This window comes from Dictyoglomus sp. DH, assembly GCF_055181375.1.
In genome coordinates this window covers 1613921-1671591 of sequence record NZ_CM143706.1, presented here as the reverse complement: position 1 = coordinate 1671591, position 57671 = coordinate 1613921, and the positions used below count along the sequence as shown (strand labels likewise).

Below are 57671 nucleotides of genomic sequence, written 5' to 3'. Positions count from 1 at the left end.
AAAACTTTTAAAATCCCAGAATATAAGAGAAGTGGATATTGGAGTATTAGATGGAAGATATTTTGTGGGTATAGCAGGAACAGGTTTTATAGGAGATGTAAATTATAATTCGAACAAGCTGAATTTAACAGGATTTAAAGGGTATGTTATTTCTGTTTTTACCACATTAAAGGGGTTCAAATATCCAGATTGCGAGATTTTTTTTGACTCTATAACTTGGAAAGGTAAAATTACGTTGGTAGCTTTGGGAAATACGATGTATTATGGTGGTGGTATGAAATTACTTCCTAATTCTAAGGTGGATGATGGTTTTCTTGATATAGCTATTGCTCAAAAGATTCATCCTGCAGAGTTGATTGCTACTTTTCCTCTTGTATATATAGGAAAACATACCATTAATCCTCATGTAAAATTTTATAGAAGTAAAAAGGTAACAATAAAATCAGATAGTGAGCTTATAATCAGTTATGATGGTGAGCTTATAACAAGAAACGAGATTACCTTTAAAACAATGCATAAATTTCAAAAGATTATAGGGGGTATGTGACTATGGACTTAATGGGTAAAATACTTATTTTTTTGGGAATTTTACTTATAATTTTAGGATTAGTTTTTCTCTTTGTGGATAAAATTCCTTTATTAGGCAAACTTCCTGGAGATATTAGAATAGAGAGGAAGAATTTTGTTTTTTATTTTCCATTGACTACCTCTATTCTTTTGAGTCTTTTCCTTACCATAATCATAAATATCATATTGAGACTCAAAAAGTAAAGTTATGTTAAAATGAGGATACTTTTACTATTGTTTATTCTTTTTTCTTTATCCCTTTTTAGTTTATCCTATTCTCAAGAAATCCCAACTTTAAGAATTGGTATTGAAAAGATTGATGGAGAGATTTTCTTCTCAAATATAGGTGAGATTATTACAGATTATCTTAACATTAAGGTTGAAGGTAAGGGGATTATAAAGATTATAGTTAAGGATGGTAGTGCTATTATAGAAGCAGAAAATGGTATACTTACAACTACTTTGCCAATTAAAATCTACCCGGATGAGTATTATTTAAATTATAATAACGATTTTTATCGTGGATATATGGAGATATCAAAAAGTGGATGGTTAATAAATGTGATAAATACGGAAGATTATTTGTTGTCAGTAGTACCATCAGAGATGCCTGCTTACTATCCCTTGGAAGCTTTAAAAGCACAAGCAGTTGCTTCACGAACTTATGCTTTAGCTAATATAGGTAGACATGGAGAATTTGATCTTTGCAATACTACTCATTGTCAAGTCTATAAAGGGATGAAAAAAGAGAATGAAAGATCTACAAAAGCAGTAATGGACACCAAGGGAGAGGTAATTGTGTATAACGGTATTCCTATAAAAGCTTTTTTCCATTCATCGTCAGGTGGTTGTACCGAAGCTTGTAAATATGTTTGGGGACAAGATTTACCATATTTGCAAAGTGTTAAAGACGTGGATGAGCTTTTATTAGACGTATGGACAAGAGGGATAACTTTAGGAGATCTTTTGGTCAAAATAAGATCTTTAGGAATTTCTTTGAGTAATGAATTTTCTATAGAAGTAGAGAAAACGCCATCAAATAGAGTATATAATATAATTTTTAAGGATGACTACGGAGTATATTATGTTAAAGGTACGACTTTTAGATATTTATTTAATCTACCAAGTACTTTATTTAATTTTTCCTTGAATAGTAGTGGGCAAATATTAATTGTGGGTAGAGGGAATGGACATGGAGTAGGACTTTCTCAGAAAGGTGCAAAATTTTTGGCAGAAAAAGGTTATAATTATAGAGAGATTTTAAAATACTATTATCAAGGAGTGGATGTTGTTAAATGGTATTGAAATTGTCAGATTATGATTATTATCTTCCAGAAGAACTTATTGCTCAAGAGCCAGCAGAGCCAAGAGATTCTTCTAAACTTATGGTGGTAAGTAGAATTACAGGAGATATCTCCATCCATATTTTCAGAGATATAAAGAACTTTTTAAAAAAAGGAGATGTATTAGTACTTAATAATACAAGAGTAATTCCTGCAAGGATATATGGAAAAAAGGAAACTGGTGCAAAGATTGAAATACTCCTTTTAAAGAAAACAGCTGATAAGGATTATGAGGCATTGATAAAGCCTGGAAAAAGAGCCAAAATTGGTTCAAAGATATTTTTTAAAAAGGATATTTATGCTGAGGTAATTGAAAGAAATATGGAAGGAATCTTTGTTTTACGGTTTTCACAGGATAATATAGAAAGCATTCTTCCAGAGATCGGAGAAGTACCTTTACCTCCATACATTAAAAAGCCAATAAAAGATCCAAATCGTTATCAGACTGTTTATGCTGAAAAAGAGGGTGCTGTTGCTGCTCCAACAGCTGGATTACATTTTACACCTGAACTTTTGGGAAATTTGAAAAACATGGGAGTAGAGATATTATATGTCACTCTTCATGTAGGGCTTGGTACCTTTAAACCCGTAGTGGTTGAAGATATTACCCAACATAAATTAGAACCTGAATATTTTGAGTTATCAGAGGATGTAGCCTATAGGATAAACAAAGCAAAGGAAGAAGGAAGAAGAATTATCGCTGTTGGTACTACAGTAACAAGAGTTCTTGAAGCTCAAGGAAGGTCTGGGAGAGTGGAACCTGGAAAGGGTTTGGTTTCCTTGTTTATATATCCTGGTTTTGAATTTAGAATTCTTGAGGGCCTTATAACCAATTTTCATCTTCCAAAATCTACTCTTCTTATGCTTGTTGCAGCATTTATGGGGTATGATCTTATGAAAAGGGCATATCAGAAAGCTATAGATGAAAGATTAAGATTTTATAGTTTTGGGGATGCCATGTTTATATATTAGGAGCTATAAATATGATTTTTGAGAAAATATTAGATGATAACATAACAAAAGCAAGATTAGGAAAATTAAGAACCTACCATGGAGAGATTAATACTCCTATTTTTATGCCTGTTGGTACGCAAGGTGCTATAAAAACTGTTACTCCAGAAGAAGTAAAAGAGTTAGGAGCTGAAATAATTCTTTCTAATACTTATCATTTGTTTTTGAGACCTGGTCACGAATTGATAGAAAAAGCTGGGGGGCTTCATGTTTTTATGGGATGGGATAGGCCAATATTAACTGATAGTGGGGGTTATCAAGTTTTTAGCCTTGCCAGATTAAGGAAAATAGACGAAGAAGGTGTTTACTTTAATTCTCATATTGATGGTACTCAATATTTTTTTACTCCAGAACTTGTTATGGATATACAGAAAGCTTTAGGTTCAGATATTATAATGCCTCTTGATATATGTTTAGGATATGGTGCTTCATACTGGGAAACTAAAGATGCATTAAAAACTACTATTTCCTGGCTAAAAAGAACTATAGACTATAAAGAAAGGACAGGGAATTCTAATCAGATTCTTTTTGGTATTGTACAAGGTGGTTTTTACAAAGAACTTAGAAAAGAAGCTGTTGAAAAACTTTTAGAATTTGATTTAAAAGGTATAGCTATCGGGGGTATAAGTGTAGGTGAGCCTAAGGAAGCCATGTATGAGATAATGGGGTATACCTTAGATTTACTTCCCAAAGATAAACCAAGATACCTTATGGGAGTTGGGGCTCCAGAGGATTTGATAATTGGAGTTTCCATGGGAGTAGATATGTTTGATTGTGTTTTACCTACGAGGCTTGCAAGACATGGTGTTTTTTATACAAAAGAGGGAAGAAAAAATATTAAAAATGCAAAATATAAAGAGGATTTTACACCTTTGGAGGAAGATTGTGATTGTTATTCATGTAAAAAATTTACCAAGGCTTATATAAGACATTTATTTTTACAGCACGAGACCCTTTCTTATAGACTTCTCACAATTCATAATTTAAGATTTCTATTTAGACTTATGGAAGAAATAAGAAAAAGTATACAGGAAGGGAGGTTTGGTGAGTTCAAAAGAGAATTTCTTTCTAAGTATTTGATCTCTGATAAAGAAAATAGATTGGATAAGGAGGATATATGGAACAAGCTGTTAATTTATTAGGTTTAATAGTTGTTTGGGGAGTTTTCTTAGCTATTTTTTACTTTATCCTTGTAATTCCCCAAAAAAAAGAAGCTAAAAAGAGAGAAGAAATGTTAAATTCTCTAAAAGTAGGGGATAAAATAGTAACAAAAGGGGGATTGATAGGGCAGATAGTAGCTATAAACAAACAGAAAAGGACAATACAAGTTTCTTTTGCAAAAGGTATAGTTTTTGAGATGCTGCTTGATGGAGTTGCTTATCCTTTAAAAGATTAGCAGAGAAAGGGGAGATATGAAATAATGAATATAAGGACAGAATATAAAACAGCTTTTATTGTACTTCTTTTGGGTGTAGCCATCTGGATTCTCCTTACTTTTCCATTTAGATTTGGATTAGATATTAGGGGCGGTATTAGGGTTACATTACAATGTCAAAAGGCAGAAGGAGTTGAGATTACAGATGATGCTGTGAGAAGAACTATCGAGGTCATTAGAAATCGTATAGATCAATTAGGAGTTACAGAACCTTCTATCTATAAAGAGAGTACGGATAAGATTGTAGTAGAGCTTCCTGGTATAAAAGATCCAGAAAGAGCATTGGAAATTATTGGTCAGACTGCTTTACTTGAATTTAAAGATGAAAAAGGAAATACTATACTGACTGGTTCTGCGTTAAAGAGTGCAAAAGTGGAATTTGATCAAGTTGGACAACCTATGGTCAGGGTAGAGATGAACCCTGAGGGTGCTAAGATATTCGCAGATTTTACTGCTAAAAATGTAGGAAAGCAGGTTTTTATTGTACTTGATGGTAAGGTAATATCCAATCCTGTAATAAAAGAGCCTATAACTGAAGGAGTGGGAGTGATAACAGGAAGATTTACTTTTGATGAGGCACAAAAACTTGCAATACTTCTTAGGGCTGGAGCTTTACCTGTACCTGTAAAGGTTATTGAAAATAGAACTATCGATCCAACCTTAGGAAAGGATACTATGGAATCTGCTTATAGGAATGGAATTATAGGTGGAATCTTTGTTATCTTGTTTATGATTCTTGTTTTTAGAATGATGGGACTTGTAGCAGATATTGCTCTTTTAGTCTATATAGTATTAGATCTTGCTGCTCTTAAGCTTTTAAATGCCACTTTAACTTTACCAGGTATTGCAGGTATTATTCTCTCTATAGGTATGGCTGTAGATGCTAATTGTTTAATTTTTGCAAGAATGAGAGAAGAATATGCAAAGGGTAAAACTCCTATAGCAGCTTTAGATTCTGGCTTTAGGAATGCCTTAAGGGCTATTATTGATAGTAATGTTACCACTATCCTTGCAGCATTGATACTTTTCTATTTTGGGACAGGACCTATAAGAGGATTTGCAGTAACATTATCATTAGGTGTGGCTCTTAGTATGTTTACATCTATTGTAGTGACAAGAACTCTTCTTGAGAATTTGTTGTCGCTTCCTGTATTTAAAAAAGCATCAAAGTTACTTGGATTTTAGGGAAGGGAGGAAAAATCGTGAAAAGGGAAATAAATTTTTTGGAGAAAAAAGTGAGAAGATTTTTTCTTATCATGTCTCTCATTTTTATAATAGTTGGAATGGTGTTCTTTTTTACAAAGGGGTTGAATTATAGTATTGATTTTCAAAGCGGAAGTGTTATTTATTATAAATTGTCTTCTCCTCTATCTTCTGATCAGATTTCAAAGATAAGAAATATAGCGAAAAGCCTTTATGATAAAGCCACAGTACAGACAGGATCGGAGGGTAAAGAGATTTGGATAAGGACTAAATTTTTAAATGAAGAAGATATTAAAAAACTTTCTTCAGAGATTGAGAAAGTTTTGGGGAAATATGAGGGTAGAGAACTAACTACTATTGAGCCAACTATAAGCAAAGAACTCAGAGAAAAAGCTATTCTTGCATCTGTTTTAGCAATAATTATAATGCTCGTGTATATAACTATAAGATTTAGATTTGATTTTGCAATTTCTGCTATTATAAGTGAAGCCTTTGTCCTTTTGGCTACAATCTCTCTATTTTCTATTTTCCAATGGGAAGTTAGTCCATCCTTTATAGCGGCAATATTGACTCTTCTAGGTTATGCTATTAATGATAATATAATAATATTCGATAGAATAAGGGAGAATATGAAACAGAATCCAAAAGAAAATTTTACAACTCTTGCTAACAAAAGTATTAATCAAACCCTGGCAAGAACTATATATACAGTTTTAACTACATTATTGGCAATAACTCCTCTTCTTATATGGGGAGGATCTGTGCTGAGGCCTTTTATGCTTGCATTGTTTATAGGGATAATAATAGGTACCTATGCAACCATATATATAGCTTCAGCAATACTTTGTGAATGGAGAGAAATTCAACATTCATAAATGGTGAGAAAATGGATTCTTCTTTTTGAAGAAAATAAAGGGCAGGAAGAGGAACTTGCAAGAGATCTTGGAATTTCATCTCTTCTTGCCCGTCTCCTTATAAATAGGGGAATTATTGATGTAAATAAGGCAAAAAGGTTTCTTTATCCTAAAATAGAACATTTATATGATCCTTCCTTATTTTTTCCAAATTTTGAAAAAGCTATTAAATATTTGCTAAAGCTTCGAAAAGTAAATGGTAAAATTCTTATTTTTGGAGATTATGATGTAGATGGTATTACAGCTACAACTATTCTTTATAGTGTATTATCCAATTGGGGTTTCAATGTTTCCTATTATATTCCTCATAGATTAGAAGAGGGATATGGACTTAAAGAAAAAAGTATTAAGAGAGCTTTAACACAAAATGAATTTGTAAAGCTTATATTGACTGCAGATTGTGGTATTAAGAATAAAAAAGAGATAGATTATTTAAGAAAGAATGGTATTGAAGTAATTGTGACTGATCATCATATTCCAGATGAAACATCTGTTCCAGATGCTTTATTGGTTTTTAATCCTTATTTAAATAATTATCCATATCCATATATGGCGGGTGTAGGAGTAGCATTTAAGTTTTTAAAGGTTTTAGGAGACGCTATAGGTAAAAATATTTATAATGAAAAAGGTGTATTAGAACTTGTAACCTTAGGTACCCTGGGAGATATGATGGAATTGAAGGATGAAAACAGAGTACTTGTAAAATATGGCTTAGAAAGGATCTTAAATTCGGATATTTTAGGTTTGAGAGCTCTACTTAGGAAGGCTGGCTTGGATCGCAATACCCTGATAAGTACTAAAGATATAATCTTTAGCATTACTCCCAGAATAAATGCAGTAGGAAGATTTAAAGAAGTAGAGGAGGCAGTAAGACTTTTTTTAACCGAAGATGTGGAAGAAGCAGAATCTTTAGCAGATAAGCTTGATGAATTTAATAGGAGAAGAAAAGAGGAAGTAGAAAGAGTCTATGAGATGGCAAAAGAATTAGTAAAGTATGAAGATTTAGAGAAAAATCGTGTAGTTTTTTTGTATAGTGAAAAGTGGGGAAAAGAGGTAGGGGGAGTTATAGGAGTTGTAGCCTCAATGTTAACTGAGGAATATAAACTCCCTTTCTTTCTTGGAAGAAAAGAGGGTGAAATGATTGTCTTCTCAGGTAGAGGAGTGGAAGAGGTAGATTTGTTTGATTATATATCTAAGCTATCTTCATACTTAATAAATTATGGTGGGCATAAAGGTGCAGTTGGTTTTTCTATTCTAAATAAAGATTATGTAGATTTTAAATCAGAGGCAATAAACACTGCAAACAATCTTTGGAAAGACTTGGATTTTACACCTAAAGTAAAAATAGATGCTGAAATATCTTTAGATAAGGTCAGTAAAGAATTTTTATCCAAATTTCTTTCTGAGCTTGATTTATTACCCCCTTTTGGCCCTGGTAATGAGGAGCCAAGATTTAAGATAAATTCTACAACTTTTACACATTTTGAGAAGATTGGTAATGGGGGAAGATATAAGATAAAGATAGGAGATGTGACAGGGAGAGTTTTTTCGACTCCAATCTTATCCCTCGGTATAGGTGAAGAGACTTTTAAGGACATTCCTAAAACAATAGATATTGTTTTAAAAATAGAGAAAGAAGGGTATCAAGGGAGAGAATATTTTAATTTCTATCTTGAAGAGTGGAGAGAATCTGAAGAATTCTTAAAGAGTACTAAAAGAGATAAAATTAAGTATATATTATATTTTGTAGATAATATATTTGAGGTGTTAAATCTTATAGAGGAGATAAAGAAAAGAAAAAGGAATTATATCATAGTATCTCCTAATTGGAATAAAAATTTTTGGGAATTAAACTTATATTCTCCATGGAGTTTAGAATCAATTAAAATTAACAAAGATACTATTTTATTATGGGATGATTCAGAGTTATTTTTGAAGGAACAAATTTTTCAGAAATTTTTAGAAACTGTTAGGAATTTAAAAAATCCTATTATTTTTATTTCTTACCTTAAAAATGAGGAAAAAAGATTAATGCTTTCAGATCTTTTAGGAATAAAAAATCTTCGATTACCTAATAAGGTATATACACCTTCTTTTACAGATGCAAGGTTTTCCAAAACAAGAGATAAAGATATTAGATCTTTTGAAGGAAGAGATGTATATTTTTATCCTAACAAGACACCAAACAAAATATATAAATATTTGGTATTTTTAAAACCTCCTCTCACAGACTTAGAGTTTATCAAGTGGTCAAGGTTTGGTCAACATATTATTTTGCTTTTTGGAAAAGATGAATTTATAGAAGGTTATAAGAGGATGCAAGAAAAATTACCCTATTTGCAAAAAGAAGAAAGGGAGATATTTACTAATTTGGTTCAAAATTTTCTTCAGTTTCTACAGAGGGCAAAGCCTTCTGAAATATATTCTCTTCTTTTATAAGTACTTTCCTTGCTATAGTTAGAAAAGCAGTATGGGCAACCATTCTATGATAAGGTCTTACAGATAGACTCTCTATCTGCCATGGTCTAAGAAAGGTTTCTATTGTTTCAATAAGGGTGAAAGATTTAAAGCTTTCTAAGCATTCTACTGTTTTTTGAACTTGTAATATGGTAGGTGTATAAATTACAAGTATTCCACCTGGTCTTAAAACTTTATCAATATGTTTAATAGCTCTCCACGGTTCTGGAAGATCAAGAATAACTCTATCTATATCTTTATCTTCTTCGTCTATTTCTTGATATATATCCTTTAATCTTAATATATGATTATCTCTTCTTCCCAAGAAATTTTCTATATTTATAAGTGCTCTTTTTGCAAAATCTTCTCTTATCTCGTAGGATATAACTACCCCCGTTTCTCCTACTGCTTGTAAAAGTGCTATGGTAAGAGATCCAGATCCTATTCCTGCTTCTAACACTCTTGCCCCAGGATAGATGTCTCCCCATATCAATATAGTGCCTATATCCTTGGGATATATAATTTGGGCACCTCTTGGCATTTCAAGAATATAGTCTGCGTAGGTTGGTCTTAAAACTAAGAGATTTCCACCATGGGATGATTTTATTATACTTCCTTCTTCAAGTCCTATTATATCATTATGTTGTACATAACCCTTATGGTAATAGAAGGTCTTACCTTTTTCTAATTGAATAAGATATCGTCTTTTACTTTCCCAAAGAATAACCCATTCGCCTTCGGAGAGTTTTCCTTTTCTTCTTATTTTCATCTTTTCTCTTTGTATCTTTTAAGTTTAGGTTTTGCTTCTTCCCAAGGATATGTATTTATAATATCTTCTTTTTTAAGCCAAGCCCTTCTTGCTACATAGATTCCATACTTTATAAGTGAATAACTACGAATATCATGACTATCTGTTCCTATAGATAAATAAATGCCATATTTCTCACGAGCTATCCTAGCATCTATATCGCATAAATCAAGTCTATCGGGTTGAGCATTTATTTCCAGTACAGTTCCCGTTTCTTTAGCCCAATAAAGAATAGCAGGAAAATCTACTTCATAGGCTGGTCTTTTATTTATTAATCTTCCCGTGGGATGGCTTATTATATCTACCCATGGATTTTTGATAGCAGAAATCAATCTCTCAGTTATTTTCTCTTTTGGCTGTTTAAAGCCAGAATGTAATCCTGCAATAACAAGATCAAAGTTCTTTAAAACTTCCTCTGGTAAATCTATACTACCATCGCTTAATATGTTAGCTTCGATACTATGTAAAATTTTGAAATCCCTATATTTTCTATTTAATTCATTTATTCTTTGTCTCTGTTTTTCAATTTGTTCTGGGGTTAAGCCACCTGCAACTCCAAGTGCCTGACTATGATCTGATATTACTACATATTTGTATCCTAATCTATATGCCGTCTCCACCATTTCTTCCAAGGTGTTTGCACCATCACTCCAGTCTGTATGTACATGCATATCTCCTAAAATATCTTTTTCTTCAATTAACACTGGTAGTTTACCTTCCATTGATGATTCTATCTCGCCTTGATCTTCTCTGAGTTCAGGGGGTATAAACTGTAGACCTAATAATTCGTAAATTTCCTCTTCCTTTTCTCCGCATAGCTTTTTGTTATCACTAATTCTAAAAACTCCATATTCATTGATTTTTAATCCCTTCTTTATAGCTACTTCTCTTAGTTTTATATTATGAGCTTTAGATCCTGTGAAATATTGAAGGGCGGATCCAAAGGAGCTTTTGTCTACAACTCTAAAATCTACTTGAATTCCGGGTTCTACAATAATACTTGTTTTAGTTGTTCCGGCTGCAAGTATGTTTCTTAATATAGGTAAACTTTTTAAAACTTGGTTTACTTTTTCCATATCATTAGTGGTTATAAGAATATCAATGTCTCCTATGGTTTCTTTTCTTCTTCTTATACTTCCTGCTGGTACTATGTCTGTTACAAAGGGATATTGAGATAGATAATTTACTATTTCTTCCACTAAGGGTAAGGCTACTCCTAAAGGTATTCTTTCTGATACTTGCTGTTTCTCTTTATATTCTTTTATGGCTTCTAATATATTTTGCTCAACTTTTGGTCCAAGTCTTGGTAACAGCCTTATTTTACCTTCTTTTGCTACCTTCTCTAAGGATTCTAAATCTTTTATTCCAAGTTCTGTGTAAAGTCTATAAGCGAGTTTGGGACCGATTCCTGGTATTTTTAGAAGTTCAAGGATTTCTGGAGGTATTTCTTTTCGTAATTCTTCTAAATAAGTTACTTTTCCTGTAGTTAAGTATTCTTTTATCTTTTGCCCAATACTTTCACCTATCCCCTTTATTTGATACAATTTCCCTTCTTTGAATAATTTTTCTATGTCTTCTGGTAAATTCTCTATTCTTCTTGCAGCCTCTTGATAAGCTGCAACTTTATATTTATTTTCTCCCTTTATCTCTAAAAAGGTGGCTATCTCATCTAATATTTGAGCAACTTCTCTGTTCTTCATATTCTTATTATATCATTAATAGTTTTTGTATAGGATACTCAAATTTGTTAAATAAGATTTAAGTATTTTATTTTTGATACTTTATATCTTGTAAGTAGTTTGTATATATTATAAAATATCTAAAACAGTGATGGGTAGAGGGAGGGAAATCTTATGAAGACTTTTAAAATTAGGGCTGATAAATTTTTGATTTATGCTCAAGAGATTGCATTAGCTTATAGTTCTCCTTGTGTTGATGTAGAGCATTTACTTTTAGGATTAATAAAAGAGGAAAATAGTATTGTTAGTGGGATTCTTAAAAAAATGGGAGTAGATTTAAAGAAAATAAAATTAGAACTTGAGAGAGAAATTAAGAATCTTAAAACTGATAGGTATGAAATGTATCCATTAAGCCCAAAATTGTCAAAAATTTTAGATTATGCTGAGGAATTTGCTAAAAAATTCGGTGATAATGCGATAAATTCTGAACATCTACTTTTGGGGATCTTAAAAGATGATACGTCTATTGCAAGTAAAATTCTTAATTCTCAAGGTGTAAATTTAGATAAAATAATTAAAGAGCTTCAAAAATAGTAAACGCAAATTTAGGGGTTTTCATTAATATTGCTTTTTGTTAACACCTTATGGTATAATCTTCAGTGCTTGGAGAGGTGGCCGAGTCGGTTTAAGGCAGCCGCCTGCTAAGCGGTTGTACGGGCTAAAACCCGTACCGAGGGTTCGAATCCCTCCCTCTCCGCCATTTAAAAATCTTTAGAACTTAAATCTCAAAGATTTCGTGCGGAAATAAATAGTTTAACCTTATAAGAATGAATTTGCCTTTATTTATTTTAAAATGAGTGACTGAGCAAGAGCTAACAGTAACTCTCCCAAAACCTAAGTAAGGAATTTCTAAAAAGACATATAAGGCTGCTCTTATTATTGCTCCATGAGTAAATATTGCTATTTTATGTTCTTGATGTTTTTCTAAGATAAATGCTTTCTCTAATTTCAATCTTTCATAGGCATTTTTAAAACTTTCACCTTTTGGAATTCTTCCTCTCTCAGTATGATATAACCATAAGTCCCTCTCTATTGGATATTTATTATGTACTTCTGTTACAGTAAGCCCTTCCCATTCTCCAAAATCAAACTCTATCCAATTGTTCCTTATAATAATCTCCTTATTTGACTTTTGTGATAGAGGAAGGGCTGTTTCATAAGCTCTTATTAAGGGACTTGAATAAATAAAATCAATATTTTCTTTAATTAGATATTCAGACAAGATTTTGGCTTGTTTTTTACCTCTTTCATTTAAGGGAATATCTGTTCTCCCCTGAAATCTTCCTTCTCTATTCCAATCTGTTTCTCCGTGTCTTATTAAATATATTTCTCCCATACTATAATGAAATTTTAACCAAATTTGTACATTTAGTCTATAATAGATATAAAAAAATATAATATTGTTAAGGTGAATATGAGGCTGAGGAAAGCAGATTTAATAGAAGATATTGATCATGGAACTCCAGATTTTCATCTTTTTGTTCATGAGGACATATTTGTCTATAAAAATGGTAGGATAGATCCTCATTGGCATAATGAATTTGAAATACTTTATATAAAAAAAGGTATAGGTAGATTTTATGTTGATAGCTATGAGTATAAAATAAAGGAAGGAGAGTATCTCTTTGTTAATGGTGGTGCAATTCATTCTGGAGAGGAACTTGTAAGAAGAACGATAGGATATGCTATTGTATTTGATCTTGGAATTCTTTATTCTGAAGAGCCCGATTACTGTAAATACGAATATTTTATGCCTCTTATTAATGAAAAAATATATATACCAAATTTGATAAACGATGACAAAATAAGAAGAGATGTGGAAGATATTATTGAAGTTTTTATAGAAAAACCCTATGGCTATGAACTTTTTATTAAAAGCTTGCTTTTTGATATTTTTGGAAGACTATTTAGATATTATGTACAACCTATTAAAACTGATGGTAGATTAGGTTATAAATTAGAAAGGATAAAAGATGTATTAAATTATATAAACAAAAATTATAACAAAGATCTTACATTAGAAAAGTTAAGTAAAGAAGTAGATATGAGTAAATTTTATCTTTGTAGATTATTTAAAGATAGTCTTAAGATGAGTCCGGTGGAATATATAAATAAAGTAAGAGTAGAGAAAGCTATAGAATTACTTAGAAACACTGATTTGAGCGTATCTGAAATAGCTTTAGAATGTGGTTTTAATAACATAAGTTATTTTATTAAAGTATTCAAGAGATATATGCAGATAACGCCCCTCAAATTTAGAAAGCAAAATTATTAAATTTATAAAGGTATTTATAAATCCTCAAAATCGTTAGGAACATATAAGTTTCAATCTATAATTAATCCATCCATGTTTTTAATGGGATTTTAATATAAAGCAAAATATTTTTATTTTTTACCAAAATTGTAGTAGAAGATAGAATTTTGTTAAAGATAAAATTAATTTGAAAGGTATGAATTTTTTTAAGGTGGGAGGTTTTAAGTCATGAAAAAAATTTTTCTCTTTTGTTTAATTTTTATGTTTTTATCTGTAACTGCTATAGTTCCGTCTTTGGGCCAAAAGGTATATACAGTAAAGGTTGGGAATTATACATTAAATATTGATGCGCAGAAGTACAGGGGTAAGACTATTTATGTTTGGCAATTTTGGCCAGAAGAAGAAAAAAGTAGTATTCCAGGTATTCGATCAGCAAAGCAAGTAAGAGAAGAATTTGAAAAAATAACTGGTGCTAAAGTACAGATCGTATATACAACATGGGAAAACTACAGACCTAAATTAAGTGCAGCCATATTGTCGGGAGCAGGAGCAGATGTAGTGTATATTGGTGCAGGTGAAAAACCTACTTGGATGATGAAGAAGATGCTCCTTCCTCTTAATAGATATATTGACTTTAAAGACAAAAATCTTTGGAATGCTGTAGGTTTTAGGAAAAGTACTGTAGACTTCTTCACATGGAGAGGACAAGTTTATGCAGTAACAAATATATATAATGATAACGTATTCCCATATATTCTTTATTATAATAAAGAGAAATTTGAGATGGCAGGATTACCAGATCCATTAGAGTTATATAAGCAAGGTAAATGGACATGGGATGCTTTCTTTAATGCAGGGAAGCAACTTACACAAGACACCAATGGTGATGGAAAAATAGATCAGTATGCTTATGCTACATGGGCAGTTACACAACCATTCCTTTATACTAATGATGTGGAAGTTGTGAAATATATTGGAGGTAGACCTGTTTTTGCAATGGATGATCCAAAGGCTTATAGAGCATTTCAGGCTATATATGATATGGATACAAAATATAAGATGAGACCTGCTGACTGGTGGACAGATCCACAAGGTAGATTTCAAAAAGGTATAACCTGTATGGATTATTGGGGTCCATGGGAACTTAGTGGAATGAGAAATGCTCTTGGTAAGAAGCTTGGAATAGTTCCGTTCCCGAAAGGACCTGATAGTAAGAAAAAGAGTGCCGATATGGCAGATGATGGTGCATGGGCTATTGCTTCTTCTTCTAAGGATCCAGAACTTGCAGCACTATACTTAATATGGATGCTAATGCCAACAGACAAAGAGAAGGAATTAATAGTGAAAGATCAGATAGAGAGGGTTGGCGGAAAAGAGATTTATGATTTGCTTTTAGATGCTTCTACGAGAGCAGTTATTGATCCTATATCTGGAATTCCTGGTTTTTGGGATCTAATTAATCAAATTGACGTAGCTAATCCTGCTAAATCTATAAAGGCCTTGAAACCTAAATTCCAAGCTGCTATTGATGCTATTTTAGAAGGGTTGAAGTAGTTTAATCTTAGGGGGAGAAGACAAAAAATAATTGTCTTCTCTCCCAAAAAGATATAAAATTGTTTACAAAAAAGTGGAGGAATGTAAATTGGAAAAGGTGATGAAAACTTTTCTGAAAGTGGTTACCTTCATATTTATTGTTAATTTCTTGCTTTCATTTTCTTTTGCTCAAAATCAGAATTATAAATTAAACGTTATTTTTGAACTTATAAGTAGAGAAAACTCTTATGAAACTTACATATCGAAATATGTAGATAAACCAAGACCTAAATCAGTTATTATTGTTCCTGGTGTGAAATATTCTAGTTTTTCTAAAGATTTAAATTTAAAAGTCTTAACTGATCTAACCTCTAACAAACATCCAGTTATATTTACTGGAGAGAATGGATATATAGAGTGGACTTTTAATATAAAAGAGGAAGGTTTATATAACATAGCAGTTAAATATTTTCCTATAAAAGGTAAAAATTCAAGTATCGAAAGAGAACTTCTTATTGATGGAAAAAGACCTTTTAATGAAGCCAGGATTTTGAGATTTGAAAGAATATGGAAAGATGGAGGACCTGCTTTAAAAGACAACAGGGGTAATGAACTTAGACCTATACAGGTGGAAAATCCTATTTGGGTAGAAAAGATTTTAGAGGATCCTGATGGTTTATATGCTGATCCTTTCCTTTTTTATTTTTCCCCAGGAAAACACACTATAAGGTTTGTATCAGTAAAAGAACCTATGGTTATTGATTATATAAAGATTTTTAACGAAGAAAAAAAACTAAAATATGAAGAAGTTTCACAAAAAAATAGGGAAGATAAGAAACTAAGCGGTATTTTCATAAAGGTACAAGGTGAAAATGCTACCTTAAAATCGGAGCCTACTCTTTATCCAATCTCTGATAGGTCTAATCCCCTTAACGAACCTTATGATTCTAGAAGAAAAGTATTAAATATCATAGGGGGATATAATTGGAGATCTGCAGGTCAGTGGATTGAGTGGAAATTTAGTGTACCTGAGGATGGTTTATATAAAATAGGAATTAAATATAGACAGAATGCTAATCCGGGAATACCATCAGAAAGAACTCTTTATATAGATGGAAAAGTTCCTTTTGAAGAGGTTAAAAATATTAAGTTTAAATATAATACTCAATGGCAATTTTCGTATTTGGGAAATGATAAAGATCCGTATTTATTTTATTTAAAAAAGGGTGAACATACCCTACGTCTTAAAGTTACTTATGAAAGTATTGCAGATATAATAAGAAATGTACTTCAATGTTCTATTGATTTATCTCAATTATATACAAAAATTGTTATGATTACTTCTCCTAATCCAGACCCTTACAGGGATTATCTGTTAGAGCAAAATATTCCTGATCTTATAGATACGCTTCTTAAAAATGCAAAATTATTGAGAGAAAATGCAGAAAAGATAAGGAAAATTGGTGGTGAAAAGGCAAGTGAAGCAGCTATCTTGGAAACTGTGGCAATTCAATTGGAAGGAATGGCAAGAGAGCCAGAAACAATTGCTCAAAGATTGCAAAGATATAGAGATAACTTATCTTCATTATCTGCATGGGTTCTTACAATTAGAGAACAGCCATTAGATATTGATTATATTGTAATAGCATCACAAGATGCACGTGTACCAAGGATAAATCCCAATATATTTGAAAGGGTTATTGATGCAACTAAAAAGTTTTTCATATCTTTTATTGAAGATTATAACTTAATTGGTACTGTATATGAGAAAGATAAGGCTATTAATGTGTGGGTACAAATGGGTAGAGATCAGGCTGAAACCTTGAAGATGTTAATAGATACTGAGTTTACTCCAAAGACAGGAATAGGTGTAAACATTAATATTATAAATACTGAGGCTGCACTACTTTTCTCGGTTGCATCAAAAGAGAATCCTCCAGATGTGGCTCTTAATGTACCTCGAGGTCTTGCTGTAGATTATGGAATACGTGGGGCATTAGTAGATGTTTCAAATTTACCCGGTTTTGAAGAAGTAAAAAGTAGATTTGCTAAATATGCTCTTGTTCCATATAGTTTCGGAGGAAAAGTATACGGTTTGCCAATGACTCAAGATTTTCCAATAATGTTTTATAGAGCAGATATCCTTGGTCGTCTAAACGTTGAGGTTCCAGATACATGGGATGAACTTTACAAAACTATCGCAAAGCTTCAGAGTTATAATTTACAATTTGCTGCAGGAACAGGTGGTACAAGTTTTGATATTTTCAACATGTTGCTTCTACAAAGGGGAGGAAAATATTATACAGAAGATGGTAAAAGGTGTGTACTAAATAATGAGGAAGGTGTAGATGCATTTAGAGAGTGGACAAATTTATATGTTCTCTATGGAATACCGCTTTATTATGATTTCTTTAACAGATTTAGAACAGGGGAGATGCCCTTAGGTATTGGTCCTTATACTATGTATAATCAATTTAAAGTGGCAGCTCCGGAAATAAGTGGATTATGGGGAATAGCACCTGTTCCAGGAAGAAGAAAATTAGATGGTAGTATAGATAGAAGTGTTGCTGGGGGTGGTAACGCAGTATTAATATTTGCTCAATCTAAAAAAATCCCTGAGGCATGGGAATTTGTTAGGTGGTGGTTATCATCTGATGTACAAGCAAGGTTTGGTAGGGAATTAGAGGCTGTTTTGGGGGCAGGTGCAAGATATAACACTGCTAATGTGGAAGCTGTGAGTTATTTACCATGGCCTTCTTCAGACTATAAGGTCCTTTCTGAGCAATGGAAATATCTTAAGGAGATTCCTAATGTTCCTGGTAGCTACTATACATATAGACATTTAGATAATGCTTTTAGGGAAGTAGTTATGCTTGGGGAAATACCAAGAGAAGCTATAGAGAAATATACTAAAGAGATTAATAAGGAAATTGATAGAAAGCGAGAAGAGTTTGGATTTGAATTAGCAAAAGAATAATTAGAGGGAGAATTTAAGATGAGGGGAAAATTTGAAGATTTATGGAAGGAAATTAAAAAGAATAAAGAATCTTATTTTTTAGTTCTTCCTTATTTTATATTTTTTTTTACTTTCACTGTAATTCCTGTTATTGTAGGAGCTATTCTTAGTTTTACCAATTATAATGTAATACAGATGCCTAGATTCGTTGGATGGAATAACTACAAAAGACTCTTTTTAGAGGATGATGTTTTTTTAATTGCTTTACAAAATACCTTTAAGTTTGCTTTAATTACTGGACCATTGAGTTATTTTGCTTGTTTATTTTTTGCTTGGCTTATAAATGAACTACCCCCAAGAATTAGAGCTTTTTTAACTTTACTTTTTTATGCTCCTGCTCTATCTTCTGCAATTTTCTTTATATGGACTTACATCTTTTCTGGTGATGTATATGGATTGCTAAATGGTATTCTAATGAATTTAGGTATAATAAAGGAACCAATATATTGGTTACAGGATTCTCGTATTAATCTATACGTGCTTATGGTAATTCAACTTTGGATGAGTTTAGGAACAAGCTTTTTAGCCTTTATTGCAGGATTTCAAACTATAGACAGAAGTCTGTATGAGGCAGGAGCAGTAGATGGGATCAGAAATAGATGGCAAGAATTGTGGTATATAACTTTACCTTCTATGAAACCCCAACTTATTTTCGGTGCTATAATGCAAGTTACTGCGTCCTTTGCTGTGGCTGACATATCTGCTCAATTGATTGGTTTTCCAAGTCCCTTATATTCGGCTCATACTATAGTTCTTCATATGTGGGATTATGGAAGTATTAGATATGAAATGGGATATGCGTCAGCAATAGCAGTAATTTTATTCTTAATAACAGTGAGTATTAACCAAGGAGTTAGAAAATTAATTAGGCCTGATTAATATTCATAAGGAGGTTTTACTTTTAAAATGAAATCAAGAATTAATAGATCTTGGTGGGGAAATTTGATACTAATAATTGTACTTGGAATTGTAGCAGTATTTATGGCTCTACCCCTTGTGTATTCTATAATGAATGCTTTTAAACCATTGGATGAATTATTTCTTTTTCCACCCAGATTATTTGTTAGAAGACCAACCTTAAAGAATTTTTTTGATCTCTTTTATCTCATGAGTAATTCTTTTGTGCCTTTTTCAAGATATCTTTTTAATAGTATTTTTATCAGTTTTATGAGCACATTAGGACATGTGCTTACTGCTTCTATGGCTGCCTATCCTTTGGCTAAACATAAATTTCCGGGAAGTAAGTTTTTGTTCAATCTTGTGATATTTTCTTTGATGTTTTCAGGTTATGTTACCAATATTCCAAGGTTTATTATAATGGCTAAATTGCGGCTTTTAGATACATATTTTTCTCTTATTCTCCCCTATATAGGGGCTACCTTAGGTTTGTTCTTGATGAAACAGTTTATGGAACAGATTCCAGATTCCTATATTGAATCTGCTAGGATTGATGGGGCAAATGAGTTTAAGATATGGTGGTATGTGGTTATGCCTAATGTAAAGCCTGCGTGGCTTACTCTTATATTATTTGCTTTTAGAGATACATGGAATGATACATATACTCCTTCATTATATATTCATAATGAGGCTATGAAGCCTTTTTCCTTAGCACTTACCTATATTCAACAAGGAGGCTTTGTAAGAGCCGGAGCGGCAGCAGCTGCTGCTATTCTTATGATGTTACCTTCTTTAATTATTTTTATAGTGACCCAAAGCAATGTAGTAGAAACTATGAAATCTGCGGGTATTAAGGAGTAATTGTTTATGATAAAAGGAAGAAGATTTTACATTAAATTAATAGTTTTTCTTTTTCTGATTTTTTCTGTAACTTATGCAGGTATACCTTATTACACTTATATTTATAATGAGCGACGTAGACCAGTTCCTTCTTTACCTGCTTATGAGCCTGAAAAGATCTATACGGGTGAAACTATAGGATTAGACAAAGATTTTTCTTCACCAGAAGATCTTTTTGTAGATAAAAGGAATGGAGATATATATGTAGCAGATACAGGAAATAATAGAATTATTGTTATAGACAAAGATTTTAGAATTAAGAAAATTATTGATGGTTTTATCAATAATGGTAAAAGAGATGGATTTAAAGCGCCGACAGGTTTATTTTTAACCGATGAAGGCAAACTATATATAGCAGACTCTCAGAATGCGAGAATTGTGATTTTAAATCCAGATGGTTCTCTTTTTAAAATTGTGGGAAAACCTGTGGGGGATGTTATACATAAGGATTTTGTATATATTCCTAAAAAAGTGGCTGTGGATAAATTGGGAAGAATATATGTTGTAGCAGAGAATGTGGTTGAAGGTTTAATACAGTTTAGTCCGAATGGAAATTTTGAAAGATTTTTTGGAAGTAATAGGGTTGAGGTAAATCCAGTAGAACTTTTCTGGAGAAGAGTACTTACAAGAGAACAGAGATCTAGACTTGTACTTTTTATTCCGATTGAGTATAGAAATGTAACAGCTGATGAAGACGGATTTATATATGGATGTGTAAGAGCTTGGTATGACCAAATTAAAAGATTAAATGCCTTAGGAGACAATATTATTAAGCAGGAAGGTCGCACGGGCGGTATGTATGGTGATCTATATTTTGGTTTTACTGTTAGAGGAGAAATTGTGGATATTGCTGTAGATGATTCTAAGAATATTTATGTTTTGGATGGTAGAGTAGGTAGGGTTTTTGTTTATAACAATCTTGGTGATTATCTTTTTGTTTTTGGTGATATTGGAAATCAAAAGGGGACTTTCCAATATCCAACCGCTATAGATATAGATAAAGGGAAAGTTTTTGTTTTAGATGAGAATAAGGGTACGATAACTACTTTTAAACCTACTACTTTTGGAGATTTAGTATTAAAAGCGAATTCTTATTATGTGCAAGGTTATTATGGAAAAGCTGCTAATATATGGGAAAAAGTTGTAAAGATGGATGCTAATTATGATCTTGCTTATATTGGTATAGGCAAAAACTATCTTCATGAAGAAAAATATAAAGAAGCAATGGAAAGTTTTAGACTTGGTTTTTATCCTACAGGATATTCAAAAGCCTTAAGAGGATACAGAATAGAGTATATGAGAAGTAATTTTACATTAATAATGAACACTATACTTTTGTTGATCTTAGCTTTATATTTGATAAACAGATTTTGGGGAAATACTATTAGAAGTCATTACCATAATTTTCTCAGAAAGCATGAACTTTTTTATACTGTAATGTTTGTTTTTTATGTGATTAGGCATCCTTTTGATGGATTCTACGAGTTAAAAAGGAAACCTAAAGCTTTTAGAGGAGCTCTTATCTTATTAATTTTTATAATTCTCTCTTTTATAATACAAAGGTTAATGACTGCTTTTCATTTTAATCCATATCGACCTGAAGAATTGAATATTCTCTTGGAGATAGGCAGAGTGTTAATTCCTATTTTAGTATGGGTGATTATAAATTGGGCGGTTACCACCATAATGGAAGGAAAGGCAAAAATGAGAGAAATTTTTATTATGACAGTATATGGTATTTTCCCACTAGCTCTTTTGATTTTGCCTCAAACTTTATTGAGTCATGTTTTTACCTTAGATGAGGCAGCATTTTACTATTTCATAGGTACTACAGGAACTCTTTGGTCAATATGGATCATTCTTTCTGGCATGATGGAACTCCAAGAATATTCCCTAAGCAAAGCTATAGGAACGTCTTTAGTAACCTTAGGTGGAATAATATTTGCTATGTTTATAGGTATGGTTTTCTTTGCTACTTTTCAACAATTTATTAGATTTGTCTATACAGTTTATTTGGAGATTAAATATATGATTGGTTAAGGGGTGAAGAGATGGGAAGATACTTCTTGAAATACAGTAATTTTTTTGTAGTCATATTAATTCTTTTATTAATTATCCCTCTATATAGCCAAGATAATGGTTTGAAAGTTGTAGCTCAAAATGAGAGATTCTCTATGTTGCTTAATAGTCAAACAGCTGAAGTTATGATAAAGGAGAATAAAACAGGAAAAATTTTTAGACAATTTCCAGAAAATTGGGAAAACGATCCTTCTATGGGTGTTACTAAGTTTAGTATTCCATCTCATTTAGTGTTAGAGATGGCAGATCAAGAAGGGAAAATTACTGTTTATAATACCTATGCTTTAGGAGTTATGAGAGGAAACTATAAAGTGAAGAATATTAAGAATGGAATAAGATTTGATTATGAGTTTTCTACTCAGGGCTTATCTATTTCTATAGAGTTTTATTTGACCTCATATGGGTTAAAAGTTAGGGTACCTATGGATTCTATAAAGGAAGAAGGAGATTTAAAGTTAAATAGAATATGGGTTTTACCTTATTTTATATATGGTGAAAAAAGGGATAATGGTTATCTTGTTTTGCCTGATGGTTCTGGAAGTTTGGTAAGATTTGATCATAAGGCTGGAAATGAAAGAGGATTTGAAATTCCAATATATGGTTTAGATTATGGACTTCCTTTATATGATATGCCTCCAAAAACAGAGAATATAAATTTACCTATATATGGAGTAAAGAGAAACGATTTAGGAATCTTAGGAATTATTGAGAGTGGGGATGCTGATGCAAGTTTGGCTTGTTATATGGCAGGTAATGCTACTTCATATTATAGGGTTTATCCAATCTTCAATTATCGTAAGATTCATAAGTTCTTACTTTATGAAAGGGAGGCATCTACAGGACAAGCAGGAGAAGTGGTAGATGTATTGGTAAGTAAGTTTTCTCCTTATACTCTTAAGAGTGATATTGTTATAAATTATTATCTTTTTTCTGGTAAAGATGTTGATTATTCTTTAATGGCAAGAACATATAGGAATTATCTTCTCGATAATAGATATCTTTATAAAAAATCTGGAAAAGTAGATAAAGTACCTTTTAATTTGACAATTATAAATAGCGTAAAAATAAAAACTACTAAAGCTGGAATTCCTGTTGTTGATCTTTTTCCACTTACTACTTTTGATGAGACTATTAAGATATTACAGGAATTAAAATCTAAAGGTATTGATAATATAAACCTTATTTTGAAAGGGTATCAATCAGGGGGATATATGAGTAAGATCACAAATGGAGTAAAAGTAGAAGCAAGAATTGGAGGAGACAATGGATTAAGAAGGCTTTTAGATTATTGTAAGAAGAACAATATACCTTTATATTTAACTGCAGAAATTATAGAAATACACGAATCTGGTAATGGTTTTTCACCTTCAAGAGATGGAAACAGATATTTAAATAATGGTCTTGCTTTTCTATATAAATGGGATCCTGTTATTAAGAAGAAGAATAGAGATTATGATCCATGGTTTATTGTGCTTCCAAGTAAGGTTCCAAGTTATTTAAACAATTTTTTGAAGGGTATATCTAAATATGGAATAAATAATGCTTTAATCGAGAAGATGGGAGAGTATGTTTATTCTCAAAATAAATTTCCAAGATTGCTCTCCAGAGAAGAGGTAATTTCATTATGGAGAGAGTCTTTATCCAGTAATAAAGATAAATATAACTTTATATTTACCTCTGGTAATCTTTATATTCTTCCTTATACTTCTATGCTTCTTGATGTTTCTCTTGATTGTAGTAATTTTTCAATAGAATCAGAAGCTATTCCTTTTTATCCAATGATTATTCATGGGTATATTCCTTTTAGTGGAAAACCAGGGAATTTAAGAGAGAATCAAAAGAAAGAATTTTTAAGAATGGTAGAGTATGGTGCTATACCTTATTATATGTTCATTTATAAAGATTCATCATATTTTAAAAAGAGTTTTTATAACGAAATGTTAAGTTCTAATTATAAGGATTGGATTGATCAAGCAGTGGAAGAATACAACAAAGTTAAGGATTTATATCTGAATATATATGATGTTCCTATGAAGTCCCATAATAAGCTTACAGATGGTGTTTATCGAGTTGAGTATGAGAATGGGGCTGAAATAATAGTTAATTACAATAAAACATCTTATCTATACAAAGGTAAAATGGTTAGAGGAGAAGACTTTTTATACTCCTTAGGAAAGAAATAAGGAGGAAACAATTTATGAAAAAACAAAAAAAATTTAGAACTTTAGCTCAAAGACAGGCAAGAATAGGTAGATTGTTTGTTTATCCATGGCTTATTGGGTTTATGGTATTTTTTGCATGGCCTTTTATTCAATCTATAATTTTTGCATTTAGTCAATTAGATGTTTCTCCAGAAGGGTATAAATTGACTTTTGTGGGGTTGAGTAATTTTATAAAGGCTTTAAGGGAAGATCCTAATTTTATAAGATATCTGACCACTGAAATTGGAAATATTGTGGTAAATATTCCTTTAATAATAATGTTTTCTTTATTTATTGCTCTACTTTTAAACCAAAGATTTAAAGGAAGAACCATAGTGAGAGCTATTTTTTTCTTACCTGTTGTTGTTATGTCAGGAGCATTACTTTATGTTTTAGAATCTAATTCTTTGGAGCAATTTAATATTGGTGCCCAAGCAGGAATGGCTATGTCTAACTCACCTTTTTTGAGAGGTATAGATTTTAGAATGTTTTTAGTAAGGATAACAGGTAATATTCCATTTTTAATGCCTATTATTAATGCCATTGATAGGATATATGAAATTATTTGGAAATCAGGTGTGCAGATACTTATATTTTTAGCTGGATTACAATCTATTCCTTCATCATTGTATGAGGTAGCCCAGGTAGAAGGAGCAACTTCTTGGGAAGTATTTTGGAAGATTACATTGCCTATGATTTCTCCTATTATTCTTGTAAATGTCATATATACAGTTATAGATTCTTTCACTGATTATAGTAATGATGTACTTAGATATATCCTTGAAGTAGCCTTTAGACAATTAAATCATGGTTATAGTGCAGCTATTGCATGGCTCTATTTCTTGATTGTAGGTATTATTTTACTTATTTTAATTTGGATTATATCTAAACGGGTATTTTACATGAATGAGTAGGGAGGAAAATATATGTTTAAACAATATAAAAAAGAAGAATTAATTCTTATATGGAAGCATAAAATAAGTATCTGGACATATAATATTTTAAAAATTTTACTTTTTATAGGTCTTTCTTACGTATTATTAAGACCGGTTCTTTTTATGTTAAGTACAGCACTTAAAAGTAGAGAAGATCTTATTGATCCTACCGTAGTATGGATTCCAAAGCATCCAACTCTTGAAAATTTTATATTGGCGTTTAAATCTTTAAATTATTTTAATGCTTTTAAAAATAGTCTTATTATTTCTATTATTCCTGCTATTTTTAATGTTATTGCTTGTTCCATGATAGGATACGGACTTGCCAGATTTAAATTTAAAGAGAGGGAAATTATATTTGCACTTATTATATTTACCCTTATAGTTCCACCCCAGGTTTTGCTTATTCCTTTGTATGTGTTTTATCAAAGGTTTGATATCTTAGGTATTATCAGATTAATAAGGGGAGAACCTCTAAATCTGTTAAATTCCTATTATCCTATTATCCTTCCTACCATCTTAGGTGGTGGTTTAAGAAGTGGTCTATTTATATATATTTTTAGACAGTTTTTCAGAGGTATGTCTAAGGAGTTAGAAGAGGCAGCTTATGTGGATGGTGCTTCTCCTTTTCAAACCTATCTTAGAATTTTTATTCCTAATTCTATACCAGCAATAGTGACTGTTTTCCTATTTTCGGTGGTTTGGCATTGGAATGATGTTTTTGAGCCATCTGTTTTTATAGGTGATTTTGATAAGTATACTCTTTCTTTAAATTTAGCAAATATAAGATCCATTATTACTGGTGGTACCCAAATATTTGATCCTTTACTAATATTGCCGCCCCAGTATGCTGGAGCCATATTAGTTATTTTACCTATGCTAATATTCTATATATTTACCCAAAGATTTTTTGTTGAGAGTGTGGAAAGAACAGGAATAATTGGTTAAAAATATTTAAAAGGGGGTATTTATATGAAGAGATTCTTAAAGATTTCTATTCTTTTTTCAATGCTTGTAACATTAATTTTTTCTCAAATAAGTAATGTGTTATTAGTCTATGATGGTGAGAGTGACAATTCTAATTTGTCTTCGTTGGGTTTTTGGGTTGCTCCCGAAGGTTGTAAGGCTGAAGAAGTAGAGGGTATAGCATATTCTGGTAAGAGAAGTATTAAAATCAGCTTTGTTTGGGAAAGCTGGTGGGCTGGGATGGGAATTAATTTTGCAAAGTGGAATTTTGATAATAAAGACAAAATATTTGATATATCTCAATATAAAACTTTAGAGTTTTATATTAAATCTGAGAAAAATGATAATTATAATCTTTTAATAACCCTTGCTGAAGCACCAAGTGAAAAAGGAGGAAAAGAGGTTTATTCTGAAAAATATACCATTACAGATGGAGTACCTACTTCTTGGACAAAAATTTCAATTCCTTTAAAGTCTTTTGTTACTGTAGATCTAAAAAGAATATGGGGGATGAGCATAGAGGTTTCTGGGGTTCCATCTGGAAAGACTATTTTGTATGTGGATGACATCAAATTTGTAAAATAAGGTGATGTATTATGAAAATTATTGGGATAATGGTTTTGCTAAATTTACTATTCTTCTTAATAATCTTTTGTAACCAAGGATATGCAAGTTCATATAAGGGAAGTTTTAATTATATTGATCCTCATAAAGCAGTAGAAGAAATGGATCCTGGATGGAATCTTGGAAATTCTCTTGATGCCATACCTGATGAAACTTCTTGGGGAAATCCTAAGACCGAAGGATATATCTTTGACGATATTAAGAAAACAGGATTTAAAAGTGTAAGAATTCCTGTTACATGGATCGATCATATGGGGCCTGCTCCTGACTATAAAGTGGATGAGGCTTGGATGAATAGGGTAGAAGAGGTTGTGAATATGGCTCTTGAAAGAGATCTTTTTGTAATAATAAATGTCCATCATGATTCTTGGAGATGGCTGAGTAAGGAGATGAAGCAAGATAAAGAAAGAACAATGAGAAAATTAGAGAAATTGTGGGAGCAGATAGCAAAAAGATTTAAGGATTATTCAGAGAAACTGATTTTTGAGATAATAAATGAACCTACTTATGAGGGGTTCTCCGAAGAAGAGGCTGGAAAAATTCAAAATGAAGTAAATGAAAGGATTCTAAAACTTATAAGAAATTCAGGAGGATTTAATGATAAAAGATTATTAGTAGTACCTCCACTCTTGACAGATACATATAAGGCTGAGAAATACTTAATACCTCCAAAGGATGAAAATATAATTATTGGTATCCATTATTATTCGCCGTGGGATTTTGTGGCTAATTGGTGGGGAAGGAAAACATGGGGAAGCAATAAAGATAAAACACAGATGGATAATGATATTCGTATTGTTAGAGAAAAATTTCCAAATTATGCTTTTATAATTGGTGAGTTTGGAGTATCTAATGGGAATAAACCAGCAGAGTGGTATTTTATTAATAACCTTATAAGAACAGTTAAAAAATACAAGATGGCAACCTTTTATTGGGATAATGGTTTTGATAATTATAATAGGATAAATAGGATGTGGAGGGATGAAGTACTTGTGAAAATCATTATTAATGCTACGATGGGGAATCCTAACGCCTTTTTAAATCCTGGGGTACTTTATTTAAAAGAGAAACAAGAGATTAAAGATATAGTGATCTCCTTAGAATTGAATGGGAATAAATTGGAAGGTATATATTTAGGGGAAAGGAAATTAGATTTAAATAAAGATTACATTTTGCTTAAGGATGATCAAGTTTTATTGAGATCCAGTTTAATAAAAACGATAATTAAACCTGGTGTATATGGAAGAAATGGAATTCTCATGTTTAAATTCACAAAAGGAGTAGATTATCCTTTAGAGATTATTCAATACAAAGACCCAGTTTTATTAGATAAACCATTTAATATTATTAGTGGAGTGCCAATGGATGCAAAATTTCTTATTAATTTTAACGGTACAAAATTATGTGCGATAAAGATTTTTGATGCCAAAACTGGTAGACCTATTAGAGATTCATGGACTCCTTATCTCAGAGGTTGGGATGACTTTAATGTTGTTGAATCACAAGTGGTTATAAAAAAGCAAGTTTTTGAAAATCTCCAGAGTGGAACAAATCTAAAAATAATTTTTGAATTTTTCCCAGAGGATGTGATATTGGAAACTACTGTACCGGTATTATAAGAGCAAATTTTTGCTATTTTAGGTCAATATAATGTTAGTTATTATTTTCAAAGTGATGTACTATGTAGATAAATACTATGGAAACTATTTACAAAGAAAGGGGGTATATGGAAAGAATTAAAACTTTTAGACCTAAATATCTTTTAATTTAAATTTATTAAAGGGGAGGTTAAGGAATGAGTAAAAGGTCTTTGTTTATTTTGTTCTTTATAATTTTCTTTTCTTTTGTAACTTTTGTTCCTGGTTTTGGTCAGAGAGTATATACGGTAAAAGTTGGGAATTATACATTAAATATTGATACACAAAAGTATAGGGGTAAAACTATATATGTATGGCAACATTGGCCTGAGCAAGAAAAAAGCGATATTCCTGGTGTAAGATCACCTAAACAAGCAAGGGAAGAATTTGAAAAGATAACTGGTGCTAAAGTAAAGATTGTATATGTAACATGGGAAACCAAGGTAGAGAAACAAACTGCTGCTATTTTGTCTGGATCTGGAGCCGATATTGTATACATAGATAGTAGACAGAAACCTACTTGGATGATGAAGAAGATGCTTCTTCCTCTTAATAGATATATTGACTTTAAGGATAAAAATCTTTGGAATGCTGTAGGTTTTAGGAAAAATATTTTAGATTATTTCACATGGAGAGGACAAATTTATGCAGTAACAAATATATATAATGATAATGTATTTCCATATATTCTTTACTATAATAAAGAGAAATTTGAGATGGCAGGGTTACCAGATCCATTAGAGTTGTATAAGCAGGGTAAATGGACATGGGATACCTTCTTTGAATTAGGGAAGCAACTTACACAAGATACCAATGGTGATGGAAAAATAGATCAGTATGCCTATGCAAGTTGGAGAACTTATCATCCTTTCTTATGGACTAATGATGTTTTACCTATAAAGTATATAGGTGGTAGGCCTGTATTTAATTTAGATGATCCTAAGGCATATAGAGCATTCCAAGCCTTGTATGATATGGATGCAAAATATAAGATGAGACCTGCTGACTGGTGGACAGATCCACAAGGAAGATTTCAAAAAGGGATAACCTGTATGGATTATTGGGGTCCATGGGATTTAACTAATATGAGGAATGCCCTTGGTAAGAAGCTTGGAATAGTTCCATTCCCAAAGGGGCCTGATAGTAAGAAGAAAAGTGCTGATGAAGGTGATGATGCAGCATGGGCTATTGCATCTTCAACTAGTGATCCAGAGCTTGCAGCATTATACTTAATATGGATGCTAATGCCAACAGACAAAGAGAAGGAATTAATAGTGAAAGATCAGATAGAGAGAGTTGGCGGAAAAGAGATTTATGACTTACTTATAGACGCATCTACAAGAACAGTTATTAATCCTGCTGCCGGTATTCCTGGATTCAATGAGCTTATGGATCAGATTGACCCAGCAAATCCTGCCAAGTCTATAAAATCATTAAAACCTAAGTTTGAAGCAGCAATTAATGCAATTCTTGAAGGTTTGAAATAATCTAAAGAGAGGGGCTTCTGGCTATACTCCCAGGAGCCCCCTGATTTTTTTGTATCTTATATAATTATCCTCAAAAATCTTTGAAGATGTTGGTGATATAATATCAAAAGGAGATTCCTTAAAATTTTTTGTATTTTTCACATTTGAATTTTCAGCAATAAGAAGTGCTAAGCCTTTTGAGGTAGATTCCTTTTCTTTTGAAATATATATAGGTTTGTTTAATATATTTGCTTTTAATTTAATGATTTTTTTAAATCTACTCATACCCCCACTTAAATAGATTCTCTCTATTGGTATTTCCAAATTTTCAATGTTTTCTAATATATATCTACTTTCATAAAAAACTCCTTCCCATACTGCCTTGATAAGGTCTTTTATCTGAGTATTTAAATCTATCCCATAAAAAATTGCCTTAATGTTTTCCTTATATTTTCTTGAATCTTTACCTAACAAGAATGGAAAAAATAGGACATTAGTTGGAGTGTATTCTTCAATGATTAATTTCCATTTCATATTATCTTTTAACCATTTTAATATTCCTCCCGAAAAGTGTATTCCTGCTATTAAATAATAGAAGTTTTTTATGCATCCCACCGAGAACCCTAATTCTCTTACTGTTTCTTTTAACAAGGGTTTTTTGGTGTGGAGTATAAAGGCCTCAGCTGTTCCCCAGGAATCAAATATTGAGTTTTGAAGATTATAAATAAGGCTTCCTATGGGATGATCATGCCCACCTAATATAATAGGAAATGTATTTAATGAGAATTTGTTTTTAATAGAGATATCAATTTCACCAATTATAGATCCTGTAGGTTTAATATCAGGTAATTTTTCAGGTGATATGTTACATAATCCTAAAATTTCTTCAGACCAAGTTTTTTTATTTATGTCAAAGAGAAGCATTCTGCTAGCAAGAGAATAATCTGTAACTAATTTTTTACTTAAATAAAAGTTAATAAAGTCCACGGCATTTATCCATTTGTATGCTTTCATCCAAATATCTTTTTCCTTTTTTTGAAGCCATAAAATCTTTGCCAATGAATATTTATGATGAACTTTAAGTCCAGTGATATAAAATACATCTTTTTTGCCAATACTTTCGAGGATTTTTATTTCTTCTTTTCCCTTATCATTTAACCATGAAAAGATTGGAGTTAATGGATTTCCATATTTATCTATAAGTAAACCTGCTTCACCCATTCCTCCCACAGCTATACCCTGTATATCTTTTTTGTATTTTCTTTCTAAATTAGAGAAGAAATCATTGAGGTGATGGATGATCTTTAAGGGATCAATTGTATAGTCAGATGAGATTGGAGTAGGAAAAATTGTCTTTTTTTCTATTTTTCCTTTATGGTTCCACAAAATTATTTTTAAATTTGTAGTTCCCAGATCTATTGTAATATACATAGATCATAATTTTTAACTTATATATGTTATAATACAAAAATTTATGAGATTCAATGGTGAATCAAGGATGAAAATTTTTGTGACAGGAAAGCCTGGAGTTGGAAAGACTACTTTACTTAAGAGGGTTGATGCCTTTTGTAGGGAAAGGAATATAAGTACTTGTGGTTTTATTACAGAAGAGGTTAGAGATGGAAAATTTAGAATTGGATTTGATATGATTTTACTGAAAACAAATGAGAGAGTCAATTTTGCATCTGTATATAATGTTACTCTTTATAGGTTTGGGAAATATTATGTAGATATAGATTGTTTTGAGAAAATAATAGAGGATGTATTTTGTCAAAAAGGAGATATATTTATTATAGATGAAATAGGAAAAATGGAGTTTTTATCTCGTAAATTTAGAGATAAGATTTTTGAAATCTTAAATAGTGATCAAAATATAATTGCATCTTTACATAGGGACTTTATAACTACATTTAAGAAATATGGTAAAACATATTATCTTACTCCTGAAACTAGAGATCTGGTTTTTAAGGAAATAAAAGAAGAAATTATATCTACCTTTTTATAATGTCTCTTTAAACCATCTTAAGGTACTGTCTATGACTTTTCTTTCCCATTCAATGGAGTTAAAAGTATGATCTGCCCCTTCTATTATTTCTAGTTTGGCTTTATGAGTTTTCTTAATTCCTTCGTAATAATCATAGGCATGTTGTACTGGTACTACAGGATCACTACTTCCATGAATAATTAATACAGGCAATATTCTTTTTTTTAATTCTTCTAATGGTTTTATTCCTACTATTTCAGCTAAAAATTTTTTACCCACAGAATTTCCCCCAAGATCAATAAAATCTCCATAATCTTTAATCTTTTGCATTTCTTCTGGGGATCTGTTAAAGAATATATCAAAATGACATACAGCGGACCATAAAACACAGGATTTTACAATAGAACTTCTTCCAGAAGCAATACTGGCCACTGCTCCACCCATAGATAGACCTAATATACCTATTCTTTCTTTGTCAACTAAATTATTTTGTCTAAGAAAATCAAGAGCTATGAGAGCATCTGAGACTTCACCTTCTACAGTCATATCTTTGAAAGAACCCTCACTGTCTCCAGAACCACGAAAATCAATTCTTAATGCGCCAATCCCTTCTTTTGCAAGAGCTTCCGCTGTATTTACAAAAATTCTATGAGGTTCTACTTTTGTACCTGTAAAACCATGACAAAAGAGTACAAAAGGTGCAGGTGTTTTTTCAGGTATATGAAGGACTCCAAAGATTTTTTGCCCAAAATTTTCTAACACTATTGGTTCTCTTTTTTCTCTCATTTTGACCTCCTTTTCTCAAATTATGAATTAGTATATCATAACATCTAATATGGAGAGTTTATTATTAAAAGAAAAAGATTTAGGATTTTTTCCAGATTGGGAAAGTATATTTGGAAGGAGAGCTCCTATTTACTTAGAAATTGGAATGGGGAATGGGGAGTTTTCTATATGGCTTGCTCAAAATAATCCACATATTAACGTTATTGGAATAGATGTATCAAAAGAAATACTTAAAAAGGCTGAAAGGAAAGTAAATAAAGCCAATTTAGAAAATCTGAGAATTGCAAGAATAGAAGGAGCTAAAGCTCTCTGCAAACTATTTAACTCCCAATCTTTAAAGGCTGTCTATATGAATTTTCCTGATCCTTGGCCAAAAAAATCCCATAAAGAAAGAAGAATTATAAACGATGCTTTTTGTTATCTTTTAGGAGATAGATTAGAAATAGAAGGGCATTTTATTATGGCAACTGATAGTTTAGATTATGCTAATTATACTGTAGATATTTTTGAAAAAATAGGAATTTTTAAACCTTTATGGGAAAAAAGCATAATAAATGATTTTCCTGAATATTATAAAACGAAATATGCAAGAAAATGGATATCTATTGGGCTTCCCATCTATTATATAGGCTATAAAAAAGTGGAAACAATAGAGGTGCCGTTATGGATTAAGGATTTTTATCCTCTTTTGAAGTTAAAGAAGGAGGAGATTATTATGCCTTATATAATTATGGAATTAAGAGAAGATCTTAAAATAGAAGAAGTTCTAAAAATTCTTCCTAAGGGTATATATGAAAAGGATAATAAGATAATTAATTATATAAGTTTCTATTCGAAGGAAAATGAGATATTAGTTGATACCATTGTAATAGAAGGTTCACTAAAACAAAGATTTTTTATCGCTCTTTATCTTAACGATCATAAACTAAAAATATCAATACATGAAGCAACAGATCCAGATCCTACTTATGGTGTACATGAGTCAATGGCTATTATTTTTTCTTGTTTGCATAAGAGATTTAATGAACTAAAAATTCTACAAAATACATGTAAAAAAGAGATTGTAGAGAAGTTTTTGAAGTATTAGTTTTAATTGACACTTAATCTTTTCTTTTTTATAATACATTGGTCCTTTAATTTAGCCCAGTGAGGCTAAAAAGGGAGGAAAATTGAAAAAAAATATAAATAGAAATGATTATAAAGCGGACATATCCATAATAAAAATGGGTATGTCCGCTTTTTTTATCTTTATAAAAGAAAGGGGGTTAAAGAATCTATGTATTTTCAGGAAAAGGCACGAATAATGGATAAGGAGGCTATACAGCGAGCTCTTAAAAGAATTGCCCATGAAATCATAGAAAGGAATAAAGGCGTAGATAACGTAGTACTTATCGGAATAAGAAGAAGAGGTGTACCATTGGCTAAAAGGTTACAAAGATTTCTTGCTGAGATAGAGAGAAAAGAAGTTCCTGTTGGTAGTTTAGATATTACCTTATATAGAGATGATCTGAATTTAAGATTGGATCAACCAAAGGTGGGTAAAACGGAAATTAATTTTTCCATTGAAGGTAAAGATGTGATTTTAGTGGATGATGTACTTTACACAGGAAGGACGGTAAGATCTGCTTTGGATGCTCTTATGGATATAGGTAGACCAAGAACAGTACAACTTTCTGTTTTAGTTGATAGAGGTCATAGAGAACTTCCTATTAGAGCTGATTATGTTGGAAAAAACGTACCTACCTCTCGAAAAGAACAAATTGAGGTTAGATTGGAAGAGATAGATGGGGTAGATGAAGTTGTAATTGGAGAATGGAAGGAGGAATAATAATGTGGGATAGAAAAGATTTAATAGGTATTGAAGAACTTAAAAAGGAGGAGATTGAACTAATTATTGAAACAGCAAAGTCTATGAAAGATATATTGAATAGAAGGATTAAAAAAGTACCAACTTTGAGAGGAAGAATTATATGTACTCTTTTTTATGAACCAAGCACAAGAACTCGTTCCTCTTTTGAACTTGCTGCAAAATATTTAAGTGCTGATACTATAAGTATTGCAACATCTACAAGTAGTATACAGAAAGGTGAAACTCTTCTTGATACTGTTAAGACTATAGAGGCTATGGGGGTAGAATTATTTGTTATTAGACATAGTTCTTCTGGGGTACCCCTTTTTATTGCTAAAAACATAAAGTCAAAAGTTATAAATGCAGGTGATGGAATGCATGAACATCCTACCCAGGCTCTCTTGGATGTTTTTACCGTTTATGAAAAAAAGAATAGAGTTGATGGATTAAAGATAGCTATAGTTGGGGATATATTCCATAGTAGAGTTGCAAGATCTAATATATATGCTTGGAGTAAGCTGGGAAGCTCTGTTATAGTATGTGGCCCTCCTACTTTAATTCCTAAAGATATCCAATATCTAAATGCTAAAATCACATATAATTTAGATGAGGCTATTGAAGATGCCGATATTGTATATATTTTAAGACTTCAGTTAGAAAGGCAAAAGAAAGGGCTTTTCCCAAGCTTAAGGGAATATCATGCTTTATTTGGAGTTACAGAAGAGCGTTTAAAAAAGGCTAAAAAAGATGTTTTAATTATGCATCCTGGTCCTATGAATAGGGGTGTAGAGATATCTTCAGAAGTTGCCGATAGTACGTTATCTTTGATTAATGAACAGGTAACGAATGGTGTAGCAGTAAGAATGGCGCTTCTTTATCTTATGTTGGGAGGTAGGTCAGATGAAAATATTAATTAAGAATGCTATTTTGTTACATACAGATAAAGATAAAGAGGAGATTGGAGATATATACATAGAAGATGGTTATATTAGAGGCATTGGAAAAGAGTTAAATTTGGGCCAAAATGTGGAGATTGTGGATGGTAAGAATAAAGTTGTTGTGCCTACTTTAATAGATATGCATGTACATTTTAGAGAACCAGGTTATGAATGGAAAGAAACACTGGAGACAGGTTCAATGGCAGCTGTAGCTGGTGGATTTACTGCTGTGGCTTGTATGCCTAATACAAATCCCCCTATAGATAACAAAATGATTGTGAGGTATATATATGAAAAATCTAATATTATAGGTTTAGCAAGAATATATCCAATTGGAACCATAACTAAAGGGAGAGAAGGTATAGAGATTTCAGAGATAGGAGATATGTTTTTAGCAGGTGCTAAAGCTTTTTCAGATGATGGAAAATGTGTATTGAATAGTGAAGTATTAAGATGTGCTTTAGAATATGCAAAGGCCTTTGATGTTCCTATCATAGAACATGCGGAAGATACTAATTTAACCTCCGAAGGTAGTATGAATTGGGGAAAAACTGCTATGGTCCTTGGATTAAAAGGGATGCCATGGGTAGCAGAGGCTAGTATAGTAGCAAGAGATATTTTTCTTGCATCATTGACAGAGGGAAAATTACATTTGGCCCACATATCTTGTTGGCAAAGTGTTGAAATGATCAGATGGGGAAAGGAAAAAGGTATAAATGTAACATGTGAGGTTACTCCTCATCATTTAGTTCTTACCGAGGATTATGTTAAAGAAAGTGGATATGATACAAATACTAAAATGAATCCTCCTTTAAGAACAGAGAAAGATCAGGAAGTACTTTGGGAAGCATTAGAGTCAGATATTATAGATGTTATTGCTACAGATCATGCCCCACATCATATAGATGAAAAAATGATAGAGTACAATTTGGCAGAGTTTGGAATCAGTGGTATTGAAACAGCTATTCCTCTTATGGTTACCTATGGATTTCATCAAAGAAAAATTCCATTATTAAAAATCTTTAAGAAGATGTCATATAATCCAGCAAAAATTCTTAATCTACCATTTATTCCTTTAGAAGAAGGAGTGCCAGCTAATCTTACAATAATTGATATAGAAGCAGAGAAAGAAGTTGATAAAGATATGTTTTTTTCTAAAGGCAAGAATACTCCTTTTCATGGATGGAGATTGAAAGGATGGCCTATTATGACCTTTGTAGAGGGAAGGTTAGTATATAGGGAAGGGAAGATATTTAGATGAAAGAGATAGTAGGAGAAATAGTAGAAAATGAGAAAGTAGCGGAAAGGATTTATCTTTTGAAAGTAAGACTTTCAAAAGATACCTTTGAAATTTTACCTGGCCAATTTGCAATGTTGCAAATTGAGGAAAGTTATGATCCTTTTTTAAGAAGACCTATGAGTTTTTATAATGTGGAAGATAATTTTATATATTTTCTTTATCAGAAAATAGGAAGAGGAACAGAGATTTTATCAAAAAAGAAGATTGGTGAAAAAATTTCTATGCTTTTACCTCTTGGAAATTCTTTTCCTTCTTTAAATCAAGGAGAGAAGGTTCTTATTGTTGGAGGAGGGGTAGGCATAGCACCATTGAATTTTCTTGTTAATTTTTTTAAGGAAAATGTGATTTTCTATTCCTACATTGGTTTTTCTTCGTATGTGGAAGAGAAAATTTATAGAGATATCCAAAAATATAGCTATAATTTTGTGATTTCTACCGAGGATGGAAGTGTAGGTAATAAAGGAAAGATATTAGAATTTTTACCCTCCTTATTAGAATTTAACAAGATAATTGCTTGTGGTCCCTATCCAATGCTCGAAAGTTTATATCATTTAGTAGATCAAAAGGATAAGCTTTATATTTCTTTTGAAGAAAGAATGGGATGTGGAGTAGGAATATGTTTATCTTGTTTTTTGAAAGGAAGAAGTCGCGATTTTCATGTGTGTAAGGATGGACCTATCATTGTAGGATCGGAGGTTGAATTTGGTGGATAATTTGAAAATTAAAGTTGGAAGCATAATTTTTAAGAATCCAATTCTACTTGCATCAGGCACATGTGGTTTTGGAAGAGAGATGGCAAAGTTTTATGATGTAAATATTTTAGGTGGTATTGTAACAAAAAGTATTACATTAAAACCAAGAGAAGGAAATCCTACACCGAGGATATGGGAATGTTATGCTGGAATATTAAATTCTATAGGACTTGAAAATCCTGGATTAGAGAAATTTATCGAAGAAGAAATGCCCTACTTAGAGAGATTGGATACTCATGTAATCATAAGCATAGCAGGGGAAAGGGAACAAGAATATTATCAGATTGCTAAAGAACTTAGAGATTATAATTTCTCAGTTTTGGAATTAAATCTTTCTTGCCCTAATGTAGATGGTGGTGGTATGCTCTTTGGAATTGATATAGATATGGTAAAGGTTATAACAAAAAAGGTTGTAGAGATAATTAACAAGCCAGTTTGGGTAAAATTAACCCCTCAGGCTCCAAATATTTTGGATATAGTAAGAGTAGTAAAGGACGCAGGTGGCGAAGCTGTTGTAGCTTTTAATACTTTCTTGGGGCTTGCGATAGATACAAAAAAAAGAAGTCCTGTTTTTAAACGTGTTTTTGCTGGATATTCTGGACCTGCTATTAAACCATTGGTTTTGAGGCATATTTGGGAAATCTACGAATTAAATTTGCTCCCTATAGTGGGATGTGGGGGGATAGTAAATTTCTCAGATGTTTTAGAGTATCTTTTTTCAGGAGCTTCTTTGGTGGAGATAGGAAGTGCTAATTTTAGAGATCCATGGATTGGGAGTAAGCTGGTTAAAGAGGTTGAAGATTATTTTAAGAATGAGAAGATCCAAAATGTTATAGGAATAGCTCATCATTTTAATAGGGAGGTTGATTAAATGATTAAGAAATTTGATCCTATTATTGTAGCTCTTGATTTTCCTGAAGAGAAAAAAGCCTTAGAAATAGCTGAAAATTTGGTACCACATGTAAGAAATTTTAAGGTTGGACTTGAACTTTTTTCCGTAGCGGGTCCTCATGTGGTAAAGGCTTTGAAAGAGATGGGCACTAATGTTTTTATTGATTTAAAGTTATTTGATATTCCTAACACGGTCGTAAGAACTATTGAAAGACTTCTTACATTGGATCCTTTTATGATAACTCTTCATATTCTTGGTGGGGAAGATATGTTAAAAGAATCAGTTAAAGTTGTATCTCAATTTAAAGAGAGTAATAAAACACAATATCCTTATCTTCTTGGTGTAACTGTATTAACCAGTTTCAATGAAGAAACCCTTAGGAGAAGTTGGGGAATATCAAGATCTTTACCAGAACAGGTATTATTTTTAGCTCAACTTGCACAAGAGACAGGTCTTGATGGCGTTATAGCTTCCCCTTGGGAGATAGAATTACTTAGGAAAAACTTTAGGCGTCCTATGCTTATTGTTACACCAGGAATAAGGCTTACAAAGGAGAAAACTGATGATCAGCAAAGAATAATGACTCCAAGAGAAGCAATAGAGAAAGGAGCTGATTATTTGGTTATTGGTCGTCCTATTACTCAGAGTCCTAATCCTTATGAGGTTTTACAAAATATAAGATCCCAGATTGAAGACATCCTTGAGAGCAAGATTTAGCAAAGGGACAGGAGGAACATTTTATACTCTCTGATAAAGATTCCTTTTTTATATAACCAAGATCTTTAAGCTGAAGAAGGATCAATTCCCATTCTTCATCAGATAAATGAAGATCCTTCTTCAGCTTGTCAATATTTATAATTCTTTTATCTTTAATATATTCAAGCACTTTTTCTATCATAATATTCTTGATAAAAATACTAATATATGATGGAGAACAAAAGTGAAGATATAGGCATATATAAAAGAGTAAAAAACAGCAAATACTGTCCATTTTATGGAATTTGTTTCTTTATAGATTGTAGCAGCTGTGGCTGCACATGGTATATATAAGAGTTGAAATACTACAAAACTATAAGCTGTTATGGGATTTAACTCTTTTAACAATATATTACCAAGTTCATTTCCACTTTGACCATAGATGGCACTTAAAGTGGAAAGTGAAGCTTCTTTAGCTACAAATCCTGAAAGAAGGGCTGTAGTAAGTTGCCAATTGAAACCTAAGGGATAGACTAAAGGTAAAAATAATTTGCCTATTTGAGAGAATAATGAGTTCTCTATATTTCCAGAGGGAATGTTGGTAAGAATCCAAGTTAGTCCTGAAAGTAAAGCCATAACAGTTCCTGCTCTTAAGAAAAAAGATTTTAGTTTATCCCATATATATAAAAATACTATTTTAGGGCTTGGAATTTTATATATTGGTAGTTCCATAAGAAGAGGATTCATGGAAGTTTTAAGTACCTTTTTCCTTAGTAATTTGCCACTTACATATATGGAAGTGAAACTAATAATATAAAGCGTTAAAAGAAGTAAAAAGGCATATTGGGAAAAGAATATTCCAAGGAAGAATGAAGCAACTAATATTCTTGGTACACAAGGGATAAAGGAATCAATAATTATTAAAAGTATCCGGTCTTTTTCATCTTCAAGGGTTCTTGTGGCCATTACTCCAGGTACATTACAACCAAAGCTTATCACTAATGGAAGGAAAGATTTACCATGAAGTCCTAAACTATGCATTATTCTATCAGTTATGAAAGCAAGTCTTGCAAGATAGCCTGTATCTTCCATTATAGCTAAGAAAAAGAAAAAAATAGTGATTAATGGTGTAAAAGAAAGAATAGTTGCAATACCTTGCCAAATGCCTTTGGTTATCAAGTTTCTTAGAAATTCTGGTAAAAAAGTCAAAAGGATTGATATCTTTTCTCCTATAATGTCAAGTAGATTTTCCAAAGGAATAGATATTATATTATTCATGGAGAAAGTAAGATAGAAAATTGTTACTACTATAAAAAGGGCTATAACAAATCCCCAAATGGGATGAGTAACATATTCATCTATTTTATCAGTCCAGAGAATTGCTTGTTTTTTGGGTTTTTCTATAACTTCCTTTAACATTTCTTTAATCCATTCATATCTTGCAGTTGCAACTCTTATAGGGTTATCTTCTCTTTCTTCTATGATTTTTTGAATTTTTTCCCAATTTTTTAAATTCTTTTTACATAAATCTATCATAATTGGATCATTTTCTAATAATTTTACTGCTACCCATCTTTTTGGATATTCTTGAATTTTGTCAGGTAACAGATCTTCTATTCTTTTGATAGTCTCTTCTAATTTTGAATATTTTACTTTTGTAGGTTGAATATTATCTTTCTCATAAATCTCAATAACCTTTTCTATAAGTTCATTTAAGCCTTTACCCTTACTTGCTACCATGGGAATCACAGGTAGTCCTAACTTTTCTTCAAACTTTTTTACATCTAGTTTATATTTTTTGCTTTCTAAAATATCCATCATATTAAGAGCAATAATTACATTATTGTGTAATTCTAAAATTTGAGACAACAAATATAAATTCCTTTCCAAAAGGGAAGCATCTAAAACCAGTACTAAGATATCAGGCTTTTCTTCTACTATAAATTCCCTTGCTATAAGTTCTTCTAGGGATTGAGCAGTAAGACTATAAGTTCCTGGAAGATCTACCACCTCTATTAGATAATCTTCTTTTTCTATATATCCGATCTTTTTCTCTACTGTTTTCCCTGGCCAGTTACCTGTATGTTGATTTAATCCTGTAAGTTGATTAAATACAGTACTTTTTCCTACATTGGGATTACCAGCTAAACCTACTTTAATTTTCTTTTTCATGGTTCTCTACCTCTACAAGAATACTTTCTGCTAAACCTCTACCTAAAGCTAAATTAGTATCCTTGACTTTTACTATCACAGGTCCTAGAGATTTTTGAAAAAGAACAATTTCTTCTCCTGGGATTACTCCCAATTCTGCAAGTCTTAAAATTTTTCCTTTGCCACCTATAATACTAACTACTTTTCCTTTTTCTCCCTTTTCTAATTCTATAAGTTTTTTGATCATAATTCCCTCCTTTGTTTCTTTTGGCACTCTTCACATACTCCTAATACTTGAATCTTTATTGATGTAACTATAAAATTATCATCTTCTGTTTTTATTATCTTAGATATCTCCGAGGGATTTGTTAATTCCTTTTCCCCTACTTTCCCACATGATACACATTGGAAATGTATATGAGGATTTAAATTACTTTCATAATGAATATGTCTTTCTTCAAAGCTTATAGGCCTTATATATCCTAAACGCTCTAAAAGTTTACAACTCCTATAGACAGAGGTGAAAGATATTTTTTTATTTTGGTTTTTTAATTCTTCATAAATTTCATAAATAGAAAAATGTCCTTTTTTGTTTTGTTCAAAAAACTCAAGGACCATAAGTCTTGGTTTGCTCAATCTTATGCCTTTATTTTTCAAATTTTCTTTAAAATTCATTTGAAGTCTCTCCTTATGCTAACAGCTTAGTTCTAGTAAAAATTGTATTCTAAATGAAAATTTTTTGCAAGTAAGATGTGTATTAACGCACTTTTAATAGATTTTTTAAAATTTGATTGATATAATTCTCATAGTAAACAAATTTAGTTTGGGGGTGATATTTTTGGACAATATTCTCCAAGTAGAGAATCTTAGAAAGGTTTATGGTAAATTAGAAGCCCTTAAAGGTATTAGTTTTGAGGTTAAAAAGGGTGAGATTTTTGCTTTGATAGGACCAAATGGTGCTGGTAAAACAACTACCCTAAGAATAATCGCAACTCTTCTTACTCCATCAGATGGAAAAGTTGCATTTATGGGTAAAGATTTAAGAAAAAATCCTGATTTTGTAAGAGAAAATATTAGCTATCTACCAGAGGAAGCAGGAGCTTACAAGAATATGAAAGGTATTGATTATTTAAAATTTATGGCAACTTTTTATGCTAAGGATCAAAGAGAATTAGAAGAATTTTTAAATAGAGCAAAAGAAATAAGTGGACTTGGAGATAGATTAAATGATAAAGTTGGAACATACAGTAAAGGAATGACTAGAAAACTTTTGCTTGCAAGAGCTCTCATGACGAAGCCTACTCTAGCGATCTTGGATGAGCCTACATCTGGTTTAGATGTTATTAATGCTTTGGAAATAAGAGAGATTATAAGAGCATATGTTAAAGAAGGTACATCTGTTTTACTCTCTTCTCATAATATGTTAGAGATAGAGTTTCTTTCTGATAGAGTTGCTCTTATTGATAAAGGAAAAATATTAGAGATAGGTAAGCCAGAAGAATTGAAGGAAAAATACAATGCTAAAAATTTAGAGGAAGTATTTAGGAGGGTGGTACAATGAATAAGTTTTTAAATCTTTTGAGAAAGGAAATAAAGGAACTTGTAACTTTTCAATTAATAATATCTCTTATATTTACAATATTACTTTTTAATTTTATGGGTAGTATTACAAAAAGTGAAATTAAGAAGGCTGTTGAGACAAGAAACATTTATGTATTGGATCTTGATAAATCAGAAATATCAAAGGAACTTTTGAGTAATCTTTCTTTGGCAAATTTCAAGGTTAAGTTATTAAATGAAATTCTTTCAAAGGAAGATAAAGATTTAGCTTTTGATTTTGCAAGAAGAGAAAAAATAAATTTTTTTATTTTGATTCCTGAGAATTTTGGATCATTAGTGTCCAGATTTAAACCAGTAGAGATTGAGATATATTCTTTCATAAGGAGTTTCTCATTGGGCAGTAATGTGGGATCTGCCGTTTTGGATCAGGTTATTAACGCAATAAATAGGTATATGTCTGACCAATTTATTAGAGCTAAATTTCCAGGGATAGATCCTGATAATTTGAAAAACCCTATAAAGAAAAAAGAGTTTGTTATTGTTAAAGACAGGATTGCAGAAGGTACTACATCAGAAGTTCTTAACTCAGTTTATTCTCAATCAATATTTATTCCTATTATTCTAATGATAGTAATCATGTATACATCCCAGATGGTTCTTTCTGCTATAGCTATGGAGAAGCAGGATAAAACCCTTGAGACTCTCCTTACAGTACCTATAGGTAGAAAACAGATAGTGATTGCTAAAATGATGGGAGCTGGTATAGTTGGAATAATTTCATCTTTAATTTATATGTATGGATATAGATCTTTTATGGGTGGAATAAGTGGAAATGTGGATGTAAGTAGTACATCTGATATTATTCAAAAATTAGGATTAAATTTTACACCTTATGGGTATACTTTATTTGGAATTTCATTGTTTTTAGCTATTCTTTGCGGATTAGCCTTATCTACAATTCTTGGTGTTTTAGCAGAAGATCTAAAAAGTGCTCAAGGTATAGTTTTACCATTGATGTTTTTAGTTATGATACCATATTTTATTTCCCTTTTTTCAGATATAAATACTTTATCCTTGCCTGTAAGACTTCTCATAATGGCTATACCATTTAGTCATCCTTTTATTGCATCGAGAGAAATTCTGCTTGGGAATTATAATATTGTGTTTGTGGGGATATTATATATGCTAATAGTCTTTGTAGCCCTTATAGTAATTGCAGCAAAAATATTTTCTACTGATAGAATTTTAACAATGAAGATAGGATTTCTAAGAAGGAAGTCTTCCTAATTTTATTGGTTTAATTATTGTCCATAGTAATTTACTTTTATATAATTGGAGATAAAGAAAAATTTGTAAAAGGAGAGAGGGATTTAAAAAATGAAGAGGTATAATCCACAGGAAATAGAACCTAAATGGCAGAGAAAATGGCAAGAGGACAAATTGTATCATGTAACTGAAAGAAAGGATAAACCAAAGTACTATACTTTGGTTATGTTCCCGTACCCATCTGGAGATCTCCATATGGGACATATGAGGAATTACACTATTGGTGATGTGGTAGCAAGATACTATACTATGCGTGGTTACAATGTTTTGAATCCAATGGGATGGGATGCTTTTGGGCAACCTGCTGAGAATGCAGCTATAAAGCATAAGGTACATCCAAAGGAATGGACCTATCGGAATATAGCAAGAATGAAAGAGCAGCTTTTTAAAATGGGTGTGGTTTATGATTGGGATAGAGAAGTTACAGCCTGTGCTCCGGACTATTATAAGTGGACTCAGTGGATCTTTTTAAAACTTTATGAAAGAGGACTTGCATATAGAAAAAAAGCTCCTGCTAACTGGTGTCCCACTTGTAAGACAGTACTTGCTAATGAGGAAGTAATTGATGGTAAATGTTGGAGATGTAAATCAGAGGTTGAGAAGAGGGAATTTGAACAATGGTTCTTTAAAATTACTGCTTATGCTGAAGATTTATTAAATGATTTAGATACTCTGGAGTATTGGCCAGAGAAAGTTAAACTAATGCAAAAAAACTGGATAGGTAAATCTGAAGGACTTGAATTTTACTTTGATATTCAGGATTCTGATGAGAAGATATATGTTTATACTACAAGACCTGACACTATCTATGGAGTAACTTTTGTAGTACTTGCTCCAGAGCACCCATTGGTAGAAAAAATAACTAAAAAGGAATATTTAGATGAAGTTAGAGGATATGTAAGGATTGCTAAAAATAAAAGCGAGTTAGAAAGAATTGTTTCAGAAAAAGATAAAACAGGAGTATTCACGGGAAGTTATGCAATACATCCTCTTACTAAAAAACCTGTGCCAATATATGTAGCTGATTATGTACTTGCAACCTACGGTACAGGAGCCATAATGGCTGTACCTGCTCACGACTCGCGTGATTATGAATTTGCAGTAAAATATAATCTTCCAATAATTCCTGTAATTACTCCTGAACCTGACAAAGAACCCCCACTTCCCTATGAAGAAGAAGGGATTATGATTAATTCTGAAGAATATAATGGTTTAAAAAGTTCGGAATTTTGGAAAATTATTATTGAGAAGTTTGAAAGTTTGGGGATTGGAAAGAAAAAAGTACAATATCGATTAAGAGATTGGTTAATATCTCGTCAAAGATATTGGGGAGCACCTATTCCCATTATTTATTGCCCCAATTGTGGAATAGTACCTGTGCCTTACGAAGATTTGCCAGTAGAGCTTCCTGATCTTTCTGATTTTGAGCCAACAGGAACAGGTGAAAGTCCTTTAGCAAAAGTTCCTGAATTTGTAAATACAAAGTGTCCAAAATGCGGAAGTCCTGCAAAGAGGGAAACCGATACTCTTGCCACATTTGTTGATTCTTCATGGTATTATTTTCGTTATACTGACCCCCACAATGGTAAAGAGCCATTCTCAAGAGAAAAGGCAGAGTATTGGATGCCTGTTGATCAATATACAGGTGGTATAGAACATGCTGTATTGCACTTACTTTATTCTCGGTTTATAACAAAGGTTCTCTATGATGCAGGATATAGCCCAGTAAAAGAACCATTTAAGAGACTTTTTACTCAAGGAATGGTTTATAAAGATGGACAGATAATGTCTAAATCCTTAGGGAATATTGTTTCTGTAGATTATATGGTGGAGAATTATGGTGCTGATACAGCACGTTTATTTATATTGTTTGTTGCTCCTCCTGAAGTGGATATTGAGTGGAGCGATGAAGGAGTAGAGGGAGCAAATAGATTCTTGAATAGGTTTTGGAGATTAGTTTTAGAAAGTGCAGATGAACAAAAAATTGATGATGAGGAAGAAAAGATTATAAGAAGGAAGTTACATAAGACTATTAAGAAGGTTACGGAAGATATAGAGAATTTTAAATTTAATACTGCTATTGCGTCTATTATGGAATTAACTAATATTCTCACAGAACACAAAAGGGTTTATGGAAGGACTCCTGCCTTTGAAGAAGCAGTAAGGACTTCATTGTTACTTCTTTCACCCTTTGTTCCCCATATTACTGAAGAGCTGTGGAAAGAGTTAGGAAATGAATATAGTGTTCATATGCAACCTTGGCCTTCTTATGATCCAGAGTTAATAAAGGAGGAAATTGTAACCGTAGTTATTCAAATTAATGGAAAGGTAAGAGACCGAATAGATGTAAGTGCTGATGCAACTCAAGAAGAAGTTATGAATTTAGCATTACAAAGAGAAAATGTTAAAAAGTATTTGGATAATAAAGAGATTAAGAAAGTAGTTTATATTCCTGGTAAAATATTAAGTTTCAATATTTAGTTTTAAAAACATTTTAACAATTTTTGTAAAAAGTAAATGGTATAATGAAGAGGATGAAATAAAGAAAAATTTAACGATTTAGGAGGTGTTTTTATGGCTGTTAAAGTAGGTATTAATGGCTTTGGAAGAATTGGGAGACAAGTACTTAAAGCACTTTTAGAAAGGTATCCTGATAAGGTTGAAGTAGTGGCTGTTAATGATATTACTGATACAAAAACTTTAGCTCATCTATTTAAATATGATTCCAACTATGGAACCTATAAGGGTGATGTAAAATATACAGATAAGTCCATAATTATAGATGGAAAAGAGATAAGGGTTTTTGCTGAAAAGGATCCAGCAAATCTTCCTTGGAAAGATTTAGGAGTTGATGTAGTTATAGAATCAACAGGACTTTTTACTGATGCCGATAAGGCAAAAGTACATATTACCTCTGGTGGAGCAAAGAAAGTAATTATCTCTGCTCCTGCAAAAGGCGAAGATATAACAATAGTTATGGGTGTTAATGAGGAAAAATATGATCCTTCAAAGCATCATATTATTTCTAATGCTTCTTGTACCACCAACAGTTTAGCTCCAGTTGCAAAAGTGTTATTAGATAACTTTGGTATTGAGAAAGGTCTTATGACTACTGTACATTCCTATACAAATGATCAAAGAATTTTAGACCTTCCTCATAAAGATCTTAGGAGAGCAAGGGCTGCAGCATTAAATATTATTCCTACATCTACAGGTGCAGCAAAAGCTATAGGTAGAGTTATTCCTGAACTTGATGGAAAGATGCATGGGGTAGCCTTAAGAGTGCCAACTCCAACTGTATCTGTAACTGATTTGGTATGTGTATTACAAAAAGATGTGACAGTAGAAGAAGTGAATGATGCATTTAGAAAGGCAGCGGAAGGAAGGATGAAGGGAATTCTTGGAGTCACTGATGAGGAGCTTGTTTCAATGGATTTCAAAGGAACTACTTATTCTACAGTAGTAGATCTTCCATCTACAATTGTAATTGGTAAGAATATGGTAAAGGTTTTTGCTTGGTATGATAATGAGTGGGGTTATGCTTGCAGACTAGCAGACTTAACAGGATATGTAGCAGAGAGACTATAGAATTTAAGAATCAAGAAGATAATATTAAGAGGGGAGAATCTTTCTCCCCTCTTTTTTAATACCTCAAGAAAGCACCTATGTTATTTATCTTTTTTGCAAGTTCTTTATTTTCAATATATTTTAATTCTGCCCCTTCTATAATTGCATCTTCTACAATTTCATCTACTATATCTGATCTTTTGATCATCTTTATATTACAATAAGGACAAATTTCTAAATAAGTACTTCTAAAATAACATGATGGGCATTCATATCCTCCTTGTTCATAATTTTCTTCTACTAATATTTTCTGTACTCTCTTCTGATATACTTCGTGGGCAACATTTTCTAATCCCATGACTGCTTCCTTTCCTTTTGCATTGGCCACAATTAGACTTTCTACTAAGTCTTTAGTTTCTTTTTCTTCATAATTTTTAATAAGTTCATATGTCTTTTCAAGAATATCCTTTATTGGAGAGTCTAATTCTAAAGATATTTCACCAATTATTGAATTATGGAGCCTTTTAGGAAGAAGTTCTAGAAATTCAGAGATATTTTTAGGAGAAGTACTTCCTAAGATTATCTTTTCATTTGTATTTATTATTTTGTCTAAAAACTCAGCTACTTCTTTAAAATACCATATAACATGTGTTTCATGCCATCTTTGCCAATCAGATGCTTCCCATCCTCCTTGTTTATGTTTTTTTGGTATTTCTTCTCTTATCTCTCCTTCCTCATGAATTTCTCCCAAAAAATATTTGAAAACTCTGGCATCTCCTTTTGACAAAATTACTAAATAATAAGGGCTATTGGCAACTATAAGATGGGATAGGGGTTTTGTATAGGGGTCTTTATCTACTACTAATTTATTCTTAAGGGGAGGATAAAGAGGTATATAATATTCCCAATCTTTGGCACTACAGCTCATTAATATAATGGTATTGGCAGAACCAAAAGAGCCCTGATCTAAGATAGTCTCTATTTTTTCTAAATCTGAAAATACTGACTTTTTGATCTCTACCTCTAAATTTTGATTATTTAGATTATCTAAAACTGATTTTTTTAAATCTTTCCATATTATCTTATATTCCCCCTTGGGGTTTACCAAGGGGGATACATTTATGTAAAGAGTTGTTATCAAATACGGATAAAAATTAAGATTACCCAGTTCTTTCAGGATCTCTTTGCTCAGCATATTCCCTCACCCCCAAAAGAGCAAGATTTAAGACTTCATCGGCATGTTCCACAAAGTAAAAAGTTAGCTCATTTTTAACTTCTTCTGGTATTTCTTCCAAGTCTTTTTGATTTTCCTTAGGCATTATTACTGCTGTAAGACCTGCCCTGTGAGCTGCAAGAACCTTTTCTCGTATTCCACCTACCGGAAGAACTTTGCCACGCAAAGTGATTTCTCCTGTCATTCCAATATCTTTTTTGACAGGTCTCTTGGTAAGAGCTGAAGCTATAGCTGTTGCTATTGTTACACCCGCTGATGGGCCATCCTTAGGAATAGCACCTGATGGTACATGTACATGGATATCTGATTTTTCAAGAATTTCGTAACTTACATTTAGATCTTTTAACTTTGATCTCACATAAGAAAGGGCTGTTTTTGCTGACTCCTGCATTACTTCTCCAAGTTTACCAGTAAGTATAAGATTTCCTTTCCCTTCAACTACTAAAGCTTCAACAAAAAGAATATCACCACCTGCTTCTGTCCATGCAAGACCAGTAGCTACTCCTACCTCATCCTTTTCTCCTTTCATACCAAAGGTATATTTCTCTGGACCTAAGTATTTAGGTATATCTTCCTTATCAACAATCACCTTATCAGTAATACTTCCTTCTGCAATACCTTTTGCAATCTTTCTAATAATAGAAGCAATTTCTCTTTCTAAATTTCTTACCCCTGCCTCTCGTGTATATTCTCTTATAATTTTCTTTATTGCTTCTTCAGTAAATTCTATCGGATAATTTTCTAAACCGTGCTCCTTTAATTGTCTTGGTATTAAGAAACCTTTTGCTATTCCAAGCTTTTGATATTCTGTATACCCAGGGAGTTCTATTACTTCCATTCTATCAAGTAAGGCTGGAGGTATGGTATATAATACATTTGCAGTTGCTATAAACATGACCTTAGAAAGATCAAAAGGTACACCTAAGTAATTGTCTACAAAAGAATTATTTTGTTCAGGATCAAGGACTTCTAATAGTGCTGCTGATGGGTCTCCTCTAAAATCTGATCCTAATTTGTCTATCTCATCAAGCATAAATACAGGATTGTTAGACTCAGCTTTTCTCATTCCTTGAATAATTCTCCCCGGTAAGGCTCCCACATAGGTTCTTCTGTGTCCTCTTATTTCAGCTTCATCCCTTATACCACCCAATGATATTCTTACAAACTTTCTTCCAAGAGCTCTTGCTATGGATTTTCCAAGGGATGTCTTACCAACACCTGGGGGTCCTACAAAACATAATATTGGACCTTTCATGTCACTTTTTAACTTCCTAACAGCTAAGTATTCTAAGATTCTTTCTTTAACCTTCTCTAAGTCATAATGGTCTTCGTTTAAAATTTCTTCAGCTCTTTTTATATCAAGGTTATCTTCTGTAGACTTTGCCCATGGCAAGCTAATTAGCCAATCTAAATAGGTCCTTGTAACAGTATATTCGGCAGAGCCGGGTGGCATTAAAGCAAGTCTTTCTAACTCTCTTTCTGCTTCTTTCATTGCTTCGGGAGGGAGTTTTGCTTCTTGAAGTTTTTGTCTTAATTCATTTATTTCCATCTCTCTAGGATCAATCTCACCAAGCTCTTTTTGTATTGCTTTCATTTGTTGTCTTAAGAAATATTCTTTTTGGCTTTTTTCTATTTCATTTTTGACTTCGTTTTGGATTTTATTTGCAATCTCAAGGATCTCTAACTCCCTTGTAAGATAATAGGTTACTTTTTGTAATCTTTCCTTTATATCGATAGTTTCTAATATTTCTTGCTTCTCGTTAATATTTAGATTAGTATTAAAGGCTATAAAATCTGCTAATTTCCCTGGTTCCTGTATATTCATTGCATTAATTATTAGTTCTTCTGGAAATTGTGGTATTAAAGATGCCATCTTTTGGAATAGATTTAAAAGATTTCTCATTAATCCTTCTATTTCAACAGTTTTTTCTACCTTTTCTTCTATTACCTCTACCTTAGCTTTAAAATATGGTTCTGTCTGTGTAAATTCTCTTATTATTATTCTTTGTAATCCCTGTACAAATAGTCTAAGAGTATTGTCAGGAAATCTTAAGCTTCTTACTATTATTCCTACAGTACCAATCCTATGAATATCATCCGGTGTTGGTTCTTCCACAGGAGTTTTCTGCATACACATTCCAATTATTTTATTACCAGCAAGGGCATCTTCTACTAATTTAATGCTCTTTTCTCTTCCCACAACAAGTGGAATAAGCATTTGAGGATATACTACTGTTTCTCTTAGTGGAAGAATTGGTAGTTCTTCTGGGATATCTGGCATTTGGTTCATTTCTTTTTCTTCCATTTTTACATCCCTCCTTTCTTTACTTTTTGGGAAGAACAATCTCCAAAAACCCATTATTATATGATGCCTCAGCATTTTGAGCATCAACTTCTACGGGTAAAGGTATTACCCTTTCAAAAGGTCCGAAGTTTATCTCCATTCTGTGGTATATCTCAGGCTCTGATATATAGTTTTCTTGTCTTGTGCCTCTTAGGATTAATTTACCTTCATGAAAGGTAATATCAATGTCTTGAATTTTCACTCCTGCAATCTCTACTAGGACTACTACTTTATCATTGGTTTCATATACGTCTACTCTTGGCACCCATGCTCCCCATTGCATAGAGAATCGAGAACTTTCTCTATAGAAACAGTCGACAATTCTAAATATTTCCCCACCAAAAGGATCATCTCTTTGTGTAAATATTCTTTTCCTCTCCATAGTTTTATCCTCCGGAAACTTTGACATTTTTATATTTATCTTTATTTCCATTATATCATATTAATAAAAATGTGATTTACATCACTTTATTATTTATTTTTTAAATGATACAATGTAATTGAAAGAAATCTTTAAGAGAGGTGAGAGGAACATGAAAAATAAGTTAATTTTGAGCTCTTTCTTAATTTTAATCTTTCTTTTTACAGTATCTTACGGAGTGACTACAAGTTATAATTTTAAGGATCTACTTTATGATCCAAGGGCTATGGGTGTGGCAGGTGCTATGACAGCTCTTGCTGATTCGCCAACCTCTGCCATATATAATCCAGCTCTAATAGGTGAATATTCAAGGCTAACTCTTAAAGCAGGTCTTGGATTAGCACCTATTTCTAATGTGCAATCTTTTATAGATCTTTACAACACATTAAATAGTAATACAGAACCTCCAAATGGTGATATTAATACCTATCTTTCTTTTGCAGGATATCTACATCTTGGTATAAGTAAAATAGGAATCACACTATTTGGAGATAGTGATGTGAACTTTAATTTCCACAAATATACCTCAAATGATACTTCTGATGATCTAAAAGCTGATGTAAATATTACTGTAACTGCCAATCCAAATCTTAACGGTGCCTTAACCATTGCTATACCTGCCATAGATTTATTAGGCTTGAAACTAAATCTCGGTACTAATATAAGGTTAAACAATACTTTATATTATTATTACAATGAAAGTGTAAAAATAACTCAGAGTGGAGTATTATTAGCTGAAGGTTCAAATCAGCCCAATGAGAATGATTTTCATAAAAAAGTATATAATTCTATAGATGAAAAATATATTTCTCTTGACCTTGGTGCTTATATGAGATTTTCACCCTTTTTAGCGGTAGGTATCATGGCAAAGGATGCATATAGTGTACCTCTTGAAGGAAAAGAAATTTCTGGATATGAGGATGGGTATTATGATAGTAATGGCAATTATCACAAAAACACACCATATTCTGAAACTACTAATCCTATTGAGGTAGCCCTTCCATCTATGTCTTTTAAGGCGGGTGTATTTGTAAAAGTACCAGTTCTTAGCACAAAAATTGCGGTTGGAGCAGATCTTGATAGCAATCTTTCTCCTACATTATACAGGATTGGTTTTGAACAGCCTATAATGATGGTTGCTATATTAAGAGGAGGAGCTATTTTAGATACTCAATTTAATCCACAACTTTATACAGCAGGTTTCGGTTTGAATTTGCTTCTTCTTCAAGCGGATTTAGGAGTTGCCTTTGATCCTCTGGATCTTACAATGCCACAAGCCCTTAGTTTATCTGGATCTATAAAGTTCTAAGAGATGAATTTTTAAGGAGGGGAGAGAAATTCTCCCCTCCTTTTTTAGCTTTTTACTGCACGAAATCTGAGTTTATAAACTAAATTTAAAAGTTCCAATACTGAGTCATCTGCTAAAGAATAATAAACGAATTGACCTACGCGTCTTTTCTTTAAAAGACCTAAGTTATAGAGATCTTTAAGATTTTGTGATGTATTAGCGAAGGATGCATTTATAATTTTTGCTATTTCTCCTGCACTTTTTTCTCCATCTCTTAATGCACATAAGATATGAATTCTTACATAGCTTGATAAAGATTTAAATACATCTGCCAAAGCTTCACATTCTTCTATAGTGAGATTCTTTTTGTTTTCCATTTCTATTACTCCCTTTCTTAAATTTTATGAGTTCTATATAAGTATAAGAAAAATCTTTTTTATGTCAATATTCTTATCAAAAAAGTTTTGGGTTTTTCACCTCCCCTTATTGTATTTTCTTTTTAAATATTACAAATTTTTTATATAGAACTCCACCTACACCTTCTGCCTCACGGCACATTCTATTATTATTAGCATTTATGGTGGAACCTTCTGCAAAAACATATCCTTTTTTTCTTGCATATCTAAGAAGCTCTATAAAGAGAGCTGCAGGAACACCCTTTGATTGATACTCAGGAATTACAAAAAGTAAAAATACTCTTGCTCTATTTATTTTATTTTTATACATAAGGAACTTAAGCCACCCAAATGGAAAAAGTCTACCATTAAGCCTCTTTAATATTTGATTATAATCTGGCATAGCAACAGCAAAACCCACTGGGTTTTCATTAGAAAAGGCTAATTGTACAAATTCTGATGGAATAAATTTTACTAAATCTTTTGCCAGACTCAACATTTCTTCCTCAGTAGGAGGTATAAGATAATCATATTCTAAGGGTATGAGAGATTTCTCTAATATTTTCTGAAGGATTTTTGCCTCTTCAGGAACCCTTGAATAGTCTGCAGGCCTGGTGTAAAAATTATATTTTTTCTTAGCATATTCAATTACTTTTATCTCTTCGTCTAAGGGGAGGTTATTTAAGTCATATTTATAAGCTACAAATGTATGTTCTCTTTTAAAACCATAACTTTCGAAAAAATCGACATAATATGGTGGATTATATGAAGTATAAATAACTGGTGGATCCTCAAAATTTTCAACTAACATTCCTCTATAATCATCTCCATTTGTAGGAGATACAGGACCAACCATATCTTCCATTTCTCTTTCTTTTAACCATTCTTCTGCTTTATTTAATAGAGAAAAGGCTACTTCTTTATCATTTATACATTCAAAAAGGGTAACATAACCCTCCTTTTTATTTCTCCACTTATTCATTTTTTCATCGATACCTACTGCAATTCTTCCAACTATTTCCCCAGATTTATATGCATTAAAAAAAGTATGAGGCCCACTTTGAAATAACAAGCTTCCAGGGCTTTCTATAATTCTTTTCATCTCATAGATTAAAGGTGGCACCCAAAGAGGATCATTCTTATAAAGTTTAAATGGAAACATTATAAAGTCTTTTTTATCCTTTTTACTTTTTACCTCTTTAATCTCAATAGTCATTTTTGTTCCTCCCATTTTCTAAATTAGTGGTTTTTTTTCAGGGATTCCAGGCCTTCGTGGAAATTTATCAGGAGTTGGAGAGATTTTTCTAATAATTAATAGCTTTCGAGAAATGGTGGAATCTATAGAAATTGAGATTTCCTTTTCCAGGTTTCCACCAAGGATTGATATTACATTCTTAGCCATATACCATTCATTTATATTTTTTTCGGTGGCTTGACCGAGAAATAATCCAGAGATTTTTACAAAAGGTAAAGCATATTCCAAAACAATATTGGGTTTTGCTACTCCTCTTGCTAATGCCAAATCATAAGTTTCTCTGTATTGAGGATTCTTTCCTAATTTTTCTGCTCGGTCCCATATAATTTCAACTTTATCAAGATTTAATATCTTAATAAGTTCTTCCAAAAAAGAAACTTTCTTTTTTTGGGATTCGAGAAGGGTGATATAAAGGGTAGGGATAATAATTTTGATTGGAATGCCGGGAAATCCTGCTCCAGTTCCTATATCAATAACCCTTTCTATTTTTTCATCTTTTATTGGTATAATACATGTAAGAGAATCTACAAAATGTTTTAAGATAATCTCTTCCTCCCCCTCAAGAGAAGTTAAGTTTATCTTTCTATTCCAATCCTTTAACACTTTATAGTACAGAAAAAAATTCTCCTCTTGAGAGGGAGAAAGCTCAATACCTATATTCTTTACCTTTTCTCTAAGGATTTCTTTAAAACTTTCTTCCATTTAAACATATTATAACCCAGCTTTTTCTAGTTGGGCTACAGCATAATTAATTTGTTCTTTGGCTACCTTTGGAAGCCCTGGTATTTCTAAACTTAAAAATCCTCTTGTTATAGTTGACATGGCCTCATCTTTATCAAAACCTCTTGTTGTAAGGTATTCTATTTCTTCTTCATTAATTGGACCTATGGCTGCTTCATGAGACAATTCACTTTCTGGATGTTGAGCGTCTAAGATAGGCACAGCTACTATTTGAGAGGACTTACTAAGTAGTATTCCTCTACAATCTAAGAATCCTTTTGTCCCTTTTGCCTTGCCAATAATTTCACTTCTACTATATATCTTGGATGAGTCATTTGCTATGATTCTTGAGACAATTTCTCCCTTGGCCTCTTCCTCTTCAAAAACCAATCTTCCTCCGAGATCTATGTAGGAATCTTTTCTCCCATAGATGATACTATAGAGACGAGCAATAGCTCCTTTTCTCACATATACAGTTGGGTAGCTTTGGATTGATTTAACAGGTTTTAAGGTTACATAATTATTTATAAAGACACCTCCCTCTTCAACTAATACAGCAGTTCTTGGTCTTACATGAAATTCTTCTGACCAGTTATGTATCATTGTAAAGTAAAGTTTTCCACCTTTTTTTACATAAAATTCTGAGATACCTATATGGATTCCTGGTTGATCCTTAAGATGTGTAAGACAACCTGTAGTTACAAATATTTCTGCACCTTCTTCTACAATAATTATATTATGGACATTTTGACTTATATTCCCTTCCTTTATATATAGACAGGATTGAACAGGATGTTCTACTTTTTGGCCTTTAAATACTCTGATAAAGTAGCCTCCTGTAGGTTTTATTTCTGCCCAAGCAGTGTACTTATCTGTGTCTGGCGGAATTAATCTACTATAATAATTTTCCAACCAATCATATTTCTCAAGAGCTTCTTGAATAGACATTATTTCAAGTTTTTCTTTATATATTTCTTGTAATTTCTCATAAACCACACTATGGTTAATTTGAAAGTAGGTACCAGCTCTATCATTTTCTGAGGGGGTTATGCCAGAATATAAGATGTTCTCTTTTATTTCATCCGGTAGTTTTTCCAGATCACCTATTGGAGTTTCTTCTATTGTTCTCATATAGGGTTCTAAATCAATATCTGGTCCTAAAATAGCAGGCTTATCTTTAGCTTTAAAAGCTTTTTCTCTAATTTCTTTAAGATAAGTTTTGAGCATAGACCAACCTCCTTACATAATCATATCCTCTTTCTTCAATTTGATGGATTATTTCTAAACCATCTTTATACACAAATTTACCATCTAATAAGACAATTACAGAATCAGGCACTACATAATCTAAGATCTTTAGATTATGGGTTACTATCAGTAAATTACTTTCTTTAGCTATTTTTCTTAGAGCTTCACCAATAAGCTTTAAGGAATCTATATCTACTCCAGAATCAGGCTCATCTAATAAGGCTAGTTTTGGTTTTGCCAGAAGTAGTTGAAGTATTTCACTTTTTTTCCTTTCTCCTCCTGAGAAGCCATAATTGATTTCTCTTTCCAAGAAACTCTCATCTAAATCTAAAGATTTTAGATAGTTATAAATCTCAACTGGTAAGTCTTTTTTGGGATCTATATCTAAGATTTTCTTTAATATATCCTTTAATCTTACTCCTCTTACAGCTGGTGGAAGTTGATATGCAAGGAAAATTCCTTTCTTAAATCTTTGATCGGGTGTTAAATCAGTAATATCTTCACCATAAAAGTAAATCTTTCCTGATAACTTATACTTATGAAGGCCCATAATGGCACCGAGAAGGGTTGATTTACCAGTACCATTAGGTCCTAAGAGAACATGTACACCTTCCTCTAAGGAAAAATTTAATCTCTCTAGAATTGTTTCCTCTTTGATTTCTACCTTTAAATTCTCCACTCTTAACATTTCTGTCATAATGAAATATTTGCCTCCTTTCTTATATTTCCTGTAATTAAATCTTGTAAGGTAATATTGTTGAATAAATCTAAAATTTTAATCTCTATGAATTCCCAAGTATTTTTTGTCACACAAAGATTTTGTTTATCACATAAGTTGTTTTCATGTATACACTCTATAATTTGAATTGGTCCTACTAAAGCTTCTAATATTTCTTTTAATGTTATTTCTCTGGGATGTCTTGTTAACGAATATCCTCCTGTTATACCTTTGTAACTTTCTACTAAATTTGCTTTTCTTA

General features: G+C 31.9%; 52 protein-coding genes and 1 tRNA gene (2 of these 53 running past the window's edge). 36 read left to right on the top strand and 17 right to left on the bottom strand.

Annotation, left to right across the window (positions count from 1 at the left end; translation table 11 throughout):
- The 9 genes in view from ACY3JJ_RS08370 to recJ are tightly spaced (at most 24 nt apart) and all read left to right on the top strand, a layout consistent with a single transcriptional unit that may run on beyond the window.
- On the top strand, positions 1-547 hold the 3' portion of the coding sequence (locus tag ACY3JJ_RS08370) for a diacylglycerol/lipid kinase family protein (protein WP_463091587.1). The gene continues 320 nt to the left of window position 1, outside the view; the window shows 547 of its 867 coding nt (coding positions 321-867); its start codon lies off the left edge, out of view; the stop codon is at positions 545-547.
- 2 nt (positions 548-549) lie between these two features.
- Positions 550-771 carry a DUF2905 domain-containing protein gene (locus tag ACY3JJ_RS08365; protein ID WP_463091586.1) on the top strand — a complete coding sequence of 74 codons (222 nt, stop codon included), beginning with the start codon at positions 550-552 and terminating at the stop codon, positions 769-771.
- A 12-nt stretch (positions 772-783) separates the two neighbouring features.
- Positions 784-1872 carry a SpoIID/LytB domain-containing protein gene (locus ACY3JJ_RS08360; protein ID WP_463091585.1) on the top strand — a complete coding sequence of 363 codons (1089 nt, stop codon included), beginning with the start codon at positions 784-786 and terminating at the stop codon, positions 1870-1872.
- A complete protein-coding gene (gene queA, locus ACY3JJ_RS08355; RefSeq protein WP_463091584.1) occupies positions 1863-2882 on the top strand; it encodes a tRNA preQ1(34) S-adenosylmethionine ribosyltransferase-isomerase QueA in 1020 nt (339 codons plus the stop codon). Before ACY3JJ_RS08360 ends, queA begins: the two co-directional genes overlap by 10 nt.
- An 11-nt stretch (positions 2883-2893) precedes the next feature.
- Positions 2894-4063, top strand: a complete 1170-nt coding sequence (tgt, locus tag ACY3JJ_RS08350) for a tRNA guanosine(34) transglycosylase Tgt (protein WP_463091583.1) — start codon at positions 2894-2896, stop codon at positions 4061-4063.
- Entirely contained in the window at positions 4039-4317 is a 279-nt protein-coding gene (gene yajC, locus ACY3JJ_RS08345; protein WP_463083447.1) for a preprotein translocase subunit YajC, read from the top strand. The genes tgt and yajC overlap by 25 nt, the downstream gene beginning before the upstream one ends.
- Positions 4318-4341: 24 nt before the next feature.
- Positions 4342-5541: a protein translocase subunit SecD gene (gene secD, locus ACY3JJ_RS08340; RefSeq protein ID WP_463091582.1), complete on the top strand. Its 1200-nt coding sequence runs from the start codon at positions 4342-4344 to the stop codon at positions 5539-5541.
- Between the two features lie 17 nt (positions 5542-5558).
- On the top strand, positions 5559-6434 hold the full coding sequence (gene secF / locus ACY3JJ_RS08335) for a protein translocase subunit SecF (protein ID WP_463091581.1): 876 nt from the start codon (positions 5559-5561) through the stop codon (positions 6432-6434).
- Positions 6435-8912: a single-stranded-DNA-specific exonuclease RecJ gene (recJ, locus tag ACY3JJ_RS08330; protein ID WP_463091580.1), complete on the top strand. Its 2478-nt coding sequence runs from the start codon at positions 6435-6437 to the stop codon at positions 8910-8912.
- Here recJ and ACY3JJ_RS08325 read toward each other — a convergent pair.
- Positions 8839-9699, bottom strand: a complete 861-nt coding sequence (locus tag ACY3JJ_RS08325; protein ID WP_463091579.1) for a tRNA (adenine-N1)-methyltransferase — start codon at positions 9697-9699, stop codon at positions 8839-8841. The genes recJ and ACY3JJ_RS08325 overlap by 74 nt on opposite strands.
- The gene (gene polX / locus ACY3JJ_RS08320; protein WP_463091578.1) at positions 9696-11438 is read right to left on the bottom strand and encodes a DNA polymerase/3'-5' exonuclease PolX; all 1743 of its coding nucleotides are present in this window, start codon (positions 11436-11438) and stop codon (positions 9696-9698) included. Before polX ends, ACY3JJ_RS08325 begins: the two co-directional genes overlap by 4 nt.
- Before the next feature lie 153 nt (positions 11439-11591).
- Between polX and ACY3JJ_RS08315 the strand changes: the two genes are divergently transcribed.
- Together ACY3JJ_RS08315 and ACY3JJ_RS08310 are read left to right on the top strand one after the other, a co-directional pair.
- Entirely contained in the window at positions 11592-12011 is a 420-nt protein-coding gene (locus ACY3JJ_RS08315) for a Clp protease N-terminal domain-containing protein (protein ID WP_463091577.1), read from the top strand.
- Positions 12012-12082: 71 nt separating this feature from the next.
- Positions 12083-12177 (top strand) — tRNA-Ser (locus ACY3JJ_RS08310).
- Between the two features lie 18 nt (positions 12178-12195).
- Here the strand turns inward: ACY3JJ_RS08310 and ACY3JJ_RS08305 are convergent.
- A complete protein-coding gene (locus ACY3JJ_RS08305) occupies positions 12196-12813 on the bottom strand; it encodes a histidine phosphatase family protein (RefSeq protein WP_463091576.1) in 618 nt (205 codons plus the stop codon).
- Positions 12814-12891: 78 nt separating this feature from the next.
- Here ACY3JJ_RS08305 and ACY3JJ_RS08300 point away from each other — a divergent pair, with 78 nt between their 5' ends.
- The 12 genes from ACY3JJ_RS08300 (at position 12892) to ACY3JJ_RS08245 (ending at position 30006) form a co-directional block, all read left to right on the top strand.
- Positions 12892-13752, top strand: coding sequence for a helix-turn-helix transcriptional regulator (locus tag ACY3JJ_RS08300; RefSeq protein WP_463091575.1), 861 nt, complete (start codon positions 12892-12894; stop codon positions 13750-13752).
- A gap of 207 nt (positions 13753-13959) precedes the next feature.
- On the top strand, positions 13960-15285 hold the full coding sequence (locus ACY3JJ_RS08295; RefSeq protein WP_463091574.1) for an ABC transporter substrate-binding protein: 1326 nt from the start codon (positions 13960-13962) through the stop codon (positions 15283-15285).
- A 97-nt stretch (positions 15286-15382) separates the two neighbouring features.
- Positions 15383-18241, top strand: coding sequence for an extracellular solute-binding protein (locus ACY3JJ_RS08290; protein ID WP_463092601.1), 2859 nt, complete (start codon positions 15383-15385; stop codon positions 18239-18241).
- An 18-nt stretch (positions 18242-18259) separates the two neighbouring features.
- A complete protein-coding gene (locus tag ACY3JJ_RS08285; RefSeq protein ID WP_463091573.1) occupies positions 18260-19159 on the top strand; it encodes a carbohydrate ABC transporter permease in 900 nt (299 codons plus the stop codon).
- Positions 19160-19186: 27 nt separating this feature from the next.
- Positions 19187-20038 (top strand): carbohydrate ABC transporter permease, encoded by an 852-nt coding sequence (locus ACY3JJ_RS08280; RefSeq protein ID WP_463091572.1) that lies wholly within the window; start codon positions 19187-19189, stop codon positions 20036-20038.
- A gap of 6 nt (positions 20039-20044) precedes the next feature.
- Entirely contained in the window at positions 20045-22117 is a 2073-nt protein-coding gene (locus tag ACY3JJ_RS08275; protein ID WP_463091571.1) for a YIP1 family protein, read from the top strand.
- 11 nt (positions 22118-22128) lie between these two features.
- Positions 22129-24339: a DUF5696 domain-containing protein gene (locus ACY3JJ_RS08270; protein WP_463091570.1), complete on the top strand. Its 2211-nt coding sequence runs from the start codon at positions 22129-22131 to the stop codon at positions 24337-24339.
- Between the two features lie 14 nt (positions 24340-24353).
- Positions 24354-25271 (top strand): carbohydrate ABC transporter permease, encoded by a 918-nt coding sequence (locus ACY3JJ_RS08265; protein WP_463091569.1) that lies wholly within the window; start codon positions 24354-24356, stop codon positions 25269-25271.
- Positions 25272-25283: 12 nt separating this feature from the next.
- Entirely contained in the window at positions 25284-26240 is a 957-nt protein-coding gene (locus ACY3JJ_RS08260) for a carbohydrate ABC transporter permease (RefSeq protein WP_463091568.1), read from the top strand.
- 24 nt (positions 26241-26264) lie between these two features.
- Positions 26265-26843 (top strand): CIA30 family protein, encoded by a 579-nt coding sequence (locus ACY3JJ_RS08255; RefSeq protein ID WP_463091567.1) that lies wholly within the window; start codon positions 26265-26267, stop codon positions 26841-26843.
- An 11-nt stretch (positions 26844-26854) separates the two neighbouring features.
- Positions 26855-28501 (top strand): cellulase family glycosylhydrolase, encoded by a 1647-nt coding sequence (locus tag ACY3JJ_RS08250; protein ID WP_463091566.1) that lies wholly within the window; start codon positions 26855-26857, stop codon positions 28499-28501.
- 176 nt (positions 28502-28677) lie between these two features.
- Complete coding sequence (locus ACY3JJ_RS08245; protein ID WP_463091565.1) at positions 28678-30006, top strand: extracellular solute-binding protein; 1329 nt, start codon at positions 28678-28680, stop codon at positions 30004-30006.
- A 21-nt stretch (positions 30007-30027) separates the two neighbouring features.
- On the opposite strand, the gene ACY3JJ_RS08240 is transcribed toward ACY3JJ_RS08245, so the two are convergent.
- A complete protein-coding gene (locus tag ACY3JJ_RS08240) occupies positions 30028-31416 on the bottom strand; it encodes an FGGY-family carbohydrate kinase (RefSeq protein WP_463091564.1) in 1389 nt (462 codons plus the stop codon).
- Between the two features lie 43 nt (positions 31417-31459).
- Here ACY3JJ_RS08240 and ACY3JJ_RS08235 point away from each other — a divergent pair, with 43 nt between their 5' ends.
- Positions 31460-31990, top strand: a complete 531-nt coding sequence (locus ACY3JJ_RS08235; protein WP_463091563.1) for an NTPase — start codon at positions 31460-31462, stop codon at positions 31988-31990.
- Here ACY3JJ_RS08235 and ACY3JJ_RS08230 read toward each other — a convergent pair.
- Positions 31985-32755 (bottom strand): alpha/beta hydrolase family protein, encoded by a 771-nt coding sequence (locus ACY3JJ_RS08230; protein WP_463091562.1) that lies wholly within the window; start codon positions 32753-32755, stop codon positions 31985-31987. The two genes, ACY3JJ_RS08235 and ACY3JJ_RS08230, sit on opposite strands and share 6 nt — an antisense overlap.
- Before the next feature lie 49 nt (positions 32756-32804).
- Between ACY3JJ_RS08230 and trmB the strand changes: the two genes are divergently transcribed.
- The 7 genes from trmB to pyrF all read left to right on the top strand — a co-directional run bounded on the left by trmB (position 32805) and on the right by pyrF (position 39203).
- Complete coding sequence (gene trmB, locus ACY3JJ_RS08225) at positions 32805-33842, top strand: tRNA (guanosine(46)-N7)-methyltransferase TrmB (protein ID WP_463091561.1); 1038 nt, start codon at positions 32805-32807, stop codon at positions 33840-33842.
- Between the two features lie 189 nt (positions 33843-34031).
- Complete coding sequence (gene pyrR / locus ACY3JJ_RS08220) at positions 34032-34583, top strand: bifunctional pyr operon transcriptional regulator/uracil phosphoribosyltransferase PyrR (protein ID WP_463091560.1); 552 nt, start codon at positions 34032-34034, stop codon at positions 34581-34583.
- A gap of 2 nt (positions 34584-34585) precedes the next feature.
- A complete protein-coding gene (locus tag ACY3JJ_RS08215; RefSeq protein ID WP_463091559.1) occupies positions 34586-35521 on the top strand; it encodes an aspartate carbamoyltransferase catalytic subunit in 936 nt (311 codons plus the stop codon).
- Complete coding sequence (locus ACY3JJ_RS08210; protein ID WP_463091558.1) at positions 35505-36803, top strand: dihydroorotase; 1299 nt, start codon at positions 35505-35507, stop codon at positions 36801-36803. Before ACY3JJ_RS08215 ends, ACY3JJ_RS08210 begins: the two co-directional genes overlap by 17 nt.
- The gene (locus tag ACY3JJ_RS08205) at positions 36800-37555 is read left to right on the top strand and encodes a dihydroorotate dehydrogenase electron transfer subunit (protein ID WP_463091557.1); all 756 of its coding nucleotides are present in this window, start codon (positions 36800-36802) and stop codon (positions 37553-37555) included. The genes ACY3JJ_RS08210 and ACY3JJ_RS08205 overlap by 4 nt, the downstream gene beginning before the upstream one ends.
- On the top strand, positions 37548-38465 hold the full coding sequence (locus ACY3JJ_RS08200; protein WP_463091556.1) for a dihydroorotate dehydrogenase: 918 nt from the start codon (positions 37548-37550) through the stop codon (positions 38463-38465). Before ACY3JJ_RS08205 ends, ACY3JJ_RS08200 begins: the two co-directional genes overlap by 8 nt.
- Positions 38466-38468: 3 nt before the next feature.
- Positions 38469-39203, top strand: a complete 735-nt coding sequence (gene pyrF / locus ACY3JJ_RS08195) for an orotidine-5'-phosphate decarboxylase (RefSeq protein WP_463092600.1) — start codon at positions 38469-38471, stop codon at positions 39201-39203.
- 177 nt (positions 39204-39380) lie between these two features.
- Here pyrF and feoB read toward each other — a convergent pair whose 3' ends face one another.
- From feoB to ACY3JJ_RS08180, 3 genes are read right to left on the bottom strand one after another with little or no spacing between them, the layout of a single operon-like run.
- On the bottom strand, positions 39381-41354 hold the full coding sequence (feoB, locus tag ACY3JJ_RS08190; RefSeq protein WP_463091555.1) for a ferrous iron transport protein B: 1974 nt from the start codon (positions 41352-41354) through the stop codon (positions 39381-39383).
- A complete protein-coding gene (locus ACY3JJ_RS08185; protein ID WP_463083477.1) occupies positions 41338-41580 on the bottom strand; it encodes a FeoA family protein in 243 nt (80 codons plus the stop codon). The genes feoB and ACY3JJ_RS08185 overlap by 17 nt, the downstream gene beginning before the upstream one ends.
- Complete coding sequence (locus tag ACY3JJ_RS08180) at positions 41577-42008, bottom strand: Fur family transcriptional regulator (protein ID WP_463091554.1); 432 nt, start codon at positions 42006-42008, stop codon at positions 41577-41579. The genes ACY3JJ_RS08185 and ACY3JJ_RS08180 overlap by 4 nt, the downstream gene beginning before the upstream one ends.
- Positions 42009-42171: 163 nt before the next feature.
- On the opposite strand from ACY3JJ_RS08180, the gene ACY3JJ_RS08175 reads away from it, so the two are divergent.
- From ACY3JJ_RS08175 to gap, 4 genes are all read left to right on the top strand, one after another.
- Positions 42172-42894 carry an ABC transporter ATP-binding protein gene (locus ACY3JJ_RS08175; protein ID WP_463091553.1) on the top strand — a complete coding sequence of 241 codons (723 nt, stop codon included), beginning with the start codon at positions 42172-42174 and terminating at the stop codon, positions 42892-42894.
- The gene (locus ACY3JJ_RS08170) at positions 42891-44180 is read left to right on the top strand and encodes an ABC transporter permease (RefSeq protein WP_463091552.1); all 1290 of its coding nucleotides are present in this window, start codon (positions 42891-42893) and stop codon (positions 44178-44180) included. Before ACY3JJ_RS08175 ends, ACY3JJ_RS08170 begins: the two co-directional genes overlap by 4 nt.
- Positions 44181-44270: 90 nt before the next feature.
- Positions 44271-46700: a leucine--tRNA ligase gene (gene leuS / locus ACY3JJ_RS08165; protein WP_463091551.1), complete on the top strand. Its 2430-nt coding sequence runs from the start codon at positions 44271-44273 to the stop codon at positions 46698-46700.
- A 93-nt stretch (positions 46701-46793) separates the two neighbouring features.
- Positions 46794-47807 (top strand): type I glyceraldehyde-3-phosphate dehydrogenase, encoded by a 1014-nt coding sequence (gene gap / locus ACY3JJ_RS08160; RefSeq protein ID WP_148806479.1) that lies wholly within the window; start codon positions 46794-46796, stop codon positions 47805-47807.
- A 55-nt stretch (positions 47808-47862) separates the two neighbouring features.
- On the opposite strand, the gene ACY3JJ_RS08155 is transcribed toward gap, so the two are convergent.
- The 3 genes from ACY3JJ_RS08155 to ACY3JJ_RS08145 are packed head-to-tail and all read right to left on the bottom strand — an operon-like array spanning position 47863 to position 51746.
- Positions 47863-48981 (bottom strand): baeRF10 domain-containing protein, encoded by a 1119-nt coding sequence (locus tag ACY3JJ_RS08155; RefSeq protein ID WP_463091550.1) that lies wholly within the window; start codon positions 48979-48981, stop codon positions 47863-47865.
- Positions 48947-51325 (bottom strand): endopeptidase La, encoded by a 2379-nt coding sequence (gene lon / locus ACY3JJ_RS08150; RefSeq protein WP_463091549.1) that lies wholly within the window; start codon positions 51323-51325, stop codon positions 48947-48949. Before lon ends, ACY3JJ_RS08155 begins: the two co-directional genes overlap by 35 nt.
- A gap of 19 nt (positions 51326-51344) precedes the next feature.
- The gene (locus ACY3JJ_RS08145) at positions 51345-51746 is read right to left on the bottom strand and encodes an Hsp20/alpha crystallin family protein (protein ID WP_463091548.1); all 402 of its coding nucleotides are present in this window, start codon (positions 51744-51746) and stop codon (positions 51345-51347) included.
- 151 nt (positions 51747-51897) lie between these two features.
- On the opposite strand from ACY3JJ_RS08145, the gene ACY3JJ_RS08140 reads away from it, so the two are divergent.
- The gene (locus ACY3JJ_RS08140) at positions 51898-53094 is read left to right on the top strand and encodes a hypothetical protein (RefSeq protein WP_463091547.1); all 1197 of its coding nucleotides are present in this window, start codon (positions 51898-51900) and stop codon (positions 53092-53094) included.
- A 44-nt stretch (positions 53095-53138) separates the two neighbouring features.
- Here the strand turns inward: ACY3JJ_RS08140 and ACY3JJ_RS08135 are convergent, their stop codons facing one another.
- From ACY3JJ_RS08135 to ACY3JJ_RS08110, 6 genes are all read right to left on the bottom strand, one after another.
- Positions 53139-53450 carry an ArsR/SmtB family transcription factor gene (locus ACY3JJ_RS08135; RefSeq protein ID WP_463091546.1) on the bottom strand — a complete coding sequence of 104 codons (312 nt, stop codon included), beginning with the start codon at positions 53448-53450 and terminating at the stop codon, positions 53139-53141.
- Positions 53451-53556: 106 nt separating this feature from the next.
- The gene (locus tag ACY3JJ_RS08130) at positions 53557-54684 is read right to left on the bottom strand and encodes a GNAT family N-acetyltransferase (RefSeq protein ID WP_463091545.1); all 1128 of its coding nucleotides are present in this window, start codon (positions 54682-54684) and stop codon (positions 53557-53559) included.
- Positions 54685-54702: 18 nt separating this feature from the next.
- Complete coding sequence (gene rsmG, locus ACY3JJ_RS08125; RefSeq protein ID WP_463091544.1) at positions 54703-55425, bottom strand: 16S rRNA (guanine(527)-N(7))-methyltransferase RsmG; 723 nt, start codon at positions 55423-55425, stop codon at positions 54703-54705.
- Positions 55426-55434: 9 nt separating this feature from the next.
- Entirely contained in the window at positions 55435-56670 is a 1236-nt protein-coding gene (locus ACY3JJ_RS08120; protein ID WP_463091543.1) for a SufB/SufD family protein, read from the bottom strand.
- Positions 56651-57388: a Fe-S cluster assembly ATPase SufC gene (gene sufC / locus ACY3JJ_RS08115; protein WP_463091542.1), complete on the bottom strand. Its 738-nt coding sequence runs from the start codon at positions 57386-57388 to the stop codon at positions 56651-56653. The genes ACY3JJ_RS08120 and sufC overlap by 20 nt, the downstream gene beginning before the upstream one ends.
- Positions 57385-57671, bottom strand: the 3' portion of a protein-coding gene (locus ACY3JJ_RS08110) for an RrF2 family transcriptional regulator (RefSeq protein ID WP_463091541.1). Its footprint extends 151 nt past the window's final position; only the last 287 of its 438 coding nucleotides appear in the window; its start codon lies beyond the right edge, outside the window; it ends in the stop codon at positions 57385-57387. Before ACY3JJ_RS08110 ends, sufC begins: the two co-directional genes overlap by 4 nt.

What these genes read in the sequence shown, in the direction of transcription:
- ACY3JJ_RS08265 (WP_463091569.1), top strand. Translation starts at nt 24,354, where the DNA reads ATGAAAAAACAAAAAAAATTTAGAACTTTAGCTCAAAGACAGGCAAGA.
- pyrR (WP_463091560.1), top strand. Translation starts at nt 34,032, where the DNA reads ATGTATTTTCAGGAAAAGGCACGAATAATGGATAAGGAGGCTATACAG.
- ACY3JJ_RS08180 (WP_463091554.1), bottom strand. Translation starts at nt 42,008, where the DNA reads ATGAATTTTAAAGAAAATTTGAAAAATAAAGGCATAAGATTGAGCAAA.
- tgt (WP_463091583.1), top strand. Translation starts at nt 2,894, where the DNA reads ATGATTTTTGAGAAAATATTAGATGATAACATAACAAAAGCAAGATTA.
- gap (WP_148806479.1), top strand. Translation starts at nt 46,794, where the DNA reads ATGGCTGTTAAAGTAGGTATTAATGGCTTTGGAAGAATTGGGAGACAA.
- ACY3JJ_RS08305 (WP_463091576.1), bottom strand. Translation starts at nt 12,813, where the DNA reads ATGGGAGAAATATATTTAATAAGACACGGAGAAACAGATTGGAATAGA.
- leuS (WP_463091551.1), top strand. Translation starts at nt 44,271, where the DNA reads ATGAAGAGGTATAATCCACAGGAAATAGAACCTAAATGGCAGAGAAAA.
- ACY3JJ_RS08260 (WP_463091568.1), top strand. Translation starts at nt 25,284, where the DNA reads ATGTTTAAACAATATAAAAAAGAAGAATTAATTCTTATATGGAAGCAT.
- ACY3JJ_RS08185 (WP_463083477.1), bottom strand. Translation starts at nt 41,580, where the DNA reads ATGATCAAAAAACTTATAGAATTAGAAAAGGGAGAAAAAGGAAAAGTA.
- ACY3JJ_RS08365 (WP_463091586.1), top strand. Translation starts at nt 550, where the DNA reads ATGGACTTAATGGGTAAAATACTTATTTTTTTGGGAATTTTACTTATA.
- ACY3JJ_RS08140 (WP_463091547.1), top strand. Translation starts at nt 51,898, where the DNA reads ATGAAAAATAAGTTAATTTTGAGCTCTTTCTTAATTTTAATCTTTCTT.
- ACY3JJ_RS08325 (WP_463091579.1), bottom strand. Translation starts at nt 9,699, where the DNA reads ATGAAAATAAGAAGAAAAGGAAAACTCTCCGAAGGCGAATGGGTTATT.
- ACY3JJ_RS08280 (WP_463091572.1), top strand. Translation starts at nt 19,187, where the DNA reads ATGAAATCAAGAATTAATAGATCTTGGTGGGGAAATTTGATACTAATA.
- feoB (WP_463091555.1), bottom strand. Translation starts at nt 41,354, where the DNA reads ATGAAAAAGAAAATTAAAGTAGGTTTAGCTGGTAATCCCAATGTAGGA.
- ACY3JJ_RS08230 (WP_463091562.1), bottom strand. Translation starts at nt 32,755, where the DNA reads ATGAGAGAAAAAAGAGAACCAATAGTGTTAGAAAATTTTGGGCAAAAA.
- ACY3JJ_RS08275 (WP_463091571.1), top strand. Translation starts at nt 20,045, where the DNA reads ATGATAAAAGGAAGAAGATTTTACATTAAATTAATAGTTTTTCTTTTT.
- queA (WP_463091584.1), top strand. Translation starts at nt 1,863, where the DNA reads ATGGTATTGAAATTGTCAGATTATGATTATTATCTTCCAGAAGAACTT.
- trmB (WP_463091561.1), top strand. Translation starts at nt 32,805, where the DNA reads ATGGAGAGTTTATTATTAAAAGAAAAAGATTTAGGATTTTTTCCAGAT.
- ACY3JJ_RS08135 (WP_463091546.1), bottom strand. Translation starts at nt 53,450, where the DNA reads ATGGAAAACAAAAAGAATCTCACTATAGAAGAATGTGAAGCTTTGGCA.
- ACY3JJ_RS08205 (WP_463091557.1), top strand. Translation starts at nt 36,800, where the DNA reads ATGAAAGAGATAGTAGGAGAAATAGTAGAAAATGAGAAAGTAGCGGAA.
- recJ (WP_463091580.1), top strand. Translation starts at nt 6,435, where the DNA reads ATGGTGAGAAAATGGATTCTTCTTTTTGAAGAAAATAAAGGGCAGGAA.
- polX (WP_463091578.1), bottom strand. Translation starts at nt 11,438, where the DNA reads ATGAAGAACAGAGAAGTTGCTCAAATATTAGATGAGATAGCCACCTTT.
- ACY3JJ_RS08360 (WP_463091585.1), top strand. Translation starts at nt 784, where the DNA reads ATGAGGATACTTTTACTATTGTTTATTCTTTTTTCTTTATCCCTTTTT.
- lon (WP_463091549.1), bottom strand. Translation starts at nt 51,325, where the DNA reads ATGGAAGAAAAAGAAATGAACCAAATGCCAGATATCCCAGAAGAACTA.
- ACY3JJ_RS08210 (WP_463091558.1), top strand. Translation starts at nt 35,505, where the DNA reads ATGAAAATATTAATTAAGAATGCTATTTTGTTACATACAGATAAAGAT.
- ACY3JJ_RS08270 (WP_463091570.1), top strand. Translation starts at nt 22,129, where the DNA reads ATGGGAAGATACTTCTTGAAATACAGTAATTTTTTTGTAGTCATATTA.
- rsmG (WP_463091544.1), bottom strand. Translation starts at nt 55,425, where the DNA reads ATGGAAGAAAGTTTTAAAGAAATCCTTAGAGAAAAGGTAAAGAATATA.
- secD (WP_463091582.1), top strand. Translation starts at nt 4,342, where the DNA reads ATGAATATAAGGACAGAATATAAAACAGCTTTTATTGTACTTCTTTTG.
- ACY3JJ_RS08255 (WP_463091567.1), top strand. Translation starts at nt 26,265, where the DNA reads ATGAAGAGATTCTTAAAGATTTCTATTCTTTTTTCAATGCTTGTAACA.
- ACY3JJ_RS08250 (WP_463091566.1), top strand. Translation starts at nt 26,855, where the DNA reads ATGAAAATTATTGGGATAATGGTTTTGCTAAATTTACTATTCTTCTTA.
- ACY3JJ_RS08215 (WP_463091559.1), top strand. Translation starts at nt 34,586, where the DNA reads ATGTGGGATAGAAAAGATTTAATAGGTATTGAAGAACTTAAAAAGGAG.
- sufC (WP_463091542.1), bottom strand. Translation starts at nt 57,388, where the DNA reads ATGACAGAAATGTTAAGAGTGGAGAATTTAAAGGTAGAAATCAAAGAG.
- ACY3JJ_RS08300 (WP_463091575.1), top strand. Translation starts at nt 12,892, where the DNA reads ATGAGGCTGAGGAAAGCAGATTTAATAGAAGATATTGATCATGGAACT.
- ACY3JJ_RS08145 (WP_463091548.1), bottom strand. Translation starts at nt 51,746, where the DNA reads ATGGAGAGGAAAAGAATATTTACACAAAGAGATGATCCTTTTGGTGGG.
- ACY3JJ_RS08155 (WP_463091550.1), bottom strand. Translation starts at nt 48,981, where the DNA reads ATGCTGAGCAAAGAGATCCTGAAAGAACTGGGTAATCTTAATTTTTAT.
- ACY3JJ_RS08235 (WP_463091563.1), top strand. Translation starts at nt 31,460, where the DNA reads ATGAGATTCAATGGTGAATCAAGGATGAAAATTTTTGTGACAGGAAAG.
- ACY3JJ_RS08240 (WP_463091564.1), bottom strand. Translation starts at nt 31,416, where the DNA reads ATGTATATTACAATAGATCTGGGAACTACAAATTTAAAAATAATTTTG.
- ACY3JJ_RS08295 (WP_463091574.1), top strand. Translation starts at nt 13,960, where the DNA reads ATGAAAAAAATTTTTCTCTTTTGTTTAATTTTTATGTTTTTATCTGTA.
- ACY3JJ_RS08315 (WP_463091577.1), top strand. Translation starts at nt 11,592, where the DNA reads ATGAAGACTTTTAAAATTAGGGCTGATAAATTTTTGATTTATGCTCAA.
- ACY3JJ_RS08245 (WP_463091565.1), top strand. Translation starts at nt 28,678, where the DNA reads ATGAGTAAAAGGTCTTTGTTTATTTTGTTCTTTATAATTTTCTTTTCT.
- ACY3JJ_RS08130 (WP_463091545.1), bottom strand. Translation starts at nt 54,684, where the DNA reads ATGACTATTGAGATTAAAGAGGTAAAAAGTAAAAAGGATAAAAAAGAC.
- ACY3JJ_RS08285 (WP_463091573.1), top strand. Translation starts at nt 18,260, where the DNA reads ATGAGGGGAAAATTTGAAGATTTATGGAAGGAAATTAAAAAGAATAAA.
- ACY3JJ_RS08120 (WP_463091543.1), bottom strand. Translation starts at nt 56,670, where the DNA reads ATGCTCAAAACTTATCTTAAAGAAATTAGAGAAAAAGCTTTTAAAGCT.
- ACY3JJ_RS08170 (WP_463091552.1), top strand. Translation starts at nt 42,891, where the DNA reads ATGAATAAGTTTTTAAATCTTTTGAGAAAGGAAATAAAGGAACTTGTA.
- yajC (WP_463083447.1), top strand. Translation starts at nt 4,039, where the DNA reads ATGGAACAAGCTGTTAATTTATTAGGTTTAATAGTTGTTTGGGGAGTT.